The sequence below is a fragment of the Armatimonadota bacterium genome (assembly GCA_031432545.1).
GTDB classification, from domain to species: domain Bacteria; phylum Sysuimicrobiota; class Sysuimicrobiia; order Sysuimicrobiales; family Sysuimicrobiaceae; genus Caldifonticola; species Caldifonticola tengchongensis.
In genome coordinates, this window is sequence record JAVKGX010000002.1 from 113,045 (window position 1) to 170,715 (window position 57,671).

Consider the following 57,671-nt stretch of genomic DNA (forward strand, 5'->3'; position numbering starts at 1 on the left):
TCCACGTCAACGGATGGGGCGGCGTGTGGGCCGTGACCGCGGTCGGGGCGACGCACGTCTGCCTCCCGAAGCCAGATCCGGCGGAGGTCGTACGGTCGATCGACGAGCACGGAGTGACGATGGCCTGTTCGGCGCCCACCGTGCTGGTGATGCTCGGCAGCCATTTGTCCACGCAGAACTGGAGACCGCGTCGGCCGCTGCGCTGGTACGTGGGAGGTGCCCCGCCGCCGCCGGCCCTGATCGCGCGGATCGAAGACGCGCTGGGCATCGAGCTCGTGCACGTCTACGGGTTGACCGAGACCGGCCCGTGGCTGACGGTCTGCGAGTGGAGGCAGGAGTGGAACAGCCGGTCGCCGGAGATCCGCGCGGCCATCAAGGCCCGTCAGGGAATCGGGCAGCTGCTTTGCGGTGAGGTGCGGGTCGTGCGGGCCGACCTCACTCCGGTGGCGGCGGACGGACGCGAAGTCGGCGAGATCGTGGTCCGCGGCCCGACGGTGATGGCCGGCTACTACAACGATCCCGAGGCCACCCGGGAGGCGTTCGCCGGTGGATGGTTCCATACCGGGGACCTCGCGGTGCTGCATCCCGAGGGCTACATCCAGATCGTCGACCGAAAGAAGGACATGATCATCAGCGGCGGGGAGAACATCTCGTCGGTGGAGGTCGAAAGCGTACTGTATCAGCACCCGGCCGTGCTGGAGGCGGCCGTGGTGGCCGCACCGGATCCGAAGTGGGGCGAAGTGCCGCGGGCGTTCGTGGTCCTGCGCCCAGGCGCGCATGTGACCGCCGACGATCTGATCGCCTTCTGCCGCGACCGGATAGCCCACTTCAAAGCGCCGAAGATCGTCGAGTTCGTCGACGCGTTGCCCAGGACTGCGACGGGAAAGATCCAGAAGTATGTGCTGCGAACCTCGACGACTGCGGGGAAGACCTAATGCTGCGCTCTCCCGAGGAGTTCCTGGCAAGCCTGCGCGACGGCCGACGCGTAGTCTATCGGGGCCGGCTCGTCGACGACGTGACGGCTCACCCGCACCTGGGCAAAGGTGCCCGCCACGTGGCCGTGGACTTCCGGTTGGCACACGCACATCCTCACGACGACCGGTTCACAGTGGCCGACGAGGGGACGGGCGACCGGGTGAGCCGCTACTTTCACGTCCCGCGCGACGGAACGTCCCTGTTGCGGCGGCGCGATCTGATCGAGGCCGTCACCCGTGCAGCACGGTCGTTCGTGCCGCTCATCAAGGAGATCGGCACCGACGCGCTCTTCGCCCTCATGATCGTGACCGCTCAGCTCGATCGCGACCTTCGGACGAACTTCCGTTCCCGCGTGGACGCCTTCTACCGGCACTGCCGGGATGGCGATCTGGCGATGGCTGTCGCCCAGACCGACGCCAAGGGGGATCGAAGCCGGCGGCCGTCGCAGCAGCCTCACCCGGACTTGTACGTACGAGTCGTGTCGCAGGACGCTCGCGGCATCGTGATCCGTGGAGCGAAAGCGCACACGACCAACGCGGTGTTCAGCAACGAGATCTTCGTCCTCCCCACACGAGCGATGACCGAGGCCGACGCGGCCTACGCGGTGGCCTGCGCGGTGCCCGCCAACGCACCCGGGCTGACGATGGTCGCCAGTCCCCGCGGATTCAGCGCCACAAGCCAGTTCGACAACCCACTGAGCAGCCGGCACAGCCTGACGGAGTCACTGACGATCTTCGACGACGTGTTCGTTCCCTGGGAACGAGTGTTCCTCTGCGGGCAGTGGCAGTACGCGGCCATGTTGGCGAAGACGTTCGTCGAGTTCCACCGGTTCACCGCAGTCTCCTACAAGACGCCGCTGTTGGAGTTGCTGCTCGGGGCGGCGGCGCTGGTCGCGGACTGCAACGGGCTTCTGGGCGTTGCCCACGTCCGCGACAAACTCGCCCGGATGGCGATGTACCTCGAGGCGGTACGCGGCCTGACCACCGCGTCAGCCGTAGAGCACCGGATCGTCGAGGGCATCGCCGTTCCCAACGTGCGGACCACAAACGCGGCGAAGTACTATTTCGCCCACGGATACCACGAAGTGGTACGCGACGTACAGGACATCGCCGGCGGCCTGACGGTGACTGGCCCTGCGGAGGAGGACTGGGACGCACCGGAGATACGTGCTCTGATCGAGCCGTACCTGATGGGGCGCGAGGGCGTCGATGGGGAGCGGCGCTTGCGCGTGATGAACCTGATCCGAGACCTGACCGCATCCGACCTGGGAGGCTATTTGGAGGTTCTGGCCATTCACGCCGAAGGATCCCTGCAGACACAGAAGCTGACGGTCCTGATGGACTTCGACCTGGAGCGTGTGTGTGCTCTTGCAGCCGAGGCGGCGGGGCTGCCGGCGACGGGGGCTGCTGACGCCGTCGGAGGAAAGGGGGAAGACAGATGAGAAGGACGAGATGGGTTTGCGTGGGGTTGTGGGGCACCGCGCTGCTGCTGGCCATCGCCCCGCAGGCTGGCTCAGCACCGGCGACCTGCCAGCTCGGTGTGCCAGCGATCAGACTGGGGGTCCAGGGCGTCGCATCCGGACCCCACGCGGATTACGGCCGCCAGATCCAGATGGGCGCAGTGATGGCGATCGAGGAGATCAACGCGCGGGGTGGTGTCCTGGGGTGCCGGCTGGAGATGCGCTTCATGGACGACGAGAACCGGCCGGCTACCGGTGTGCGCAACGCCCGGCTGCTGGTAACCGAGTACGGCGCGCACTTCCTGTACGGGACCGACAGCAGCGGGGTTGCGATGGCCCTGGGGCCGGTGCTCAAGGAGCTGGACCGCATCCAGTTCTTCACACACGCTGCCACGCACCGCCTGACGGAGGAACTCGTGGCGCAGCAGGGGATCCGGCAGATCGTGCGCGTCAGTGCGCCCGTGTACCAGGATGCGATTGCAGCATGGGTGTTCAAGGACAATCCACAGATTCGGCGCTGGGCGACGATCGGAGCCGACTATGAGTATGGCTACGCGACCTGGGCGCTGTTCCGCGATGCGATGCGGAGGTTCCGGCCGGATGTGGAGTTCGTGGGCGCGGCCTGGGCACCGTTTCTGACCACGGATTTCAGTCCTCATATCTCGGCGGTCATGGCGCAGAACCCCGACGGCATCATCGCCACCCCGTGGGCAGGCGAGGCAGTGACGCTTCTGCGGCAGGCCGTGCTGATGGGGGTCTTCGATCGCGTACAGGTGTGGTTCCAGGCCATGGGCGGGTCGGTCGACGTGCTGGAGGGCATTGCACGCGAGGTCCAGGAGGACCGCTTCAAGGGCAAGCTGTGGGCAACAGCCCGGTACATTCACAACTGGCCTGACACGCAGACCAACCGGGCCTTCGTCGAACGCTTCGAGCGGCGGTGGGCTCGCCTACCGAACTATTCGGCGGAGACCACCTATTCCGCGATCCAGATCACGAAGGCCGCGGTGGAGAGGTCTCGCAGCCTTCAGACCGACCGGGTCATCGCCGCTCTCCGCGGGATGCAGATCGTGACGCCGGCCGGCCTGCGAGTGTTCCGGGAGCAAGACCAGCAGTTCGTCTACACGGTGCCGGCAGGGCGCGTGGTGTGGAGCGCCCGGCACAACATGCCCATCCTCGGAGATCTCCGCGTCGTCAGCGCGCGGGAGTATTGGCGGTCTCCACCCTTTACACCGCTGCAGGTGGGAAGGTAGCCGCGCAGAAACGGGGATGGACGCGTTCCTCTACCAGGGCCTGGTCGGCGTCTCGCTGGCCATGTATCTTTGGTTGATCTCCGCCGGGCTCACGATCGTCTTCGGCGTGCTGGGGGTTCTGAACTTCGCTCACGGCAGCCTGTTCATGCTAGGCGCCTACCTAGCCTATACGTTCTACGGCCCGGCGGAGCTTCCCTTTGCGGTCTCCGTGCTGGCGGCCGTCGCAGTCGTAGCCGTGGTCGGCCTCGTCATGGAGCACTTCTTCCTGCGTCATCTCTACGCGGTGGATGTGGCCTACCAGTTGCTGCTCACGTTCGGCTTCGTGCTGGTTTTCGACGATCTCGTGAAGATCCTCTGGGGCGGCGTGTTCCGGATCCCGCCCATTCCGCGTTTCCTCGACGGCGCGTGGACGGTGTTCGGGCGACCGTTCCCCATCTATAACGCTTTCGTGATCGCCGTGGGACTGACCGTGGGTGCGGCGCTGTGGCTGCTGTTCGAACGGACGTGGTGGGGACGGACGGTACGGGCCACCGCTTCGGACCGAGACATGGCGGGCGCGCTCGGCGTGCGCGTCCCGCGCGTATTTTCAGCCGTCTTCATGTTCGGAGCTGCGCTGGCGGCCCTGGGTGGTGCACTAGGAACTCCCGTGCGTGTGGTCGCCCCGGGGATCGGTGGGGCGATGATCATCCAGGCGTTCATCATTACGGTGATCGGCGGGCTCGGCAACCTCAAGGGAGCTTTCATCGGTTCGCTGATCGTCGGGATCCTCTCAGCGTACGGAACACTGTTCTTTCCCGTGTTCGAACTGTTCTTCATCTTCGTGATTATGGCGGCCGTTCTACTCGTGCGACCGCAGGGTCTGTTCGGCACGGCGCGATGACGGCGTTGGCTGCAACGCGCTGGAGCGGCTGGCTGGCATGGTCGACCGGCCTGTTGCTCCTTGGGCTACTGCTGGTGCTCCCTTATGTGGCCAGCACCTACGTCATCTACGTCGCGACGCATGTGCTGATCCTCTCTCTGTTCGCGCTGGGTTTCAATCTGCTGTTTGGCTACTCGGGGCTGCTGTCGTTCGGACAGGCGGGATTCTACGCCGTGGGCGCCTACGTCTGTGCGAAGATCCTCCTTTCTACCCCTTCGCTGTTGCTCGGCGTGGGTGGGGGAACGCTGGCCGCAGGGTTGGTGGCGCTGCTCGTTGGCGCACTCTCGGTGCGACACACACGCATCTACTTCGCGATGCTGACGCTGGCCTTCGGGATGATCATTTTCTCCTTGGCCTGGAAGTGGCGCGACGTTACGGGCGGCGACGACGGCCTGGTGGGGATTCCGCGCGCACCGCTGGTGATCGGGCCGCTGGAAGTGAGCGTGGCCAGCGTGGAACGCTACTACGTCTTTGTGCTGATCGTCACGTTGCTCGCCATTTGGGCGATCCGTCGGATCCTTGTCTCACCCTTCGGGCTGACGCTGCAAGCGATTCGTGACAGCGAGACCCGGGCACCGTTCACAGGCATCGCAGTTCACACCCACCGGCTTGTTGCTTTCGTGATCGCGGGCCTCTACGCGGGGCTGGCGGGTGCTCTCTTACCCGCCCTCGAGAACACTGTGACACCGCCCATCGCACACTGGACGACATCGGCAGAACCCGTACTCGCAACGCTGCTGGGCGGCATCCGCACGTTCGGCGGACCGATCGTGGGTGCCCTGTTGCTGTTCGTGATCAAGGATTTCATCGTGCGGGTGACGATACACTGGTCGCTGGTGTTGGGGATCACCGTCATCGTACTGGTCGTTGGATTCCGTGGTGGGGTGGCCGGCGCAGCCGGCGCCTTGTTCTCCCGGATCGTGGAGAGGGCGCAGGGGGCACGGGCCGGGTTGGAGGGCGGCCGGCCGTGAGCACGCTGCTGCGGACACATGGGCTGTACAAGCGTTTCGGAGAACTGCGGGCCGTCGATGGTGTCTCGCTGGAACTCGCTGAGGGCGTTCTGACGGCGATCATTGGACCCAACGGAGCCGGCAAGACTACGCTCATCAACCTGCTGAGCGGAGCCATGGCGCCGGACTCTGGACGCGTGGAGTTCCGCGGACACGACGTCACACGGATGCCGGTCCACGCACGCGTCCGGCACGGCCTGACGCGCTCGTTCCAGATCATGAGCATTTTCGCGGGGCTCACGGTGCGCGAGAACGTGCTGATTCCCGTCCTGGCGCGGTTGGGCCGCGAACGTCAGGTACACATACCCGTCGCACGGTGCGCCGATGCCCTGGGGGAGACAGACCGTATCCTGGAAGCGATCGGCTTGTTGGAACAGCGTGATCGGCGGGCTAGTGCACTCTCCCACGGGGACAAGCGCCGGCTGGAGTTGGGGATCGCGATCGCTTCGGAGCCTGTTTTGTGTCTGTTGGACGAGCCGTGTTCGGGCACCAATCCCGTGGAGCGCAGGGTCGTGCTCAACCTCATTCAGGCCCTGTCGCGCCGCGGTCGGACGACATTCGTCGTGGTAGAGCACGACATGGACGTAGTATTCAGCCTGGCACAGCGGATCGTGGTCATGAGCCGAGGGCAGGTACTGGCGGACGGTCCGCCTCCGGTCATCCGCGACCATCCCCAGGTACGCGCCATCTACCTGGGCGAGGAGTTCGAGACATGACGACCGACCAACGTGCAAGCTGCTCTACAGCGGACGCCAGAGCTGACCCGGAGCTGTTGACCGTGAGCGACCTCGTGATCGGATACGACGACAACGTGGTCGTACAGGGACTCTCTTTGAGCGTGTGCCAAGGCGAGGTGGTGGCTTTGCTTGGCCGCAACGGGGCGGGCAAGACGACGACGCTACGTGGCATCGTCGGGATGACGCCGGCGCGGGCGGGCGAGGTGTGGTTCCAGGGCCGGAGACTCACCGGCCTGCCGCCGTACGAGATCGCACGCCGGGGCATCGCGTATGTCCCCGACGATCGGCGGATCTTCGCCGACCTAACGGTCGAGGAGAATTTGCTGCTGGCCGGACGCGTGGCGGGACGGGCGGGGAGGTGGACCCGGGACTCGGTCTACGATCTGTTTCCCGCACTGGCGGTCCTGCGGGGCAGCCGTGGCGGCCACCTGAGCGGGGGAGAACAGAAGATGCTCGCCATCGGTAGGGCCCTGATGACGAATCCCGACCTGCTGCTTCTTGACGAACCGGCCGAAGGACTAGCGCCCCTTGTCGTACGCCAGCTCGGTGAGGTGCTCCGCGAGATTCGGAGTTCCGGGGTCACGATCCTGCTGGCGGACCAGAATATGCGCTTCTGCCGTCGGCTGGCTGACCGCGGCTACGTCATCGACCGGGGAACTGTGCGACTGCACGGAAGGATGGAGGACATTTGGCAAGACGAGGAAGTGATCCGCCAGCACCTGGCCATCTGAAACTGCGACAAGTGCGACGGCTTCGGAGCGGGCGCAGAGGGTTCTGAGCAGCTCACGACAGCGACCCCGGGTCATCCTGCCCCGCGGCTGCGCGATCCACCCACCAGGTCAGGGTGCCGTCGGCCGGTTGGACTCGGCTGGCTGGACATGCATCTGTGTTCCCTCGCCGCGCACGGCGCAACGCCTCCGCCTTGTCGTGCCCGGTGACGAGGAAGTGCACCTGTGCCGCGCGGTTCAGGATCGGTAGCGTCAGCGTCAGGCGGATCGGAGGATCGGCTGGCGCGGTGACGGCGACAACCCATCGCTGCACCTCGAGGAGGGCCGCCGAGCCGGGGAACAGCGATGCCGTATGGCCATCGGGGCCCAGGCCGAGCAGGATGAGATCGAATCGTGGATCCGAGCCGAAGTGCGCCCGCAAGACGGCCTCGTAGGTACGGGCCGCCTCACCCGGATCCGCGTGGTCAGTCGGCATCGGGTGCACGTTTCCGGCCGGGATGTCGATGCGTGCAAGCAGCGCTTGGCGGGCCATACGGAAGTTGCTGGCGGGATGGTCGTGGGGTACGTACCGCTCGTCACCCCAGAACAGGTGCACGTTCGTCCAGGGGATGTCGGCATGGGCGGACAGGAGCTCGTACATCCGGCGCGGCGTACCGCCACCGGCGAGTGCGACGTCACATCGGCGGCGTTGGGCCACGGCCTCGCGCATGGCGTCCCCGATGGCCGCCGCGGCAGCCTGGCTCAGGGACTCCCCGTCCGCAAAGACGCGCAGCCGGCCCTCCATGGGGCCGTCCGTCAGACGCCGTGCCACCAGCCACCTTGGGGCAGCCCCTCGGCCGCGTCGGGGCCCCACGTGCTGGCCGGATAGAGGTGGACGGGCGGTGGATTCTCGATCAGCGGCGCGTACAGACGCCAGGCGTGTTCGATCTCGTCGTCGCGCACGAACAGCGTTGCGTCACCTGTGAGCACGTCGTACAGGAGCGTCTCGTACGCGTCGGGAAGGGCGCCCAGCGCTTCCGAGTACCGGAAGCGCAGGCGCTCGGTCTGCAGCGTGAGGCCCGGCAGGGGTGACTTGACTTCGAAGTACAGGTCGAATCCCTCGTCGGGTTGCAACGTGATCACGAGCTGGTTGGCGTGGATCTCGCCGCCGGAGGATTGGAACAGCGTCACCGGCGCTCGGCGGAACCGGACGACGATGCGGCTGAGCTTGCGGGGCAGCCGCTTTCCGGTCCGAAGGTAGAACGGCACACCCTGCCAGCGCCAGTTCTCGATCGACAGCCGCAAGGCGACGAACGTCTCCGTGCGGGAGTCCGACGCCACCCCCTCCTCCTGCCGGTAACCGGGCACGGCCCGCCCGCCGACCTCTCCGGCTGCGTACTGCCCGAACACGGCGTCTCGGGGGCGCAAGGGGGCAACCGCACGCAACACCTTGACCTTCTCGTCGCGGATGGCGTCGGCTTCAAACGCGACCGGGACCTCCATCGCCACCAGGGTCAGCAGTTGCGTCAGGTGGTTTTGCACGACGTCGCGCAGCGCGCCGGCTTGCTCGTAGAACGCCACCCGCCGCCCGATCCCCTCGTCTTCGGCAACAGTGATCTCCACGCTCTCCACGCGGTCGCGGTTCCACACCGACTCGAACACGGGATTCGCAAAGCGCAACACCAGAAGGTTCTGGACGGTCTCCTTGCCCAGGTAGTGGTCGATGCGGTAGACTTGCGGTTCCTCGAAGTAGCGGTGGACCAACGCGTTGAGTTGGCGCGCGGAATCCAGATCCCAGCCGAAGGGCTTCTCGACGACGAGTCGCGTCCAGCCGCGACTGCGACTCAATCCGGCCTCCCCTAATCCTACGACAGTCGATGGCACCGCCGCGGGCGGCAGCGCCAGATAGTAGACGCGGTTGCCCGGCAGGTCCCCCGCTCGTTCCAGGGTGTCGATCTCGGCACCGAGCCTGCGGTAGTCGTCCGGGGCTCCGGCGCCGATGGAGCGGAAGTGAAGGCAGGTGTCGCACCACGAGCGCGCGCGGTCGCCCAGAATCCCGCGGGCCCACGCCCGAAAGCGCGCGTCGTCCATCTCCCGGGATCGCGACACGCCCAGGATGGCGTGGCGTCGCGGCAGGAACCCCTTGTCGGCGAGATCGTACAGCGCTGGCAGCAGCTTGCGCGCCGTCAGGTCGCCGGTGGCCCCGAAGATCACGAACACGTGGGGAACGACGGGTTCTGTGCGCATCAGTCGGGCCGGCGAAATGCATGTCCGCCGAACTGGTGCCGCAGCATCGCCAGGACGCGGTCGGCGTAGGACTCTGCGTCGCGGGAGCGCAGCCGCTGCAGCAGCGCAAGCGTGATCACCGGCGCGGGAGTGTCCAGTGCGATCGCCTCGGCCACGGCCCACCGTCCCTCGCCGGAGTCCTCGACGTAGGGCGCCACGTCGTGCAAATCCGGATCCTCCGCTAGCCCGCGCGCGGCCAGGTCCAGCAGCCACGACCGCACGACGCTGCCCCAGCGCCAGATCTGGGCTACTTGGCGGACGTCCAGGCCGAAGGTGTTCGCGCGTCGGAGGATCGCAAACCCCTCCGCGTACGCCTGCATCAGCCCATACTCGATTCCGTTGTGCACCATCTTCACGAAGTGCCCCGCGCCGTTGGGTCCGACGTGGCCCCAGCCGCGGTCGGGCGCCGGCGCGAGGGCCTCGAACAGCGGTCGCAGCCGTCCCACCGGCTCCGGATCGCCCCCGATCATCAGACAGTACCCCTCTGACAGGCCCCACACCCCTCCGCTGGTCCCCACGTCCACGAAGTGCAGCCCGCGTGCGCGCATCCACGCCGCCCGGCGCATCGAGTCCCGGTAGTGGGAGTTGCCGCCGTCCACGACGACGTCGCCGCTGCCCAACAGCGGCGCCAGTTGCTCCAGCGTCCGATCCACCCCCTCGCCGGCCGGAATCATCATCCACAGCGCCCTCGGGCGTGCGAGGGCGTCCACGAGTGCTTGCAGCGACTCCGCACCCCGTCCGCCCGACTCCACGAACTGCCGGACCGTCCGTGTGCTGCGCGCATGCCCGACGACCTCGTGCCCGGCGCGGATCAACCGCTGCCCCATGCCGGCACCCATGCGTCCCAGCCCGATCATCCCCACCTGCATGGCAACGCCTCCGTCGCTGTGCGCGTGTCTGATAGAGTTTCTCGATCTGGGGGCACCGCCCCTCGCCGCGGCGCTCGGGGAGCCCGAACGGCCTGCGTTCGACGGTCGCGGCAGCGGCGTGGCGCCAGGTCGACAGGCATCTGTGCACGACGGTCAATCCCCGATCCGAGCCATGCGGGCCGCCCTCCGCGCCAAACGCAGGGGCTGTGGGGTCCTCCGACGCCCCGTCAACGCGAGGAGCACCTCTGCCGCGGTCTGCGGGTCGGTCCGCCACGCGGCGTGTGCGACGAGGGGTCGAGTAGCGGGGCGCGTGCGTACCCAGTAGCCGACGACCTCGCCGTCGAGTCGCAGCGGGCTGATCGCGCCGCGGACATCGGGTGGCCAGTCCCCCCGGGCGAGCAGGGGTCGGTTCGTCACCCCGATCGTCGGGATACCCAGCCTTGCCCCGAGGTGGAGGGCGAGTCCCGCGCGCCGCGGATGGTCCCGCCCCGTCGCATTGACCAGGAGGACCTCCGGCATCGACGCCAGGAGGCGGACGGCTTCTTCCAGGATCGGACCCTCGCGGAGTGCCAGCAGTCCCGGCTCGTAGGCAGCCCCGACCTGGCTGCGTACGACCTCGATCGCGGCGACCTTGCCTCCCTCCATGCGCACCGCTGCGGCCCAGGCTCGATCGCCGGCCGCTCCCCTTCCGGCCGTACCCCGCGGGAAGCAGACGAAGCAGGCGCCGACCGACCGGATCGCCCCACCCGGCCGCCACGGCGCCACGGACAGTCGGGCCAGACGATCCTGCTCCGCCCGGAGAGATTGCGCGTCGACCGGCCACGGTCCGACGACGGGTTCCATCTTCGTCCCCGGCGGGTGCGGCCCCCGCTTCCAGGGTGATCGTCTCCCTTTGCACTCTGCAGGACAAGGATCGGGTCCAGGTTACGTGGCAAATTTGTCTGCAGGGTGGAGGAGCCGATGAGGGTCCGGGTGGGGTGCTGCGGCTTTGCGCGGCGGTTCGAGGAGTACGCACAGCACCTGGACGTCGTCGAGGTTCAGCAGACGTTCTACCGGATGCCGCAGCACCGGACCGTAGAGCGGTGGCGCCGGCGCGTACCCGATCGGTTCGAGTTCACCTTGAAGGCCTGGCAGTTGATCACCCACACGCCCGACAGCCCCACCTACCGTCGCCTGGGCCACAAGATCCCGGTTGCGCTCCGGCACCGCTACGGGTCCTTTGCGCCAACCCGGGAGGTGGAAGTGGCGTGGCAGGCCACGCTCGACGTCGCGCGGGCGCTGCGGGCTACGATCGTGGTCTTCCAGTGCCCTGCCCGCTTCGGCCCCACCGACCCGCACGTCGCGAACCTGCGGCACTTCTTCGCCAACGTGCCGCGCGAGGGGCTGCGGTTCGCGTGGGAGCCGCGGGGCCACTGGCCTCCCGCGCTCGTCAAGGCCCTGTGCAGGGAGCTTGATTTGATCCACTGTGTCGACCCGTTCGTCGCGCCCTCGCAGTATGGGGACCCCTGCTACTACCGCATGCACGGCCGCGGCGGATACCGATACCGCTACACCGACGAAGACCTACAGCAGCTGCGCGAGATGTGCACAGGACCGACGTACGTCCTGTTCAACAACGTGTCGATGTGGGACGACGCCGTGCGCTTCCTCCGGCTCGTCGGGGCCGCATGAGGGAGGTTTGCCGCGGAAGCGTACTCCGCCATGGGGGAGTCGGGCAGGAGACGGTCGAAACATCCCCCATGCGCACGGACGGGTCGGGGCGGGTCGAGAGTCACATGTCGGCGAGCACGCCCAGGCTGGGACTCAACGGTGCCACCACCGGACAGACCGACCTGCTCACCGACGTGAAAATCGCGGCGGAGGCCGGCTACGACGCGCTGGAGCTGCGGGATGCGAAGATCGAGGTCTACCTGCGCGGTGGCCACACCCTGTCGGACCTGCGAACCAGACTGCAAGACGCGGGGATCGAACCCCTGAGCATCAATGCCCTAGACCGCTCGACGCTGGTGGCCGGCGCCGCGTGGGAGGCGGCCGCGCGCCGGTGCGCCACCCTCTGCGATTGGGCGGCGGCGCTCGACTGCCCCTATGTCGTGGTCGTGCCGAGTCCGCTCCCGGACGGTCTGCGACGCGAGGACGCCGTCGGTCCGACCGTGGAGGCGCTGCGGCAGATGGGTGAGATCGCGTTGCGGCGCGGCGTGCGCATCGGGTTCGAGTTCCTGGGCTTTGGGGACTGTTCGGTGCGTACGCTGTCGGAGGCGGCGGCCATCGTGGACGATTGCGACCGCCGCACCGTCGGGTTGGTGATCGACGCGTTCCACTTCCACGTGGGCGGATCGTCCTGGCACGCGTTGGACGCCCTCGACCCGGCGAGGTTGTTCGTCGTGCACCTGGACGACGCCGAAGACAGGCCCCTAGGAGATCTGCGCGATGCCCACCGGCGGCTGCCCGGTGACGGGGTGCTGCCGCTGGGAGCATTTGTCCGGGGCCTGCAGCACATCGGGTACCGTGGCGTCTACTCGCTCGAACTGTTCCCGGCAGACGACGCCCTCGGGTACCAGGATCCGCTGGCGCTCGCTCGGGTGGGCCGGGAGAGGATGGCGGCGCTGTTCGAAGATAGGGGGTAAGTGATCGGCGGGCCGTCTGACACCCGACCGCGGCTGCCGCTGCCCACAACGCCAATCTAGGAGGTTGCGATGCCCCTTGGGATCGGCATACTCGGTGCTGGGTTCATGGGGGGCATTCACGCCCGCATCCTCAGAACCGACGATCGTGTGCGGCTCGTGGGGATTGCCGACACGGTCGCGGCGGCCGCGGAGCGCCTGGCCGCAGAGGTGGACTCTCGCGCTCTGCCGTCGTTCGAGGCTTTGCTAGATGCAGGCGCACAAGCGTTGTACGTGTGCACGCCGAACACCCGTCACGTCGAACCCGTCCTGCGCGCGCTGGAGGCCGGGCTGCACGTCTTCTCGGAGAAGCCGATGGCGACATCTCTTGCGGACGCGCAGAAGATCCGAGAGGCCGCCAGGCACGCCAGGGGTGTATACCAGCTCGGGTTCAACCGGCGGTTTGCAGGCGTGTACCGGTTCGCGCGACGGCTGATCGAGCAGGGCCGGTTGCGCCCGCTGGTGGCCCAGATGAAGCACAACCGCGGCGAACTGCGCCATCCGCCCTGGACGTCGGAAGTCGCGGTCACCGGGGGGTACCTGTACGAGACACCCGTTCACCTGCTGGACATGGCGCGCCACCTGCTCGGTGAAGTCGTCGAGGTCCAGGGGCTGGCGCGGCAGAGCGTCTACGGCGAACCGGACGGTTTCGTGATGCTGTTGCGACACGAAAGCGGCGTGATCGCATCGCTGACCAGCGTCGCCCATGCAAGCTGGCTGTTTCCGTACGAGCGGGTGGAGATCTACGGCGAGCACTGCGCGGTCGTGACGGAGGGGGTAGAGCGCGTGACCTTCAGCCCCGGCGCGCACGAGGCCGCCGAGGCGCTCGACTGCCTGGCGGTCCCGTTCGAGCAGAAGTGGGGCTACGCGGAAGAGGACCGATCGTTCATCGACGCGGTGCTCGGTAGAAGCCCCCCGCCGGTCACCGCTGAAGACGGATACCGTGCCACGGAACTCGTCGAGGCCTGCTACCGGGCGGTTCGCACCGAGCAGCCGGTGCGCCTGCCGCTGGCGGAAGGGTGAGCGGCTGGACGGCCGTCCCCTTCCCAAGAGCGGACCGGATGGGGCACCGGCAGTCGGCCCGGGCGTGAGGCAGAGTTGATTGACAAGCGCGATGGTTTCTACCGGCTGATCGTAGCGGACATCGACGGCACCCTGGTGACGTCGGACCGTCGAATCCCCGTGGCGGTCGCAGACGCCGTCCGCCGGGCGCAGTCCCGCGGCGTGCGTGTCTGTCTGGCCACCGGCCGCATCTGGCGCTCGGCCCAGCCGTACGTTCGCGCTATGGGCGCGGACCCGCCGGTGATCCTGTACAATGGAGGGCTCGTGTACGACTTCGTCCGCGACGAAGTGCTGCGGCGCGTGCCGCTGGACCCCCAGCACGCAGCGTTGGCGCTCGGGTTGCTCCAACGGTTTCCGCGCGTGCGGCCCCACCTGTACGTGGACGACCGTGTGCTGGTGGATCGCCGCGACGAGGTCACCCAGGCCTACGAGCGCAAGGACGGGCTGCGTGTGGAGGAGGTGGGCGACCTGTTGCCCTTTGCCGCCGAGCAGCCGATGAAGATCCTGATCATCGGTCCGCGGGACGCACTCGTCGAGGTAGACCGCGCGATCGCCTCGCTCCGCGTGCCCGTCCAAGCGGTCTTCTCCGAGCAGACCTACCTGGAGATCCTCCCCTTCGGCAGCTCGAAGGGCGCTGCGCTCGCGACGGTCGCCGACCGGTTGGGCGTGCCGCTGGAGGAGACGATCGCCGTGGGAGACAACTTCAACGATCTCACGATGATCGAAGCAGCGGGGCTCGGCGTCGCGATGGGGAACGCGCCCGCTGAGCTGCGCGAGCGTGCGGACTTCGTGACGGCGAGCAACGACGAAGGCGGGCTGCGCGAGGTGATCGAGCGGTTCGTGCTGCGACCCCTGTCGCAGACGCGTACCGAAGGACCGCGGAATCCGGGTTGACGGCCGGGTGTCTTCGACCGAATTGTCCTCGCCGTGCGCGAGCCGCACCGTTTCTCCGGTAGGCGGGGGCCGAGACGAGGGTGGAGCAGGGGCACAGCCAGTCACATCACGCGAGGGAGGGGTAGGGGATGCGCAGGCTTTTCGTGGTCGTGTTGTTGCTGGTCGCCGTGTTCGCGGGGACGACGGGTGCGGGGGCACAGGCGGGCAGGATCGTCGTCTACTCGGCGCTGCCCGATCTGGAGACGTCGATGATCCACCGGGAATTCACGCGCAGGACCGGCATCCAGGTGGAGGCGCTCAGCGTAGCGGCGGCGGGGACGTTGCAAGCGCGGATTCGTGCCGAGAGGGATCGGCCGCGGGCGGATGTCTTCGTCGGTGGGTCGCGGGACTTCCACATCCCGCTCGCCCGGGAGGGCTTGCTCGTCCGGTATCGGTCACCGGTGGCAGCAGAAGCCCGGGTCAGCCCTGCATACCTCGACCCGGACGGATACTGGCACGGCTGGTACCTCGGTGCGCTGGCGATCATCGTCAACGCAGAACGGTGGGACCGAGAACTGGGGCCGCGGGGTGTCCGCAAGCCCACGACCTGGGACGATCTCGTCCGTCCCGAGTTCCGCGGTCAGTTCGTCATGCCGAGCCCGGTGACGACTGGCGGCGGATACATCTTCGTGGCCACGCAGATCTTTCGTCTGGGTGAAGAGCGCGCGTGGACCTACCTGAGGGCGCTGAACACAAACGCCTCGCAGTACACGCCGACCGCTCCCGGCACCATCACCCTGCTGGAGCGAGGCGAGGCCATCGTCGGGATGATGTGGGCGCACGAGGCCATCGGTGCCCGGGCGCTGCGGTTCGCGCCGCTGGAGGTGACCGTGCCGCCCGACAGCGGTTTCGAAGTCGGCGCGGTGTCCATCCTCCGCGGCACCCGCAACCTGGAAGGCGCGCGGGCCTACGTCGACTTCCTGATGAGCCGCACGCCCCAGGAGATCAACGCGCGGTTCGGCTTCCGTTACCCCGTGCGGGCCGACGTCAGCGTGCCAGCCGGAGCGACGCCGTTCGCCCAGTTGCGCTTCGTGCGTTACGACCTCGAGTGGGCGATCCAAAACCAAACGAGGATACGGGAGCAATGGACCCGCGACATCGGACGCTGAGCGGGGCAGCCGAAGCTCCGAGATGACGACTTGGATTCACCCGGGCCGGCTCGCGGCGCGCCTGCGGGCCGACCCGGGCCTTGCGATCGCGTTCGGCGCTGCGGCCGCCGTCCTCGGCGCGTTCGTCCTCTACCCGGCGTTCCGCGTGCTCGTCTATCCGTCGTGGCAGGACTACCTCGCCATCCCCCACAGCGTCCGGTGGGTGCAGGCAGCCCGAAACAGTCTGCTGATGATGGTTCTGTCGACAGCGACCGCGACGTTGCTGGGGTTCGTGTTCGCCTTCGCGACGACCCGTATCGACGTACCGGGCAGGCGGTTCTTCCGCACCGTCGCGATGCTCCCCCTGTTCGCACCACCGTTCATGGTCGCCTTCGCCTACATCCTGATGTTCGGCCGTCAGGGCCTGATCACGCGCACGCTGCTGGGCCTGGACGTCAACATCTTCGGCTGGTGGGGATTGTGGCTGGTCCAGACGATCGCGTTCTTCCCCCTCGCCATGCTGATCATCGCGGGGGTGCTGGATGCGGTGAACCCGAGTCTGGAGCATGCAGCCCGCAACCTGGGGGCCGACGAGTGGGAGGTCCTGCGCACCGTATCGGTTCCCCTGATCCGGCCCGGCGTCGCTGGCGCGATGCTGGTCGTCGCCATCTCCGTTCTCGCCGACTTCGGCAACGCGGTGATCATCGCGGGTGGATTCCCCCTACTGGCGACCGAGGCGTGGTTTCGCATGGAGGGCATGGGCGACCTCAGGGGGGCTGCGCTCGTCGTGGCGATGCTGCTGGTCCCCAGCCTGACGCTGTTCTTGCTGGAGCGGTACTGGGTCAGCCGGCGGGTGTACGTCACCGTGACCGGTCGGGGCTCCCGCCTAGAACACCCACCCACACCGCCCCTGTTCAAGTGGGCGGCGTTCGCCGTCTGCGCCCTCGCCGCGCTGATGGTGCTGCTCGTTTACTTTGGGGTCGTGGCGGGTGCGGTGACCGCGGTATGGGGCCGCGACTGGTCACCGACACTGGACCACTGGCGCCTGGCCACCGACCGCATCGACACGTTGTGGACCAGCGTGCGGATCGGGGCCCTGGCTGGTGCGGGGACTGCCGCCGTCGCCGTGCTGGTGGCATTCTTGACTTCTCGGGCCCTGCCGGGGCGCCAGATCCTCGACTTCCTGGCGGTGCTGCCCGGTGCGCTGCCCGGAGTCTTCGTGGGGGTCGGCTTTGTGCTGGCGTTCAATCCAACGCCGCTGGGCGGCAGCCTCTGGTTGCTCGCGATCGCCCTGGCCTTCTGGCACTTGCCGATGGGATATCAGGCCGCGCGCGCCCGCTTCCAGCAGATCGACCGCTCGATCGAGGAGGCGGCGGCGAATCTGGGTGCCACGGGGCTGCGGGTGCTGCGGGACGTCTACGTGCCCTTGCTCGTGCGGGCGGTGTTCGACGCGTTCGCGGTATCTTTCATCCGTGCGGTGACCAACGTGAGCATCGTGATCTTCCTGATTGCCCCCGGCCAGGTCGTTGCAACCTTCGTGATCCTCAACATGATCCAAAACAACATCTGGGGCGCAGCGGCGGCGCTCACGACGATGCTGTTGCTCCTCACGTTCGCAGCCATCGGCGCGACCTGGCTTGGCGCCGGGCGTGTCCTCCGCACGTCGCCGATGGGGTAGGGGGCCAACGGTGGCATCGGGAGGAAGACCGGTGGGCCGAGATGCACACCTCCGGCTGGTCGACGTCCGCAAGCGGTTCGGCCGGACCGTCGCCGTCGACGGCGTATCCCTGGACGTCTCCGAGGGGGAGTTTGTCACGCTGCTGGGTCCGTCGGGCTGCGGCAAGACGACGATCCTGCGCATGGTCGCCGGGTTCCAGCGCCCGGACGAGGGCGACATCCTCGTCCGCGGCGTCCGCGTCACCGACGTGCCTGCCCACCGGCGAAATGCCGCGATGGTCTTCCAGGAATACGCGCTCTTCCCCCACATGACCGTCGCCGAGAACGTCAATTACGGCCTGGCGATGCGGCGCACGCCGCATCGCCAGGCGGCCCGTCGCATCGCGGAGGTGCTGGAACTGCTGGGGTTGACCGGTCAGGAGCACAAGTTCCCGCACCAGCTGTCCGGCGGACAGCAGCAGCGGGTCGCGCTGGCTCGAGCCCTGGTCGTCGAGCCGGAGGTCCTGCTGCTCGACGAACCCCTGAGCAACCTCGACGCGAAGCTGCGAATCCGCGTGCGGGCGGAGATCCGCCAGTTGCAAAGGCAACTCGGCAAGACGACGGTGTACGTGACCCACGACCAGGAGGAGGCGTTGGCGATCTCCGATCGGATCGCCGTGATACATCACGGACGCATCCAGCAGGTCGGCACGCCGCAGGACGTCTATCATCGCCCGGTCAATCGCTTCGTCGCCGACTTCGTGGGGCTCACCAACTTTCTCGAGGTCGAGGCGATCCGGCCCGGCGAGGTCAGCTTTGACGGCCGCCCCTTCGCCGTGCCATCGAGCAGGGCCGCCGCCGGACGCTTGACCCTGGTCGTGCGTCCGGAAGCCGTCCAGTTGGTTCGGCGCCCGCCACAGGACGGCGGAAACGTGGTGCGCGGCCGGATCGTCACGAGCAGCTTCCTCGGGCTCGTCACACGGTACTGGGTGGACGCAGGCGGGATCCGGTGGGTGGTGGATGTCCCGACGTCTGGGGAGGACGCCCTGGACGGTGACGTCTACCTGCGGGTCCCTCCGGACCGGATCCACGTCCTTCCGTGACGGCAGGGTGTGCCCACGGAGGCTGGCTTCCCGGCCGGAGAACGGTCCTGGCAGGCAACGGAGTCAGGCCCATCGAACTGAAGGGGACATCAGCAACGATCGGAGGGGGCGGATGCGAAGGGCTCTCGTGCTCGTGGTGACGATGGTGGTGGTGGCGGCCGGGGCCGCCGTCGCGGGCCCGGCCGCCGGGAGGGTCGTGCTGCTGTGCAGCCCGAACCCGGCGTGGTGCGATGCGGTCAAGGCGGAGTTCCCTAAGGCCACGGGATTTCTTTGGACTACGTGCGCTTGAGCTCCGGGGAGGCTCTCGCCCGGATGCGGGCGGAACGCCAGAACCCCTCTCTGGACGTCTGGTTCGGAGGTACCGGCGATCCGCACCTGGTGGCCAACGAGGAGGGGCTGACGGAGTTTTACCGTCCGCGTGCGTGGGCCGACCTGCGCCCGGAGTTCCGTGAGGCCGTCGCCAACAAGTACATCCCGCTGTACGCAGGGATCTTGGGCTGGGCTCTCAACGAGCGTTGCTACGGGAGAAGAACGTGCCGGTTCCCCGCACGTGGCGGGACCTCGCCGATCCCCGTCGGCACGGGGTGCGAGTACCTCGTCGACACGCCGGTGGGGGAGGTGCAGGTCCTCGATCCCAGCGGTGCGCTGTCCGTCGGCACCGAGGTGCGGCTCACCTTCCGAGAGGCCGGGCTGTACCTCCTGTCGCGCGAGACGTCTCAGGCGACGCACGTATCGGTCGTCCTGGGAGGGCCGCAGTGGGGTCGGTAGGCGCGCGTCAGGCCCTGCCCGCTGCGACGTGCTATACTGCATCGGAGGGCGCTTAGCTCAGAGGGAGAGCGCTTCCTTGACGCGGAAGAGGTCAGAGGTTCAAGTCCTCTAGCGCCCACCATCTCCAAATCCCCCGGTCGAGGCCTCCGTGGGCACGTTGGGCTCCGGCGCGCGGGTGCACCTGTGCGGCGACACCCCGCTCGTGGCTGATGTGCCTGGGCCCTCGGGCGCGCGTCGGCGGACGCGCCTGATGGCGCACTCCTTCGGCCCGTCGCCCGGCATCCGACAGCCGCCTCCAGCGGTCCTTCAACCTGCAATCCAGATATCCAAATGTCCGAGGAGGATTTTCCCTCGGAGAGGCGAACACATATACGCCGAAAGTCTGATCGGAGTACCGGATGACCCTTGACCAGATTTTGGGATCTCTCCGGACTTCCAGGCGGTTCGCGGAGGGGTTTGTGGCCTGGCGGGAGTTGCCCGAAAGGCGCGCGTCGTGGGCACCGCTCCCGTCCGGCCTCCACCCCCGGCTCGCCGCGGCCCTACGGCAGCGCGGGATCGACCGGCTGTACAGCCACCAAGCAGAGGCCTACGAGCTGTCACAAACCGGACGCAACGTCGTGGTGGCGACGCCCACGGCCAGCGGCAAGACGATGTGCTTCAATCTGCCGGTATTGGACCGCGTACTCAAGGACCCGCAGGCCCGGGCCCTCTACCTGTTCCCGACCAAGGCCCTGTCTGCGGACCAGGTGGACGAGCTGCTGGGTCTGGTCGATCGGACGGACGCCTCGATTCGCTGCTACACATACGACGGCGACACGCCTCCGTCGGCACGGGGGGCGATTCGGACGGCAGGTCACATCGTCGTCACCAACCCGGACATGCTGCACGCCGCGATCCTGCCCCACCATACCAAGTGGCTCCGGCTGTTCGAAAATCTCAGATACGTGGTGGCCGACGAACTGCACGCGTACCGCGGCGTGTTCGGATCCCACGTCGCCAACGTCTTCCGCAGGCTGCGCCGCGTCTGCGCATTCTACGGTGCGAGCCCTCAGTTCATCGGCTGCTCGGCGACGATCGCCAACCCCGAGGAGCACGCGCGGCGTCTGTGGGGCGATCCGTGCGTCCTCGTCGACCGAAGCGGAGCGCCCTCGGGGCGCCGGATCTTCGCGATCTACAACCCGCCGGTGGTCAACGGCGCACTGGGGATCCGCCGCAGCGCGCTGCTGGAGGCACGCGACCTGGCCTCGGAGTTCGTGCGCAACCGCATCCAGACGATCGTCTTCGCCCGTTCTCGCCTGCGCGCCGAACTGATGACCACCTACCTCACAGACGTCGCACGTCGGTGGGCTCTTCCCCCGGCCTCCGTGCGGGGATACCGCGCGGGTTACCTCCCCTCGGAGCGGCGGGCCATCGAACGGGGGTTGCGGGACGGTTCGGTACGCGTCGTGGCGAGCACCAACGCTCTGGAACTCGGCGTCCACATCGGGCAAATGCAGGCCGCGGTGCTCGTCGGCTACCCGGGGACGGTGGCGTCGACCTGGCAGCAAGCCGGACGCGCCGGCCGGTCGTCAGAGACGAGCGTGGCGATCCTGGTCGCCACGAGCGATCCGCTGGACCAGTTCCTGGCCCGCCATCCCGAGTTCTTCTTTGACCGGTGCCCAGAACACGCGCTCGTCCACCCCGACAATTTGCTGGTCCTGACCAGCCACCTGCGGTGCGCCGCCTTCGAGCTGCCGCTGCGCACGGACGAGTCGTTCGGGCCCAGCACCTTCACCGAGATCCTGGGTTATCTGCAAGAGTGCGGTGTCCTGCACGAGGAGGACGGGCGCTGGCATTACGTCGACGGCGCCTACCCGGCCCAGGAGGTCTCCCTGCGGTCCGCCTCGGTCGAAAACGTCGTGATCGTGGACGTCACCCAACGCGCACGGCCACGTGTGATTGGCGAGGTCGATCTCGCCAGCGCGCCGGCACTGGTGCACGAGGGTGCGATCTACCTGCACCTGGGTCGTCAGTACCACGTCGAGCGGCTGAACTGGGAAGACCGCAAGGCGTACGTGCACGAGGTGCGCGTCGATCACTACACCGATGCGCAGATCGCCGCCGACATCCGCGTGCTCGTGGAATCGGCGTCGCAGCGAACGGCCGTGGACCGCGCCTACGGAGAGGTTTCGGTCACATACCGCCCGACGATCTTCAAGAAGCTGAAGCTCCACACGCACGAAAACGTCGGATGGGGCAAGATCCACCTGCCCGAGACGACGCTGCACACGACCGCCTACTGGGTAACCCTCCCCGAAGCGCTCGTGCGCGATCTGTCCAACGAGCAGATCGAGAGCGCTCTGCTGGGGCTTTCCCATGCGCTCCACAACGCCGCGCCGCTGTTCTTGATGTGCGATCCGCGCGATCTGGGACGCACGTGTCAGATCCGGGCTCCCCACACCGGCCGGCCGACGCTCTTCCTGTACGACGCAGTGCCCGGAGGGGTGGGGCTGGCCGAGCGCTTGTATGGGTTCCACGCGGCCTTGTGGGAGGCGGCTGCGGAGTTGGTCGCCGGCTGCCCGTGCCCGGCCGGGTGTCCCTCGTGCGTCGGCCCCCCGCTTGAGGTCGGCACGGACGGCAAGACCCTGGCACGGGCGCTGCTGCGGGCCGAGGTACCCTAGGCGGTGCCTGGCACTGAATTGCCGGCAACTCAGGGGTTTCGGCACCGGCTCCGACGGCGAAATCGGTGCCAGGCACGATGGCGGCGAGGACACGACGGTGCGACATCGGCTTAAGCGGCGGGAGATCGGTGCCTGGCACCCGATGACCGGGCCGGGTTTCGAGGTCCTGCGGACCAGCTTCCCGGCCCACGCGCGCCGCGGCCCGGTGCGGCTGAGCGAGGCGCCGGCGGACGGAACGATGTGGCTGGACACGGAGACCACCGGGTTGGCCGCGGGGACGGGGACGCAGGTCTTCTTGATCGGCGTGGCGTTTCGGGAAGGTGTCCACGTGGTGATCGAGCAGTACCTGCTGCGGCGGCTGGGTGCCGAGCGGTCGATGCTGGAGGTCGTGCGGGACCGCCTGGGCCAGGCATCCGTCCTGGTCACGTACAACGGCCGTCGGTTCGACTGGCCGCTGCTGGAGGTGCGCTTTCGGCTGCAACGCCTCAGCCTGCCGTGGGACGAGCCGCCCCACCTCGACCTGCTCCCGGTCGCCCGGCGGCTGTGGCGGCAGCCGGTCGGCACCGCGCGGCTGACAGCGATCGAGTGGGAGGTCCTCGGCCACCGACGTGACCGTGACATCCCGGGTGGGTTGATCCCGTCACGCTACATCGAGTTCCTGCGCAGTGGGGACGATGCGCTGCTCGAGGACGTCGTGGACCACAACCGGGAAGATGTGCTGACGCTGCTCAGCCTCCACGCGCTGGCGGATGCGATCTGCGACGGTCGCAGTCCCCCGGTGCCGGTCGATCCGATTGGGCTGGGTCTGCACCTGGAGCGGTTGGGAAGACAGGATCGCGCACTGGAGGCGTACGAACGCGCGCTGGCCGAAGAGTGCGATCCGGGGCGGCGATGGACGGCCGTGCGACGGCTGGCGCGCTTGTACCGGACCCGCGGCGACGGGCGCCGGTTGTTTGCGCTGTGGATGGCCGAGGCGGAGCGGGCCATCCTGCCCGCCCAGGTGAGCCTGCGGCGAGCAGCTCGGGTCGCCCGTCACGTGCTGCGCGACCCCGAAGCGGCGCTGGCCGTCGTCGATCGGGCGCTCGCCCGGGCGGAATGGGACGGCCTGCGCGGACGGATGCAGCTTTCGGGGATCGCGACCCTTGAGCGCATGCGGGCCCGACTCGTGCGGTCCTCCGCAGGTCGCCCTCGAAGGCCAGCCGACGGCAGCAGCCCCGACAAGGATGGCGTCTGCAGATCCTGACAGATCGGCGGTTCCTCGACACCGCAAACCACCCTTCGGCGCGAGGATGTGAAGCATCGGATCCCGGGTTTGGAGAGCTTGCGGGGAGGTAGAATCCTAGGAGCCGTGGCCACCGCCCTCCTCAGCGACCTCGCCCGCACCATGCACGCCGTGGCCGCCAACGCCGCCAAGCGCCAGAAGACCGCCATCCTCGCCCGGTACCTGCAGACACTGGACGACGACTCCCTGCGCATCGCCTGCACCTATCTCACCGGGCGCCTCTTCCCGCCCGGCACTCCCCGCAAGGCCAACGTCGGATGGTCGGCGATCATGTCGGTGTTGCAGGATCTGACCGGCGCGTCCGACCGACAGGTGAGCGAGGCCTACCTCCGGTGGGGAGACATCGGCGACGTGGCCGCAGAACTCCTCCGCCGGCGCCGGATCGCGCCGCTGTTCGCGAGTCCTCTGACACTGCCCGGTGTACACGAAACCCTCTCGGAGGCCGCCGCTGCAGAAGGCGCCGGATCGCGCCGCGCGCGGCTGCGGGCGCTGCGGGCGTTGCTCGAGCAGGCTTCTCCTGACGAAGGGAAGTACCTCGTGCGCATCCTCACCGGTGACCTGCGGATCGGGTTGCGGGAGGGGTTGTTGGAAGACGCCGTCGCCGAAGCGTTCGGCGCACACCCCGACGCAGTCCGGCGGGCGAACCTGCTCCGGTCGGACATCGGCGAGGTCGCCGTCATGGCGCGGCACGGGGCGCTGGGCAGCGCCGCCCTGGAGTCCTTCCACCCGTTTCGGTTCATGCTCGCCGGTACGGTCTTCACCGCGGAGGAAGCCTTGGCCAACGGCGGTCCGGTGCTGGCCGAGGACAAGTACGACGGTGTGCGCGTGCAGGTCCACCGGATCGGGGATCGGGTGGCGATCTATTCGCGGATGCTCGAGGACGTCACAAAGAGCTTTCCCGACCTGAAGGAAGACCTGCGCGGTCTGGGCGACAGCTACATCGCTGACGGTGAAGTGGTGGCGTGGCGCGGGCAGCGGCCGCTGCCGTTTTACGCCCTCCAGGAGCGCCTGCGCCGCGTCGATCCCGGCCCGCTGCTGTTGGAAGTGCCCGTGGTGCTATTCGTGTTCGACCTGCTGCGCCTGGGCGAGGAGGATTTGCTGGATCTCCCGCTGGCCGCCAGGCGCCGCCGCCTCGCTGAGCTGCATTTCGGGGAGCGTGTCCGGCCGACCCTCGCGGACGAGGTCGCAGACCCGCAGACGCTGACAGCGCGTTTTCGCGCGGCGCGGGACCGCGGCAACGAGGGGCTGGTGATCAAGCGTCTGGACTCCCCGTACCAGCCCGGGCGTAGGGGGAACCTGTGGGTCAAGTGGAAGGACGAACTTGCCACGCTGGATGTGGTGGTCGTCGCGGTCGAGCACGGACACGGCCGGCGCGCCGGCGTGCTCAGCGACTACACCTTCGCCATTCGCGACGGCGACGCGCTGCGGGTGGTGGGCAAGGCGTATTCGGGGTTGACCGACCGCGAAATCGCCGAGCTCACGGAGTGGTTTGCAGCACACACCGTACGCGACCGTGGCCGCTACAAGGTCGTCCAACCCCGGGTGGTCCTGGAAGTGGCGTTCGACGCCGTTACGCGCAGCGATCGCCACGATTCCGGCTACGCGCTGCGCTTCCCCCGCATCAAGCGCATCCGCCACGACAAGACGGCGCAGGAAATCAGCACGCTGCGCGATGTCGAGGCGATCTACCAGCGTCAGCGGACACAGGAGGGAAGCGGGCGAGGATCGGGACCCCTCGACCAGGGGCAGGGTGGGCGTGAAGCTGACACGCCTTCCCGGTGAGCCGCATGGGGTCCGAGCCGCGACGACGGGTCTGAGGGTCCACGCCTGCTGCCGCCGCTTCCCCGCAGCGGTCGCTGTGCAGTACGGTAGGGAGGGAGGCGCGTTCGTGGGAGTCCGGCTCTCTGTCCTCGCGTTGATCCTCGCCTTCGGCGCTGCCGTGGCGTCTGCGGCCCCCGAGCGTCCGGTCGTCTACGTCATCCGGGTCGACGGGGTCATCTCGCCCGCTTCGGCGACCTACATCCAGCGCGCGATCACAGAGGCGCACAGAGCCGGTGCGGCAGCCCTGGTCGTGGAACTCGACACGCCCGGCGGTCTGCTGCGGTCCACCGACGACATCACGAAGGCGCTGCTCAATGCGCCCCTCCCGGTGATCGTGTACGTCTCGCCCGCCGGCGCCCGAGCGGCGTCGGCTGGGGTGTTCGTCGTCTACGCGTCCCACGTGGCGGCGATGGCGCCCACGACGAACCTCGGCGCCGCGACGCCGATCGCGGTGGGCGAGGGCCAAGAGACGGAGAGCCAGCGGACCGCCTTGCGCAAGGCCACCGAGGACTCCGTGGCCAAGATCCGCACGATCGCCGAGCGCCGGGGCCGCAACGCAGACTGGGCCGAGCGGGCGATCCGCGAGGCGGCATCGATCTCCTCGGAAGAGGCGGTCCGACTGCGCGTCATCGACTTCCTCGCCGCCGACCTTGCAGAGCTGCTCGTCCGGGCTGACGGCCGGACGGTCGAGGTGGGCGGCGAGAGACGCCTGCTGCGTACGCGCGGCGCCGAGACGGTGCGGCTGGAAATGGATGTTCGGGAGCGGCTGCTGGACGTCCTAGCGGAGCCGAACGTGGGCCTCATCCTCATGACGATCGCGATCTACGGGATCATCTTCGAGCTGAACAATCCCGGTGCGATCTTTCCCGGCGTCGTCGGCGCGATCGCGCTGATCCTGGCCTTTACGTCGTTCGCCATCCTCCAGGTGAACTATGCGGGGTTGGCGCTGATCGGCCTGAGCGTCGCCCTGTTCATCACGGAGCTGTTCACCCCGGGCTTTGGCGTGCTCGGGGTCGGGGGCATCATCTCGTTCATCCTGGGAGGAATTCTGCTCACGAGCAACCAAGAGCCGTACCTGCGAACGTCTGTGGAACTCGTGCTCGTCCTGGGGCTGCTGACCGGGGCGTTCTTCCTGTTCGCGGTCGGAGCGGGACTGCGTGCCCAGCGGCGCCGACCGTCGTCGGGACGGGAAGCCCTGGTCGGTGCGGTCGGGGTGGCGCGGTCGGAGATCGCGCCGGCGGGTACCGTCTTCGTGCAAGGGGAGCTGTGGACCGCCGAAGCGGACGGCGATCCGATCCAACCGGGTGAGCGCGTCCGCGTAGTGGGACTGGAGGGGCTACGCCTGCGCGTGCGGAGGGAGGGGGAGAGATCGTGACCACCACCACGGCTGTCACCATCCTGGTTTTGGTCTTCGTGGTGCTGTCCTCGATGATCCGGATCGTCCGCGAGTACGAACGCGGCGTGATCTTCCGGCTCGGGCGACTCGTGGGCGCCAAGGGGCCGGGGTTGTTCATCCTGTGGCCCGTCATCGACCGCATGATCAAGGTCGACCTACGGATCGTCACCCTCGACGTCCCCCGGCAGGAGATGATGACGCGCGACAACGTACCGGTGACCGTGGATGCGGTCGTCTACTTCCGCGTCGTCAACCCGGAGGATGCGATCGTGAGGGTCGAGGACTTCGTGCGCGCCACATCGCTGTACGCGCAGACCACCCTGCGCAGCGTCATCGGGCAGCACGAACTGGACGACCTGCTGGCGCGGCGCGAGAAAGTGAACCAGCAGCTCCAGCAGACGATCGATGAGGCCACGGATCCCTGGGGGATCAAGGTGACCGCGGTGGAAGTGAAGGATGTCGCGCTCCCGGAGGGGATGAAGCGGGCGATGGCGCGTCAGGCCGAGACCGAGCGCGAACGGCGGGCAAAGATCATCAACGCCGAAGGCGAGTTCCAGGCGGCGGAGAAGCTGGTCGAGGCGGCGCGCCGGATCGCCGAGCAGCCGATCGCGTTGCAGCTGCGCTACCTGCAGACCCTGTCGGAGATTGCGAGCGAGCAGAACAGCACGACGATCTTCCCGATTCCGATCGATCTCCTGCGGCCGTTCCTCGCGCGCGATGCCCGGGACTGAGGTGCAATGGTCTGGCGCCGGTGGGTGACGGACGGCCCCGAACAGACTCGCGCGCTGGGCAGGGCTCTGGGCCGGGCGGTGCGGGCGGCCGATGTCGTCGCGCTGACCGGAGACTTGGGGGCGGGCAAGACGACCCTGGTGCAGGGCATGGCCGCGGGCATGGGGGTGCGTGGCTACGTCGCCAGTCCGACGTTCACCCTGATCCGGGAGTATCACGGTTCGCTGCGCCTGTACCACGTCGACCTGTACCGGCTCGACCCGGCGGACCTCCTCAGCATCGGTCTGGATGAGCTCTTCGACGAGGGCGGGGTCGTCGTGATCGAGTGGGCCGAGCGCGCGAGGGATGTCTTGCCGGTCGACAGCCTGTGGGTGGAGATGCAAATCCTGGAGGGGGATCGACGGGCGCTGAACCTGCGTCCCGTGGGCGTCCGCAGCACGGAGCTGGCCCAACGCTGGGCGGCTGACGCCCACGTGCACGAGCCCGGCCGCGCGGCGTCGAGCGAGCCGTTCGCCCGTCGTCTGGCGCCGGGCTCGGGGTAGGGGCGGATGCTGGTCCTGGGGATCGAGTCGGCGACGCGGGCCTGCAGCGTCGCACTGGTGGACGACGGAGGACTGCGCGCGGAGCGGACGCTGGTGGGCCGTGCCCGTGCGCTTGAGTGGCTCGCGCCGGCGATCGAGGACATGCTGGGCGAAAGTGACCTCGGACCGGAGGCGGTGGAAGGGGTGGCCGTCTCCGTCGGTCCGGGGTCGTTCACGGGGTTGCGGATCGGCATCGCCACCGCCCAGGCCTGGGCGCGGGGACGCGACCTGCCGGCGTGCGGGGTCCCGACGCTGGAGGCGATGGCGGCGGCCATGGAGGGCGCCGACGCCGTGGTACCGGTCCTCGACGCCCGACGCGGCGAGGTCGCCGCCGCGTTGTTCGCGCGTCGGGACCACGGATGGGTTCGTGCGGTCGAGGAGGTGACCGCCCCACCGGAGCAGATCCTGGTGCGCTTTTCTGCCTGCGGGATCGACCTGCGCGGACTGGTTCTGACGGGCGACGGTCTGCTGGCCTACGGGGACCTGTTCACGGCGGCGCTGCCCGGTGCCCGGATCGCCGAACGCGTCCTGTGGGCGCCGCGCGCGGCCACGGTGGCCGCGGTGGGCCGCAGCCGCATCCTGCAGGGCGGGGAGAGTCTGTACTCGATCCAGCCGCGGTACGGGCGGAGCCCGGCGCTGCGCGCTGCCGGTGTGGGATGAAGCTTCTGTCGGCGGTGAGAATCGACGCGATGCGCGCGGAGGACATCCCGCGCGTGATGGAGATCGAGCGTCAGTCGTTTGCAACCCCTTGGCCCGCGGATGCCTACCGGCGCGAGATCCGTGAGAACCGGGTCGCCTGCTACGTGGTTGCGCGAAAGGGCGAAGACGTGGTGGGCTACGCCGGCATGTGGGTGATCCTCGAGGAGGCGCACATCACCACGATCGCTGTGGACCCCCGGTTTCGTGGGCAGGGAATCGGCGAGCGGCTGCTGGCGGCGCTGATCGAGCAGGCGCGTTCCCGCGGCGCGCGCTGGGTCACACTGGAGGTGCGCAAGTCCAACCGCATCGCGCAGTCCCTGTACCGGAAATACGGATTCCGCGAGGTCCACGTGCGCCGTCGCTACTACAGCGACAACGGCGAAGACGCCATCATCATGTGGACCGGCAACATCTGGGAGGAGCCGTTCCGGCAGCGGTTCGACGCGCTGCGCGCCGCCCTCGAGACTTCCAGCGACTAATCGAAGGCGGGCTGCAGGATCTGTCATGCATCCTTCTTCGCCGTTTACCATGGATCCATGACCGGTGAGGTGGTTTTGGGCATCGAGACGTCGTGCGACGAGACCGCGGCCGCGGTGGTCCGCGGACGGGAGATCCTGTCGAACGTGGTCGCGTCGCAAGTGGACCTGCATGCCCGCTACGGCGGCGTGGTGCCCGAACTGGCGTCGCGGAGGCACATCGAACGCCTGCTGCCGGTCGTCGACGAAGCCCTCGAACGCGGGGGGGTGCGTTTGCCTGTGCGAGCGGACGGCTCCGATCGGCCCGCAATCGAGGGCATCGCCGTCACCTACGGACCCGGGTTGGTGGGCGCCCTGGCGGTCGGGGTCGCATTCGCGAAGGCCTTGGCGGCGAGCACGCGGCTGCCCCTGGTGGGTGTCAACCACCTGGAGGGGCACATCTACGCCAACGTGCTCGCGCACGGCCCGTTTCCGCTGCCCGCTCTGGCGCTCGTCGTATCCGGCGCGCATACCGACCTGCTGTGGATCCCCGCGTACGGAGCGTACGAAGTCCTGGGACGTACGCGCGACGACGCCGCCGGCGAAGCATTCGACAAGGCCGCGCGGGCGATGGGTCTGGGATACCCCGGTGGACCGGAGATCGACCGCCTCAGTCGCGACGGCGACCCCGGCCGCGTATCGCTCCCCGAGCCGCTGGCGGGCGAGGGCGGCTACGACTTCAGCTTCAGCGGCCTCAAGACCGCCGTGGTCCGGGCCTTGCGGTCCGACCCCGCGCCGGACCCGGCCGACCTGGCGGCCTCCTTCCAGGCCGCAGTCGTCAACCACCTGGTCAGCCGGACGGGCCAGGCGCTGCAGGACCGCCGCCCCGCATCGGTGCTGCTGGGGGGCGGGGTCGCCGCGAACCGACTCCTCCGGCAGAGGTTGAGCAACGCCGCCGAGCGTGCCGGGGTCCCGCTGTTCGTGCCACCGCCGGATCTGTGCACCGACAACGCCGCGATGATCGCCTGCGCGGGCGCCTACCGTCTGGCCGCGGGTGAGCGTGCGGCGTGGAACCTCACCGCGATCGCCGATCTGCCGCTGGCGACCTCCGCGTAGTCGCACGGCCGCCCGCCCTCGGCTCCGTGTCGCCGGGGCGTGGAACAGGGGCTTGAAGACCTGCGGCCGGCGGCCTACTATGGAGACGGATTAGCACTCAGACGCCGCGAGTGCTAAGCACCACAACCCACGTCCGTTCGAGGAGGGATGCAGACATGAGGCTCAAGCCGCTCGGTGATCGTGTCGTCGTGAAGCCGCTGGAAGAGGAGGAGCGGACCAAGGGCGGGATCGTGCTGCCCGATACCGCCAAAGAAAAGCCGCAGCACGGTGAAGTCCTGGCGGTCGGTCCCGGCGCGCTGGACGAGGACGGCAAGCGGCTGCCGATGGACGTGAAGGTCGGCGACCGCGTGCTGTTCGCCAAGTACGCCGGCACCGAAGTCAAGATCGACGACGAGGATCTGCTGATCCTGCGCCAGAGCGACATCCTGGCGATCGTGGAGCGTGAGCCCGTCGCCGCAAAGGCATAGGGTACGGCGCGTCCTTTCGCGATGCGGTAATCCCGGAGGTGATGGAGATGGCCAAGGAACTGCGGTTCGACGAGGACGCGCGGCGTGCACTCGAGCGCGGGGTCAACAAGCTGGCCGACGCGGTGAGGGTGACGCTGGGTCCCAAGGGCCGCAACGTCGTGCTCGAAAAGAAGTTCGGGTCGCCCACGATCACCCACGACGGCGTGACGGTCGCCAAGGAAGTGGAACTCGAAGACCCGTTCGAGAACGCCGGCGCGCAGCTCGTCCGCGAGGTCGCGACGAAGACGAGCGATGTCGCCGGTGACGGCACGACCACGGCGACGATCCTCGCCCAGGCGATCATCCGGGAGGGGCTGCGCAACGTCGCCGCCGGAAGCAACCCGATGGCACTGAAGCGCGGCATCGACAAGGCGACAGAGGCGGTCGTCGAACACATCCGGAAGATCGCCAAGCCCGTCGAGACCAAGGAGGCGATCGAGCAGGTCGCGACGATCTCGGCCAACGACGCGGAGATCGGAAAGATCATCGCCGATGCGATGGATAAGGTCGGCAAGGATGGCGTGATCACCGTCGAGGAGAGCAAGGGCATCGAGACGACGGTGGAGATTGTCGAGGGGATGCAGTTCGACAAGGGCTACATCTCCCCGTACTTCGTGACCGACCCGGAGAAGATGGAGGCGGTCCTGGAGGAGCCGTTCCTGCTGATCACCGACCGTAAGGTGTCGGCGGTGAAGGACCTGCTGCCGGTGCTGGAGCGCACGGTCCAGACCGGCCGCCCGCTGCTGCTGATCGCCGAGGATGTGGAGGGCGAGGCCCTGGCGACGTTGGTCGTGAACAAGCTGCGCGGCACCCTAAACGTCTGCGCGGTGAAGGCGCCCGCGTTCGGAGAACGCCGGAAGGCGATCCTGCAGGACATCGCGATCCTGACCGGAGGCACGGTGATCAGCGAGGAACTGGGACTGAAGCTCGAGAACACCGACGTCTCCCAGCTCGGCCGCGCCAAGCAGGTCCGTGTCCGCAAGGAGGAGACGATCGTCGTCGGTGGAGCGGGTGACAGCAAGGAGATCGAGAAGCGGATCCAACAGATACGCAAGCAGATCGAGGAGACCGATTCCGACTACGATCGTGAGAAGCTTCAGGAGAGACTGGGCAAACTCACCGGCGGTGTTGCAGTACTGCGGATCGGCGCCGCCAGCGAAACCGAGATGAAGTACAAGAAGACGCGGGTCGAAGACGCGCTGTCGGCGACGCGGTCGGCCGTCGAGGAGGGGATCGTGCCCGGCGGCGGCGTCGCACTGGTCCGCGCGATCGGCGCGGTCGAGGCGCTGAAGCTGGAGGGCGACGAAGCCGTGGGCGCCGCGATCGTCCGCAGGGCGCTGGAGGAGCCGCTCAAGCAACTGGCGGTCAACGCCGGTCAGGAAGGCTCGATCGTCGTCGAGAAGGTCAAGCAGCTCAGCGACCCCAACGTGGGGTACAACGTGCTCACCGGTGGGTTCGAGGACATGATGAATGCGGGGATCGTTGACCCTGCGAAGGTCGTCCGGTCCGCGCTGCAGAATGCGGCGTCGGTGGCGGGGCTGCTGCTGACGACCGAGGCGATCGTCGTCGAGAAGAAGGAGGAGGAGGAATCCACCGCACCGACGCCACCGATGGTGTGACCACAGCCAAGCCTCGGGTGAGGGGCCGGTGACGGAGGGGGCATTGCGATGCCCCCTCCGGTTTTTGCGGCCCGTCTACGGCAGCCGCTCGATGACCGTCGCGTTGGCCATGCCGCCGCCTTCACAGATCGCGATCAGGCCGTGTCGGGCCCGGCGACGCTCCATCTCGTGCAGCAGGGTGGCGAGGATCCGCGTACCGGTGGCCCCCAGGGGGTGCCCCAGGGCAATTGCGCCGCCGTTTACGTTCACCCGGTCCCACGGGGCCCGAAATTCGCGTTGCCAGGCGAGGACCACCGACGCGAATGCCTCGTTGACCTCGAACAGGTCGACGTCCTCCACCCGCAGGCCCGCCCTCTCGAGCGCCTTCCACGTGGCGGGTATGGGCCCTGTCAGCATCGTCACGGGGTCGACGCCCACCACGGCGAACGAGACGAACCTGGCGCGCACCCGCAGCCCGAGCGCTTCGGCGGCCCGAGGCGAGACGATGAGCGCCGCACTGGCGCCGTCGGAGATCTGGCTGGAGTTGCCGGCGGTGATGAGTTCCAGGTGCGGGAAGGCCGGCGGCAGCGACAGCATCTTCTCCAGCGAGGTGTCGTGCCGAATGCCTTCGTCTGCGGCCAAACCGCCCACGGGCACGATCTCTGCCTCGAACCGGCCGGCGCGCTGCGCCGCCGAGGCCCTGCGGTGGCTTTCCAGGCCGAACCGGTCGAGGTCTTCCCGCCCGAACCCCCACCGCCGCGCGATCCGCTCAGCACCCTCGGCCTGGTCGAACCACTCCCTCTCCAACCGGTAGCGGTCGCGCATCCTGGCGACCAGGGGGGTGCCCGGTCCGCGCGCCGCGTTCGCGAACAATGGGACGCGCGTCATCGACTCCACGCCGCCGGCGATCACCGCCTCGTAGGCTCCGGCGATCACCCCTTGGGCAGCGAAGTGGACCGCCTGCAGACTCGATCCGCACTGGCGGTCGATCGTCACCGCGGGGACGGACTCCGGCAGCCCCGCCGCCAGCCATGCGTTGCGCGCCACGTTGGCGGCCTGTTCGCCCACCTGGTCGACGCAGCCGACGATGACATCGTCGATGCGGGCCGGATCGATCCCGGTCCGCTCCACAAGCGCGGTCAGCAGATCCGCCAGCAGATCGACCGGATGGACCTCCCGCAGACCCCGGTCGCGCTTGGCGATCGGCGTCCGAATCGCCTCGACGATCAGCGCTTCGCGCATCGCCTCCCCCTCGTCGGTTCCGTGGCCTGAGCGTCGTCCGCGCGTCCCGTGCGCCCGGCGAAGCTCGCCAGGACGTGTCGACGCGGTCTGCGCACAGCAGAACGGTTTTCGTCCCGTGCCCGCGCGCATAGAATGGATACGTGCAGGTCGTGACGGTCGGACGCAGCTTGGCATCCTCCGCATCGGCTGCGGCGGACGCGTCGCCAGCGGACGCAGCGGCGGCGCGCGTCGCCTCACTGGACGCCTTCCGCGGGTTCCTGATCTTCTGGATGTTGCTGGCCAACCACATCGTCTGGAGCCCCTCTATACCGGTGCAGCTGCGGCACGCCCCGTGGGGTGCCGGCGTGACGCTGACGGACGTGGTCTTCCCGTGGTTTCTGTTCGTGATGGGTGTGGCGATTCCCCTGAGCGCCGCCCGGTCGCGCCAGGCCGCCGGAGGTCTCCCGCCGGTGCTGCGGATCCTCCGACGTTCGTTCTTGCTGGTCGTGTTGGGGTTGGTGGTGTACACGAGCGTGTACGGGCGCCTGTACCTCGGTCTGGGCATCCTGCAGGTGCTGGGTCTGACCTATCTCGTGGCCGCGACGACGGCGCGGTTGCCGGTCGGCGGGAGGGCGGCGTTGTGCGCTGCGCTGGTGTTGGGCCACTGGGCGCTGTTGAAGTTTGCGCCGGTGCCCGGTGTCGGCAGCGGCGTGCTGGAGCCGGGACGGAACATCCTGCACTACCTCAACACCACCTACTTCCAGAGATACCATCTGGCCGGGCTCGCCTCCCTCGTGCCGACATCCGCGATCGTCATCGCCGGGACCCTCGCCGGAGAGGTCTTCGCACGCGCCACCCTACCGGCGGTGCGGCGCATCGGCTGGCTGGTCGGCGGCGGAGCGGCCCTGACGCTGGCCGGTTGGTTGTGGCAGCTCGAGATGCCGTTCAACCGGGCGCTGTGGACGCCCTCGCTGGTCCTGTGGGTGATCGGAACCGGCGCTCTCGCGGTCGGTGGCCTGTATGGGCTGCTCGACGTGCGGGGCTGGCGGGCGGTCGCGTTGCCTCTGGTCGTGCTGGGTTCCAACGCGATCCTGGTATACATGGGCGCCATCCTGTTCCGCGTGTACGTCGTCCAACGCCTGCGCCTGCCCGTCGGCTCGGAAGGACCGACCCTGCACGAGGCCGTACTGGGATGGTTGGTCAAGGAGATGGGCGCCCTCCATGGCGCCTGGGCGTACGCATCCGCTGTGGTCGCCTTCTGGTGGCTCGTCCTCTTCGTCTTGTACCGTCGGCGGATCTTCCTCCGCCTGTAGCCACCCCGCCTGCCCCACCAGGGTCTGGCCGATCGATCGGCGGGTCCATCACGACGCCTCCTCTTCGGAGACCACGTCGGTGACGGTGAGCAGGGAGAACCCGCGCCGCCGCAACTCGGAGGCTACCGCCGGCAGGGCCTGGATGGTCTGGGGGATGCCCTGGTGCAGCAGCACGATCCCACCGTTGCGGGCGGACCGCGTGATGCGGTCGGCGAGTTCTGCGGGGGCAGGGGCAGTGTGGTCGCCCGGCGCGTCGCTCCACAGCACCGTCGCCAGACCCTGGCGCGAAGCCTCGCGTACGACGGCGGTGTTGTACTGCCCCCCGGGCGGTCGGAAGTAGCGCGGCGTCCGGCCGGTCGCCGCCGTGATGGCACGCTGGGCCTGGGCGATCTCGGTACGGAGCACCGCCGGAGGAAGCTGCGTGAGGGTCGGGTGGGTGTGCGTGTGGTTGGCGACCTCGTGCCCGTCGTCGGCGATCGCGCGGGCGAGGTACGGGTACTGCAGCACCCGCGTCCCGATCAGGAAGAACGTGGATCGCACGTTCAGCGACCGGAGCGTGTCGAGCAGCAGGGTCGTGTACACGGGGACCGGACCGTCGTCGAACGTCAGCGCGATCGCTGTGCGGTTCGGCGCACCGCGGAAGATCTTGCCGTCCGACGGACCGCCCCGGAACATGCTGATCAGACGGTCCCGCAGTTCCACGATCCGTTCCACCGCCCGGCCCACGAAGGTCGGTTGCGATTCGTAGGTTATCGGGGCCAGGGAGCGCGCGTACACGTCGAGCGCTGCCATACGCTGGGCAGCGGGCCAGACCCGGAGCGCCGGATGGGCCCAGCTGCGCAGCACGCGGTCGGCGGAACCGTCGGCGGCCGCTCGGAGTTCGCGGGCAGAGACCGCCGCCGTGAACGTCACGTCCCAGCGGTTTCCGTCGAACCACCCTCCGGCGTGGTGGAACGCGGTCACGTGGAACTCGGTCAGATCCGCCAAGGTGGCGAACGCCACCGCAGCCAACCGCCACGTGCGGGTTTGCAGCGCGGGCACCGGATCACGTTGTCGGGGGTCGTACGTTAGCACCACGCCGGCGACCCGGATCCGGCCGTTCGTGTCGACGACGACCCGCACCACGCGCTCGGAGGGCTCGACCCGCAGCAACGCCTGCCGGAGGCGTTCGGCCGGTGTGGCTGGCTGGGGGGCCGCTTGTGACGGCCAGACAGGGACGGCCGCGGACAACGCGAGCGCACAGGTGACTGTGGCCATCCGCAGACCGACATCTCGCGCGCGGGTCCCGCCGGAGTAAAGCAGCCGGCGGCTACCGCGTGGCCCAGCGGTAGGCATCGGCGGGTCCGGCGGGGACGTACCCGTAGGAGTCGTACAGACGATGAGCGCGCCGGTACTGCTCCTTGGCATCTGCGATGCGATTCTGCTTGCGGTACACGTGCCCCAATACGTATACGGCCAGCGGATTGCCGGGGTTCAGGCGCTGCGCTTGCTCCATGTGGGCCGCAGAGCGTGCCAGCCCCTGGGGCGTGGACGGCTTGGCGAGCCACCCGCCGGGTGCGTGTTCGCCGCGGTAGAAGTAGAACTGGGAGCGCAAGAACGCCTCGTCCAGCCCCTGAATCGTCCCCAAGGGGATGGCCCGGCGGCTGGCCCGGTAGCCCGTGATCGTCCCGTCGGCGGCGTAGAGCGGCTCCGCGAACCGGTACGTGTCACCGTGGCGTACGAACACCCCCTGGTGCCGGACGAACGGCTCGGGGTAGGAGGCGTCCACGAGGATGTCACGCCCGTTCGAGAGCCGTGCGAATGCCGTCGCGTGGCCGTTGTTGGTCGTCTGTCCCTTGTCGTTCCTCCACACCATGTACGTGCCCGCTTCGATGCCCGCCCCCTGCAGCAGTGCGGCCAGGAGGACCGACTGGAGGAAACACTGGCGTTCCCCGTAGCGTACAGTGTAGGCGAACTCGTAGCCGCGCTCGATGCTGAACCGCGGAATCAGTCTCTTGGTGACGCGGTGCAGCCATGCTGCCGCCTCCCGTTCGAGCGCCGACCGCTGGTCGACACCCGCCGTGCGCTGGAGGTCTGCCCGGATGCGCCGCAGGGCCTCGGTCAGATCCGCCACGCCCTTCCAGTGGACGGAGGAGTCGGCCCAGTAGGTGTCCTCCAGCCAGGACGTGAACGCCGGCAGATCGCCGGCGCCGGTCTCCGCGTACGACTCGGCGATCCAGCCGTTGAGCGTGGCACCGCCGTAAGGGTATCGGGCGAAACCGCTCGGGGACGCCTCCAGCTGGGCCCAGGGGGCGGGGATCAGTTGGATGCCGAGCAGCAAGGCGAGCGCCGTTCCCGCGGTGCCGATCAACAGCGTCCTGTGCGTCCGCATCGTCGATACCTCCCCTACATCGCATGCTGCGTTTTCGGCTGCGTCGTGGCCACCGGACGCGGAGAGGATCCGCCGGATCGTGGAGGGTGGTGGGCCGTCGTGGACTCGAACCACGGACCTCAGTCTTATCAGGACTGCGCTCTGACCACCTGAGCTAACGGCCCGCCGTGGACAGTATCGAGTATAGGAACCGCGGGGTTGGGGTGTCAAACGAACGGCGGGCGTGCGAACGGGCCGAGGACGGCGGTGGACACTAAGTGGACAGAGCCTGCCCACGACCGAAAAGGCTCTGAGTCACTTCCGTCGAGGTGAACAGAACATGAGGACAGTTGTGATCTTGCTGGGCGTCGTGCTGATCGTCGTCGGTACGATGGCGCTGTTCTTCGAAGGCATTCCCTACGGGACGGAGCGCACCGAGGTGCAGTTGGGGCCAGTGGAGATCCAGGCGGAACGGCGCAGGGTGATCCCGTTGTCGCCGGCCGCCGGCGGCGTCGTCTTGGCCGGTGGGGTCGTGCTCGTCGCGCTCGGGCTCAGCCGGATGCGCTAGGGGAAGGCATCCGCCAGATCAGGAGCATCGGCAGCAGCGTTACGGTCGCCGCGATCCCGGCGGTTCCGGCGAATCCCCATAGGCTGGCCGCACCGGCTCCGGCAACGGGAAACAGCAGGTTGGCCAAACGTGCGGCGAACTCAGTCATGCCGAAGGTGCGACCCCGCAGCCGGGCCGAGGTGGCGTTGGCGAGCAGCGCGGTGGCCGCGACCAGACCTGCGGACCACCCCACCCCCACGACGAAGAGGCAGGCTGTCGCGGCCCAGTAGTCGGTCACGGCCATGGCCCCGGCAGCGCCGACCGCGCAGGCCACCGTCCCTGCGGCCATCATCGCGCGATGGCCCAGCCAGTCGGCGAGCCGGCCGAGGGGGAAGCCCGAACGCATACATCCCGATCGCATGGATAGACACCGCGGAGACGATCGCGCCGAGGTGGTGTCCGTGCTGTCGGAGGGCGACCGGCGTCACCACCATGGCCAGGGTCATCGTGCCCCACAGGCAGGCCGACACGGCGATGGGCGCCAGAGTGGCGGGGTGGCGCAGCAGCATCGCTGCCGTCGGGCTCACCGCCTCCGGGGCGCCGCCGGTGCGGCGCGCGATTTCCAGGGGGTCCGGACGCAGCCATGCGAGCACGCCCGCCGCGACCGCGAGTGCTCCCGCGCCGAAGATCCACGTGGCGACGATTCCTTCCGCTTCCGCGTGCGCGCCGCGCGTCAGCCATGCCACCAGGGCGGGCGTAAAGAGCACTCCCACGACGCTGCCCGTCAGTACGAGCCCCAGGGCCGACGCACGCCGCTCGGGTGGCTGGATCTCCGCGGCCACCATCCCGATTTGATGCAGCGGACCGCTCGCGTATCCGAAGGCCACTGCCGCCAGGAGGAACAGCATCAGGTCTGCGGCCCCGAACGTCGCCGCGATCGCTGTCGAGCCGATCGCGGACAGCGCTGCGGCGCCCAGCAGCACCAACCTCCGGCCGTAGGCGTCCATCAGCCTCCCTGCGGGGTACGCGGTGACGGTCTGCCCCAACTGGGAGAGTGCGATGGGAAGCCCGATGGCCGCGACGTCTCCTGTCAGCTGCAGAACCATGCTACCCCCCAGCGCGGGCATCAGCATGAAGACCGCGGTGACCAGCGCCTGGGCGGTGAACAGGATCGCCGTGTGGTGCAGGACGATCCGGTCCATACGGTCGATCGGCAGGCTGTGATCTGCGTCGGGCATTCAGCACGAGCCTACCACACATTCCGTGTCCACGAGCCTGAGACCGGTCGCCATGCGGGTTCGCCGGGCGGCGGCACCAGAGCACCGTCGCCGGTGGATCAGCGATAGAGGAGGTGGCGTTCGCGCAGCCGCTCGAACCGATGCCGTCCGGCCTCCCAGCGTGCCACGATCCGTGCGGGTGGGTCCTTGCGCCGGATGGCTGACCGCACCTGCTGGGTTCCCCACACCACGTCAAACAGCGCACGCCCGCGGGGTGGCACGCGGAACGCGAGACGGTCACCATATAGGTCGCGGATCTCGCAGAGGATGTAGACGGTCGTCGTCGCCGGCCGAAACGCGGCGGGTTCGGTGACGTGAAGCCGCACGCCCCGCCAGACACGGCCGGTGCGGGGATGAGGGAGGGCGGACGCCGAGAACCGCACGCCGGGCAGCCGGTGACGGTTCAGCCGTTCGGCGAGCTGCGCCCCGTCCGGGATCCATGGGGCCAGCACGACCTGGAACCGCGAGGACGTGCCCACGCCGTTCCACAAGTTGGTGCCGTCGATCGGCCCTGTGGCGGCGTAATAGAAGGGCGCTTGGGGACTGGTGATCCCGGGAGACGGGTTGACCCAGCCGAGTCCGGTGTCCGCCCACGTCATCGTCCGCGTCCAGCCTTCCATCGGCACGACGCGCAGTTGCGCACCGATTCCGAACGCGTCGTTGAACAACCGTGCCAGTTCGCCGATCGTCATGCCGTGGACCATCGGGATGGGGTGGGGGCCGATGAAGGAGCGAAACGGCGGCTCGAGAACGGGCCCGTCCACGGTGACGCCGCCGAGCGGATTGGGTCGGTCGAGGACGACCACCGGCCGGCGTGCGGCACGTGCGGCTTCCAGCACCAGGCTCATGGTGGACGCGTAGGTGTACGGACGGACGCCCACGTCCTGGAGGTCGATCACCAAGAGGTCGACACCGTGCAGCATCTGTCGGGTCGGCCTGAGCGTAGATCCGTACAGGCTGTAGACGGGTGTGGGGCCCCGCACGTTCGGCACCGGCTCTCCGGCGCCGAACGTGCCGTCGATGCCGTGTTCGGGGGCGAACAGCGCGGTGACGCGGAGCTCAGTGTTTTCGATCAGCGCGGCGGCGGTGGTGCGGCCGTCGCGGGTGACCGCCGCGCGGTGCGTCACGAGCCCGATCCGGCGGCCCCGTGCCGGCGCGGGGTCTGCCAGGAAGACATCGATGCCCGGGGCCACCGGAAGCGGCGCTCCTTGGGCCGCGGCCGCCAGCGAGGCCGCGGCGATCACGACGAGGGCGATGCACGACCGCACGCCGGGTTGGTCTGACGGTTCACCGTCCCCGAGCGTTTCTCCTGTGTGCTCGGGGTGACGACGATCCGCGTGCCCAGGAATTGATCGCGGGTGCGCCGAACACCAACCGGTAGGATGGAACGGTTTGCCGCGGTCCTGCTCGTGGCGGTTGGGGCCCCGCTCGTGTCCGCGGCGTACGTCGCAGCGGCCGAACTGGCGATCCGACAGCTGCCGGAGACGACGCAGCGGCGCGTGCGGCCCTGGGTGTGGGTGGGACCGGCGCTGGTCTTCCTGACGGTCTTCCTCGTCTACCCCACGGTCAATACCTTCGTGCTGAGCCTACGCAACGCGAACGGGACGCAGTGGGTGGGACTCGCCAACTACGTCTTCGCCTTCACCGACCGCGAGATGCTGATCGCGTTCCGCAACAACATGATCTGGCTGGCCTTCTTCACGGGGCTGACGGTCTCGGCAGGCCTGCTGATCGCGGTGCTCGCCGAGCGCGTACGCTACGAGTCGATCGCGAAGGGGATTGTGTTCCTGCCGATGGCCTTATCGTTCGTCGCGGCCGGCGTGATCTGGAAGTTCGTGTACGAGTTCCGGCCCGCGGGCACTCCGCAGATCGGGACGCTGAACGCAGTGCTGACGGGTTTGGTTCCCGGATTTCAGCCGCGGGCCTGGCTGGTCAACGCACCGGAGAACAACTTCTTCCTCGTCCTCGTCGGCGTGTGGATGTGGACGGGGTTCTGCGCGGTGATCCTGTCCGCGGCCCTCAAAGGGGTACCAACGGAGGTACTGGAAGCCGGACGCGTGGACGGTGCGGGGGAGGTGCGCCTGTTCTGGCAGATCACGCTGCCGATGATCGCTTCGACGGTGGCAGTCGTGGCGACGACGATGGTCATCACCTCGCTGAAGGTGTTCGACGTCGTCTATGTGATGACGAACGGCAACTTTGGCACCGAAGTCATTGCGAACCGCATGTACAAGGAGCTGTTCAACATTCGCCACTTCGGCCGGGCCAGCGCGATCGCGATCGTCTTGTTCCTGGCGATCCTGCCGGTGATGGTCGCGAACATCCGACGGTTCCGTGAGCAGGAGGCGACGCGGTGACGACCGCGACGGTGGCTTTGCCACGAAAGCGCGCGGTGCGGCGCGCGGCCGAGATCGCGTTGGCCCTGCCGGCCCACGTCGGACTCTGGATCCTCTGCACGATCTGGCTGGTGCCCACGGTCGGCCTGCTCGTCAGCTCGTTTCGTCCGGCGCGCGACGTGGCGACCTCTGGGTGGTGGACCGTCCTGTGGAACCCCACGTTCACGCTGGAGAACTACGCGCAGGTCCTGACGACACAGAACATGGCCTTGAGCTTCGCCAACAGTCTGGTGATCACGATCCCGGCGACGGTGATCCCGCTGCTGATCGCCGCGTTCGCGGCGTATGCGTTCGCCTGGATGGAATTCCCCGGACGCGGCGCGCTGTTCATCGTCGTCGTCGCGCTGCTCGTGATCCCGCTGCAGACCACGCTGGTGCCCGTGTTGCGTCTGTTCAACGCCCTGGGACTGACGGGCACGTTCCCCGCGCTGTGGCTGGCCCACACGGGATACGGGCTGCCGTTTGCGATCTACTTGCTGCGCAACTTCATCGGGTCGCTGCCGCGGGACCTGTTCGAGTCGGCATACCTCGACGGCGCTTCGCCGCTGACCGCATTCTTCCGGCTCGTTCTGCCCCTCTCCGTTCCGGCGCTGGCGTCGTTGGCGATCTTTCAGTTCCTCTGGGTTTGGAACGACCTGCTGGCGGCGCTCATCTATCTGGGCGGTCGGCCCGCGGTGGCGCCGATGACGGTCACCATCAGCAACCTGGTGAACTCGCTGGGCGGGGGCTGGCACCTGCTGACTGCCGCGGCGTTCGTCTCGATGGCCCTGCCGCTCATCGTCTTCTTCGCGCTGCAGCGGTACTTCGTCAGCGGGATCCTCACCGGCGCGGTCAAGGGGTAGAAAGGCGGCACCGGACGCACGGTCGCCGCCCGCGGAGGAGAGGAAGTATGCTCCAAAGGGTCGCCTGCAAGGTCAAGTCCCTCGCGGCCTACGCCGCGGTCGCCGGAGGGGAAGTGCTGGACGAGATCCGCGACTTGGGGCGCGCCCTGCGGGGGCTGCAGTTGGTGCAAGTGAACTCGGCGGCACACGGCGGAGGGGTCGCCGAACTGCTGACGTCGATGATCCCGCTGGAATGTGACGTCGGGTTGGATGCGCAGTGGTGGGTGATCGGCGGCGCGCAGGAGTTTTTCCGAGTCACCAAGGGCTTCCACAATGCGCTGCAGGGTGCCACGTTCGACCTGACCGACCAGGTGCAGGACGTCTACCTGCGCCACAACGAAACCTGCGCGGCGGAGCTGGCCGGCCCCTTCGACGTCGCCATCGTCCACGACCCCCAGCCCGCGGCGATGCGACGCTACTCGAACGTCGACGCGCGGTGGGTCTGGCGGTGCCACATCGACACCTCCTCGCCGAACGCAGCGGTCTGGGCATTTCTCAAACCCTACGTCGAGAGCTACGACGCTGCGGTGTTCACGCTGCCAAAGTTCGTGCCCGCCGACTGGGTCGGCCCCTCGACCGCCTTCGTCCCGCCCGCGATCGATCCGCTGAGCCCGAAGAATCGGGTGCTGCCGCGGCACCTGTGCCGCGAGGAGGTGGCGGAGTTCGGTGTGGACCTGACACGGCCGCTGGTGATCCAGGTGTCACGTTTCGACCCCTGGAAGGACCCCCAGGGCGTCATCGACGCCTACCGGATTGTCAAGGCACAGATGCCGGAAGTTCAGTTGGCGCTCATCGGCGCGATGGCGGACGACGACCCCGGGGGGTGGGAAATCTACGAACAGATCCGTACGGAGGGGGAGGGGGATCCCGACTTCTTTCTGTTTACGAACCTCACCGGTGTCGGTGCGCACGAGGTCAACGCGTTCCAGTCAGTCGCCGACGTCGCGGTCCAGAAGTCGATCCGCGAAGGCTTCGGCCTGGTTGTCTCCGAGGCGCTGTGGAAGCGCACTCCGGTGGTGGGCGGGAGGGCCGGGGGGATCCCTCTGCAGATTGAAGACGGCGTCGGCGGATTCCTGGTGGACTCGGTAGAGAGCTGTGCCGACCGCATCCTCTACCTCCTCACGCACCCCGACGAGGCCAGCCTGATCGCGCAACGGGGCTGGGAGCGCGTGCGGGACCGATTCCTGATCCCGCGACTGGTGCGTGACGAACTGCGGCTGGTCCGTTCTTTGGTCGACCGGGGAGGGTCGGCCGCGAACGAAGGCCCCAAGGGGGCCGCATGCTGATCGTCGCCAACCGGCTCCCGGTGACGGTGGTCAAGCGCAGGGACGGAGTACGGCTGGTCCCGAGTGTCGGAGGACTCGCGACCGGTCTGCGCGCGGTTCAGCAGTCGGAGGACCGATGGATCGGATGGCCGGGCATCGCGCGCGAACGGTTGTCCGCCGACGAGCGCACGGAAGTCGACGTGCGCCTGGGAGCCGTCCACTGCCAGCCGGTTCACCTCAGCCAGGCCGACGTCGAAGCCTACTACGCAGGGTTCTCCAACCGCACGTTGTGGCCTCTGGCGCACTCCTTTCCCGCCTACGCCGTCTACGAAAGGGGGTACTGGGAGGCCTACCGGCGCGTCAACGAGGCCTTCGCCGAGGCGACCGGTGAAGCCGCCACATCGGACGATACGGTGTGGGTGCACGACTACCAGCTCATGCTGGTGCCGCGCGAACTCCGCCTGCGCCGGGCCGACGCGACGATCGGCTTCTTCCTGCACATCCCGTTCCCCCCGTGGGAGGTGTTCCGTCTGCTGCCGTGGCGGCGCGAGATCGTCGAGGGGATTCTGGGAGCCGATCTCGTCGGCTTCCACACGCACGACTACGCGCTGCACTTCCTGGAAGCCGCTCAGCGTCTGCTTGGGGTGGAGCACCGGCTGGGACGACTGGTCGTCGGTGAACGCCTCGTGCAGGTGCACGCGTTTCCCATGGGCATCGACTACGAGAGGTTCGCGCGTGCCGACGAGGACCCGGGCGTGCGCCGCGAGCTCGAGCGGGTCCGCCAGGAGACGTCCGGGCAGCGGGTGGTGCTGTCCGTGGATCGACTCGACTACACGAAGGGGATCCCGCAGCGCCTGACGGCCTTCGATCGCTTCCTCGACTGTTACCCGGACTACCGCGGCCGCGTGACGCTGGTGATGGTGGCCGTGCCCTCACGTACGGAAGTCGACCGTTACCAGGCGCTGCGCCGGGACGTACAGGAGCGCATCGGTGGCATCGAAGGACGCCATGCCACGCTCGGGTGGACCCCCATCCGCTACCTGTATCGACCCGTCCCGTTTTCCACCCTGGCCGCGCTGTACCGGGTCGCGGACGTTGCCCTCGTCACCCCGCTGCGGGACGGCATGAACCTCGTGGCCAAGGAGTACGTGGCGTCGCGCTCGGACGGCCGCGGGGTGCTCATCCTTGGGGAGACTGCGGGGGCGGCGAGGGAACTCTCGGAGGCGCTGATCGTCAACCCCAACGACACCGAAGCGGTGGCCGAGGCGCTGCACGCGGCGCTGACGATGCCTGTTCTCGAGCAGGTGGAGCGGAACCGCAAGATGCAGGAGCGACTGCGTGCCCACGACGTGCGCGCGTGGGCGCGGCAGTTCATCGACGACCTGCGCGGTGTGCGCGGTGTGCAGCGCCGTCTGGCGGGCCGCACGCTGCGGGGCGAATCGCGGGCTGCGCTGGTGTCCGCCTACCGGGGCGCCCGGTGGCGGCTGCTGCTGGTCGACTACGACGGGACGCTTGTGGGATTTGCGGGTCGACCCGCCGACGCCGTTCCGGACGTCTCTCTCGTCGAACTGATGAAGGCCCTGGCCGCCGATCCGCGCAACCGACTCGTCCTGGTGAGCGGCCGAGACCGTCGGACGCTGGAGACCTGGTGGGGCGCCTTGCCCGCGGACATGGCCGCCGAGCACGGTGCCTGGGTCAGGGAAGGCGGTGCATGGTGCTTGGTGACGGACGACGCTCCGGCGTGGAAGGTCGAGGTAAGGCGGATCCTAGATGCATACACCGTCCGCACGCCGGGCACGTTCGTCGAGGAAAAGACGCTTTCGTTGGCGTGGCACTACCGGCTGGCGGATCCGGTGCTGGGCAGCTTGAGGGCGGACGAACTGATCGCCACCCTGAGCCAGCTGGCCGGCCTGTGGCAGCTGGGGATCGTCGCGGGCAACCGGGTCGTCGAGATCAAGGACGGTCGCGTCGGCAAGGGGCGTGTGGCCGCCCGATGGCTGCAGAGCAGAGAGTGGGACTTCGTGCTGGCGGCCGGCGACGACGCCACCGACGAGGAGATGTTCGCGGCCATGCCGGAAGACGCCCATACGATCAAGGTAGGGTTCGGCCCCACGCGCGCTCGCCATTGGGTCGCCGACCCGACCGAGATTCGGGAGGTGCTCGGCGAGCTCGCCCGCGCCGGGGCGCCGCGCGGGGATGCCACCGAGGGGTGAGCGGTCTGGAGAACCGACGGCGCGTGGTGATCGAAGCGGTGCAGCCGCAGGTCGACGGGGGGCGGTTCGCCGTCAAGCGCACGGTCGGAGATCGCCTCGTGGTCACCGCCGACGTGTTCGCCGACGGGCACGACTCAGTTGCCTGTGCGTTGCTGTGGCGCCGCGAAGACGAGGAAGACTGGAACGAAGTGCCGATGGAACCGGTTGGCGACGATCGTTGGCGGGCCGCCTTCGTCGTCGACGGCGTGGGGCGCTATCGGTATACGGTGGAGGGATGGATCGACCGGTTCGGGTCGTGGGTGCGCGACCTGGAAAAGCGGATGCGCGCGGGACAGCAGACGAACGTCGATCTGCAGATCGGAGCGTCGTTGGTGGAAGACGCAGCAGGACGCGCCGCCGGACCCGATCGGGCAGACTTAATGAAGGCGGCGCGGGTGCTGCGGGAAGGGACGGTGGAGGCGACGCGAACCGCCTTCTCCCGGGAACTGGCGGCGCTGATGGCACGCCATGACCCCAGGCGGATTGTCACCCGATACGAACGGGAACTGCAGGTGGTCGTCGACCGCCAGCGGGCGGGCTTTTCGGCCTGGTACGAGCTGTTCCCCCGTTCGTGCGCGACCGAACCCGGCCGCCACGGGACGTTTCGCGACGTCGAGCGCCTCTTGCCGTACGTCGCGGGCATGGGGTTCGACGTGCTCTACCTGCCACCGATCCACCCGATCGGGCGGACACACCGCAAGGGCAAGAACAACAGTCCGGTTGCCGGACCGGACGACCCCGGCAGCCCGTGGGCGATCGGTGGTCCCGAGGGCGGACACAAGGCGGTGCACCCTCAACTGGGCACCCTGGACGACTTTCGACGTCTGGTGCGCGCCGCGCGCGAGTACGGCCTGGAGATCGCACTCGACCTGGCTTTTCAGTGCTCGCCGGATCACCCCTACGTGCGCGAACACCCGGAGTGGTTTCGGCTTCGCCCCGACGGGACGATCCAGTACGCGGAGAACCCGCCGAAGAAGTACCAGGACATCTACCCGTTCGACTTCGAGTGCGAAGCGTGGGAGTCACTGTGGGCCGAGCTGCGCGATGTCGTCCGCTTCTGGATTGCTCAGGGCGTGGAGATCTTCCGGGTCGACAACCCGCACACCAAGCCGTTCGCGTTCTGGGAGTGGCTGATCGAGGATATCCGACGCGACCATCCGAACGTCATCTTCCTGTCGGAGGCATTCACCCGCCCCAAGGTGATGTACCGCCTGGCCAAAGTGGGGTTCACCCAGTCGTACACGTACTTCGCGTGGCGAAACACCCGCTGGGAGCTGGAACAGTACTTCACGGAACTCACTCAGACGCCTGTCCGGGACTTCTTCCGGGCGAACCTGTGGCCCAACACGCCGGACATCCTCCCAGAGTACCTGCAGCTGGGTGGGCGGCCGGCATTCGCGGCGCGCCTGGTCCTGGCTGCCACCCTGGGGGCAAACTACGGCATCTACGGACCTGCGTTCGAGCTGTGCGAAGCCACCCCGCGCGAGCCGGGCAGCGAGGAGTACCATAACTCCGAGAAGTACGAGATCCGCTGTTGGGACCGAGACCGACCGGGCAGCCTCCGGGAGCTGGTGGCGCAGGTGAACCGCATCCGTAGGGAAAACCCCGCCCTGCAGCGGGACGACACGCTCCGCTTCCACGCGACCAACAACGACCGGCTGATCGTCTATTCCAAGGTGACCGACGACCGGGAGAACGCGATCCTGGTCGTCGTCAACCTGGACCCGCACCACACGCAGTCCGGGTGGACGGACCTCGCGCTCGAGGCGCTGGGGCTGGAGGATGGGCAGCCCTACCAGGTCCACGACCTGCTCGGCGGCGGACGCTACCTCTGGGAGGGCCCGCGCAACTACGTGGAGCTCGACCCCCGGGTCCTGCCGGCGCACGTCTTCCGTGTCCGGCGTCGCATCCGACGCGAGCAGGACTTCGAGTACTTCATGTGACCGGAGCTTGGGTGAAACCCCTGCCCACTGGCGCGGAGTGACCCGTGTCCGCACGCAGAACCACTTATCCGCTGGATGACGACCCGCTGTGGTACAAGGACGCGGTGATCTACGAGCTGCACGTGCGTGCGTTTGCCGACAGCGACGACGACGGGATCGGTGACTTTCGTGGGCTGGTGACCAAGCTCGACTACCTGCAAGAGCTCGGCGTCACGGCCGTGTGGCTGCTGCCCTTCTACCCATCGCCGTTGCGCGACGACGGTTACGACATCGCCGACTACATCGACATCCACCCGCACTACGGTACGCTGCGCGACGTCCAGGTCTTCTTTCACGAGGCGCACCGGCGGGGGCTTCGGGTGATCACGGAGCTGGTCCTCAATCATACCTCCGACCAGCATCCCTGGTTCCAGCGGGCCCGCCGCGCCCCGCGCGGCAGCCGCGCGCGGGAGATGTACGTGTGGAGCGACACCCCTGACCGCTACCGCCAGGCGCGGGTCGTCTTCAAAGACTTCGAGACCTCCAACTGGACTTGGGATCCGGTGGCGGGCGCGTACTACTGGCACCGCTTCTACGCGCACCAGCCGGACCTGAACTACGACAACCCGCGCGTGCACCGTGCGATGTTGCGGGTCGTGGACTTCTGGTTGCAGATGGGCGTGGACGGGCTGCGTCTGGATGCCGTGCCTTACCTGTACGAGCGGGAGGGCACGAACTGCGAGAACCTGCCCGAGACGATCGCGTTTCTGCGTGCGCTGCGCCGCCACGTAGATGCCCACTTCCGCAATCGAATGCTCCTCGCGGAGGCCAACCAGTGGCCCGAGGACGTCGTCCCCTACCTGGGGGACGCCTGCCACATGGCGTTCCACTTTCCGCTGATGCCCAGGATGTTCATGGCGATCCACATGGAGGACCGCTTTCCGATCACCGACATCCTCGACCAGACGCCGCCCATCCCCCCGACGTCTCAGTGGGCACTGTTCTTGCGCAACCACGACGAGCTCACCCTGGAGATGGTGACCGACGAGGAGCGGGACTACATGTACCGGGTGTACGCGCACGACCCGCAGGCGCGGATCAACCTGGGCATCCGCCGCCGGCTCGCCCCGTTGCTCGGCAACCACCGGCGGCGCATCGAGCTGATGAACGGCCTGCTGTTCTCGCTTCCGGGTTCGCCCGTCATCTACTACGGGGATGAGATCGGGATGGGCGACAATATCTACCTAGGAGACCGCAACGGCGTGCGCACGCCCATGCAGTGGAGCCCGGATCGCAACGCCGGCTTCTCGCGCGCCAACCCGCAGAAGCTGTACCTGCCGGTAATCATCGATCCCGAGTACCACTACGAGTCGGTCAACGTCGAGGCGCAGCTGCACAACCCGCACTCGCTGCTCTGGTGGATGCGACGCCTGATCGCCCTGCGCAGACGGTACCAGGCTTTCGGGCGCGGCTCCCTGGAGTTGTTGGCGCCCGAGAACCGCAAGGTGCTGGCGTTCGTGCGGCGGTGGGAGGCGGAGACGATCCTCGTGGTCTGCAACCTGTCGCGGTTTGCGCAGTTTGCCGAGCTGGACCTCTCGGAGTTCGCCGGCCGCGTCCCGGTGGAGCTGTTCGGGCGTGTGGCGTTTCCCCGGATCGGCGCGCTCCCATACTTGCTGACGCTGGGGCCGCACGCGTTCTACTGGTTCTCGCTGGAACCGGCACGCGAGCGGGTGCGGCTGCCGTCGGCGCCGGTACGCACGGTGGCGGGGGCGTGGCCCGAAGTCGTGCGCTCGCAGGCATTCGCCGATGCCCTGGCGACTTGGCTGCCAGGGCGCCGCTGGTTCGGGGCGAAGGCGCGAACCATCAAGTCGGTGTCGGTCGAAGACGCCGTCGAGCTGGACGGCCCGCGCGTGCTGCTCGCACTGGTGCGCGTCGACTACGCGGAAGGGACACCCGACCTCTACGCAGTGCCCCTGACGTCGGTGCCCCAGAACCGGCTGTCGTCGCAGGACGGGCCCGGCGCAGCCGTCGTCCGCTTGGCGAGCGGGGACGCCGTCTGCGACGCCTTGTCCGATGCCGATGCTTGCCGGACGCTGCTGCGGGCGATCGGCGCGCGTCGGCCCTTCCGTGGGAAGCGAGGCGAGCTCGTGGCCCGGCGCGTGGCCGGGTTCCGCCTACCGTCAGACCTCCCCGAGCCGCAGCCGCTGCGGGCCGAGCAGAGCAACACGTCCCTCGTTTACGGCGACCGATTGATCCTCAAGCTCTTCCGACGGGTGGAACCCGGACCCAATCCTGAACTGGAGATCGGGCGCTTGCTCACCGAGCGGCGTTTCGCACATGCCGCACCGCTGGTCGCCGCACTTGAGTACCGCGCCGGCCGCGGCGAGCCGGCGACGATCGCGGTGCTGCAGGGTCTGGTGCCCAACCAGGGGGACGCCTGGCAGTACACGCTGGACGCGCTGCGATTTTTTTTCGAGAGCGTGATGGCCTCCCGTGCGCCGGTGGATGCGTCCGCGCCGGCCCCGCTCGAGGTGGGCAACCCACCGCCCGCGATCGCGGAGGCGATCGGCGGTTACTGGGAGGTGGCGCGGCTGCTGGGACGACGGACCGGCGAACTGCACCGGTTGCTGGCGTCTTCTTCGGACCCGGCCTTCGCCCCCGAGCCGTTCACGCCCTTCTATCAGCAGGCAATTTACCAGTCGATGCGGACGGGGGCCGTGCGGGTCTTACGGAAGCTGCGGTCGCGCCTGCCGACGCTGCCGGCGCAGGTGCGCGAAGAGGCGAACCGGGTCGCCGACATGGAACGGTCGATCCTGTCGCGGTTTCGAGCGGTGCGCGACCGGCGCCTGGAGGGGATGCGCATCCGCATCCACGGCGACTACCACCTGGGCCAGGTCCTCCACACCGGCAGGGATTTCGCGATCATCGATTTCGAGGGCGAGCCCGCGCGTCCGCTGAGCGAACGCCGCATCAAACGATCCCCGCTGAGGGACGTCGCCGGGATGCTGCGGTCATTCCATTATGCCGCTTTCGCCGCACTGAACGTGGTGGAGTCGGCCGGGCTCGTTGGCGAGCGGACGACGATGGAGGGGTGGGCGCAGACCTGGTACCGGTGGGTGTCTGCGGCCTTCGTGCAGGCGTATCTCGAGACCGTCGCCGGATCTGGGCTGCTGCCGGGCGACCCGGAAGACCTCGCGCTCTTGCTCGAGGTCCTGCTGCTGGAGAAGGCGGTGTACGAGGTGGGCTACGAACTCAACAACCGGCCGGGGTGGGTGCGCATACCCCTTCGGGGCATCTTGGAGCTCATGGGATCCGGGTGAGCCGTCCGCACGCGGCACGAGCACGCCAAAGGCGCACGCTGCGCGCGCTCGCCGGACGCTACGGCGTGCAGGTCGCCTACCGCGACCTGACCGGCCGGGTCCGTGCCGCCTCCGAGGAGTCGCTGATGGCGGTGCTGCGCGCGCTGGGAGCGCCGTTGGACTCCGCATCCGACGCGCCCGAAGCCCTGCAGGAGCATCGAGACGTGCAACCCACGTTCGGGCCGGTGGCCGTCGCCTGGGAAGGCAAGCTCGTGCTCGTGGCTCCGGCGGGTGTCCGGTGCGAGCGACTGGACTGCGTCGTGCACCACGAGGGCGGTGAGACGCGGTCCTACCGGCTGTCCGGGGTCGGCTCGGTGGGTGGGCGGCGCTTCGTCGTGCCGGATCGCCTGCCGCCCGGATACCATCGCGTCGACATCGAAGCCGATTCGGGGCGCGCAACCTCGCTCGTGATCTCCGCGCCGTCCCGGGTCCCCGATCCGGGCGGTCGCGTCTGGGGACTGTTCGCGCCGCTGTACGCGCTTCGTTCGGTGGAGGACTGGGGGATCGGCGGCTACACCGAGCTGTCTCGTCTGGGAAGGCAAGTGACCGGTCGGGGTGGCGCAGCCGTGGGCACGCTGCCGCTGCTGCCGTGCTTCCTCGACGACCCCTTCGAGCCGAGTCCCTACATGCCGGTCAGCCGGCTGTGCTGGAACGAAGCGTACGTCGATCCGGTCCGGGCAGCCGCGATGGTTGGGATCGACGTGCCGTCGTCGCCCGACCTGCGCGCGCAGCAGGAGTCTGTGCGCGCCGCGGCGTTGGTCGACTACCGCCGCGTCGGTGCGCTGAAGCGGCGCGTGCTCGGTGAGATCGCCGCGCACATCTGCGATCGGCCTCGACAGCGAGCGGTGCTGGAGCGGTTTCTGGCCAGCCACCCGCACGTTGCGGACTACGCGCGGTTCCGGACGGCCTGCGAGCGCTGGAGACGGCCGTGGCGTGCGTGGTCCGGTGCCGCGCGGGCCGACGCAGACGTCTCGGACGGAACGTTCCGCTACTACGCCTGCGCGCAGTGGATGGCCGACGCGCAGTTGCGCGAAGCCGCAGGCACCGGTGTGCGGCTGTACATGGACCTCCCGCTGGGCGTCCATCCCGACGGGTACGACGCATGGCGGTACCGTCGGGCGTTCGCCGAGGGCGTTTCGGTGGGTGCGCCTCCCGATCCTCTGGCGCCGCAGGGTCAGGACTGGGGGTTTGCGCCGCCGCATCCTTTTGCCGTGCGCGAGGACGGATACGCATACCTCCGCGCCTGTCTTCGGCACCACTTCCAGGTCGCCCGGATGCTGCGGGTCGACCACGTCATGGGGCTGCATCGGCTGTTTTGGATCCCTCGGGGAATGCCGCCCTCGGAGGGTGTCTACGTCCGGTACCCCGCCGAGGAACTGTATGCGGTCCTCGCGCTGGAGGCGCACCGCAGCGGAGCGGTGCTGGTCGGTGAAGATCTGGGTACGCTGTTGTCGTCGGTGCGAAGCGCGATGCGGCGGCGCGGGTTGTGGCGCATGTACGTCCTGCCCTTCGAGATCGATGCACAGCGTGGCGTCCGCCCACCGCCGCAGATGTGCGTGGCTTCCCTCGATACCCACGACACACCCACCTTCGCAGCCTTCTGGGCCGGCGCGGACATCGTGGAGCGTCGACGGCTGGGACTGATCGACGAGGCGCAGGCCGAGCGCGCGCGGTCGGAACGATCGGCGGTGCGCCGTGCGCTGCAGCGCACGCTGCGCGAGGAGGGCTACCTGCGCGGTGGAGATGCGCGTGCCGTCCTGGCGGCCTGCCTGAGCTACCTGGCCGCGAGCGCGGCGCGCTGCGTGCTCGTCAGCCTTGAGGACCTGTGGCTGGAGACCGAACCGCAGAACGTGCCGGGAACGCGCGACGAATATCCCAACTGGCGCCGGCGCCTGCGCTGCGATCTCGACGAGGCGATGGGCATGGCGCAGGTACACGAAGCGCTCGAGCTGCTGGCCCGGGCCCGGTCACACACGGAGGGCTGAGCGCCGGGCAGACCCCAAGCCCGTGCGACGGCGACTTCCGGGACCTACTTCCTGGCCGCCTGGTACGTCTCCTCGACGACGTCCCAGTTCACCACGTTCCACCAGGCGCTCACATAGTCGGCGCGCCGGTTCTGGTACTTGAGGTAGTAGGCGTGCTCCCAGACGTCGATGCCCAAGACCGGCTTGAGGCCCTCCATCACCGGGCTGTCTTGGTTCGGTGTCGAGATGACCTTCAGCGCACCACGCGCGTCGACGACGAGCCAGGCCCATCCCGAGCCGAACCGCCCCAGGGCCGCCTTCGTGAGCTGCTCTTTGAACCCGTCCAGCGACGCGAACGTCGCCTTCAGGTCTTCCAACAGTCTGCCCCCGGGTTCCTTGCTGCCGCCCGGTTTCATCCACCGCCAGAACAAGGTGTGGTTGTGGTGACCGCCGCCGTTGTTGCGCACCGCGGTCTGGATCTCTTCCGGGAGTTCCGACAGACGGGCCAGCAGCTCCTCGACGTCCATCTTGTGGTACGCCTCGTGCTTCTCCAGAGCCTGGTTGAGGTTGTTCACGTAGGTCTGGTGGTGCTTGGTGTGGTGGATCTCCATCGTCCGGGCATCGATGTGCGGCTCCAGGGCGTCGTACGGATACCCGAGTTCGGGCAACTGGAAGGGGTAGGGCATCGGTCGTTTCCTCCTTTCGTCGTGGGCTACAACACCGCTATCAGAATATCCTACGGGAGCGAGTTTGGGTGACCCTGCCCGGCATCGGCCGATCCCGATACACTGGGAAAGGGTCGCCCAGCGGGAGGACGCGGCCCACAGGAGGGAATACGTTGGCCGATCCCCGATACGGTCGGACCGGGTCGGCGCACCAGCCGATGCCACCCGGTTGGCTCAGCGACTACGATCTGCACCTGTTCAACGAGGGCAGCCACTTCCGCCTCTACGAACGTCTGGGCGCCCATCCCGTCGCCGGGGGCGTCGTCTTCGCGGTCTGGGCGCCCAACGCCGAGCGTGTGGCGGTGATCGGCGACTTCAACGGCTGGAACGCCGAGCGGCACCTGCTGCGACCGCGGGGCAGCTCCGGCGTGTGGGAGGGGTTCGTGCCGGACGTCGGTCCCGGTGCCCTGTACAAGTATCGCATCGTCTCCCGGTATGGACACACTCTCGACAAAGCGGACCCGTTCGCCTTCCGGTCGGAGACTCCGCCACGGACGGCTTCCGTCGTGTGGACCCTCGACTACCCGTGGGGCGACGATGCGTGGATGGCGTCCCGCCGCCGCAGGAACGCGTTGGATTCCGCGGTGTCGATCTACGAGGTGCACCTGGGCTCGTGGATGCGCGATCCTTCGGGCCGGTTTCTGACCTGCCGGGAGCTGGCGCCGCGTCTGGCCGAGTACGTGCGCGAACGGGGCTTCACCCATGTCGAATTCCTGCCGGTGATGGAGCATCCCTTTTACGGTTCGTGGGGCTACCAGGTCACCGGTTACTTCGCCCCCACCAGCCGTTACGGCACACCCCAGGACTTCATGTTCCTCATCGACCACCTGCACCGCAACGGCATCGGCGTGATCTTGGACTGGGTGCCCTCGCACTTTCCGAACGATCCGCACGGGCTGGCCTTCTTCGACGGCACGCACCTGTACGAGCATGCCGACCCGAGGCGGGGCTTCCACCCCGACTGGCACAGCGCGATCTTCAACTACGGCCGCAACGAGGTCCGCAGCTTCCTGATCAGCAACGCGATGTTCTGGCTTGACCGCTACCACGCCGACGGGCTGCGGGTCGACGCCGTCGCGTCGATGCTCTACCTGGACTATTCGCGCCCCGAAGGGCAGTGGGTCCCCAACGAGTACGGCGGGCGGGAGAACCTGGAGGCGATCGCGTTCCTGCGCCGCTTGAACGAAGAGGTGTACCGCGCGTACCCGGATGTGCAGACGATCGCGGAGGAGTCGACGGCCTGGCCGATGGTGTCGCGGCCCACGTACGTCGGCGGGCTGGGGTTCGGCCTGAAGTGGGACATGGGCTGGATGCACGACACGCTCAACTACATGTCGCACGACCCCATCCACCGCAGCTACCACCACGACCGGGTCACCTTCCGCATGCTGTACGCGTTCGGCGAGAACTACATACTTCCCCTCTCGCACGACGAGGTGGTCCACGGCAAGGGATCCCTATGGGCCAGGATGCCGGGCGACGACTGGCAGCGCTTCGCCAACCTCCGGCTGCTGTTCGGATATATGTATGCGCAGCCGGGCAAGAAGTTGCTCTTCATGGGCGACGAGATCGCCCAGAAGAGGGAGTGGGACCACGACGCGGCGGTGGACTGGCACCTTCTGGCCGACGACCGGCACCGCGGTGTGCAGCGCTGGATCGACGACCTGAATCGCGCGTACTGCACCCACGCGGCACTGCACGAGCTGGACTGCGAGCCAGGCGGGTTCGAGTGGATCGACGCCAACGACAGCGCACACAGCGTGCTCAGCTTCCTGCGCAAGGGACGGAGCGGCCCGCCGGTGATCGTCGTCTGCAACTTCACGCCCGTCCCGCGGACGAACTACCGGGTGGGAGCGCCCACCAGCGGGTTCTGGCGCGAGATCCTCAACAGCGACGCGTCAGTCTACGGCGGCAGCGGCTGGGGCAACATGGGAGGTGCGGACGCGGTACCGGTGCCGTTCCACGGTCGGCCGTACTCGTTGAATCTCACCCTGCCGCCGCTCGGGGCGGTCTTTTTGCGCTGGGAGGGATTGTGAGCGGGGCTCGGGTGTGGCGGGGGCGCCCCCACCCGCTCGGCGCAACCTGGGACGGCCTGGGCGTCAACTTCGCGTTGTACTCCGAGCACGCCGAGGCGGTCGAACTGGTCCTCTTCGACGGCCCCGACGCCCCCGAACCCACCCACACACTGCCCCTGCCCGAGCGGACGGGACCGGTCTGGCACGGCTACGTCCCCGGACTGCGCCCCGGCCAGCTGTACGGTTACCGCGTCAGGGGCCTGTACGAGCCGTGTGCCGGCCACCGCTTCAACCACCACAAGGTGCTCATCGATCCGTACGCGAAGGCGGTTGGCCGGCCGCTGCGCTGGCACGACAGTCTGTTCGGCTACCGGGTGGGCGACCCGAACGGCGACCTATCGTTCGACACCTCCGACAGCGCGCCGTACGCGCCGCTGGGCGCGGTCGTCGAGGACGCGTTCGAGTGGGCCGACGACCGCCCTCCCCAGATCCCCTGGGAAGACACCATCATCTACGAGACCCACGTAAAGGGGATCAGCCGTCTGCACCCGGAGGTGGCGGAGTCGATCCGCGGCACGTATCTGGGGCTGGCTTCGGAGCCGATCGTCGATCACCTGACCCGGTTGGGCGTGACGGCGGTCCAGCTGCTGCCGGTGCACGCCCATGTCGACGACAGGCGGCTGGTGGAGGCTGGGCTCACCAACTACTGGGGCTACAACCCCCTCGCCTACTTCGCGCCGGAGCCCGCCTACGCGTCGGCCGGCGCCGGGCCGGTGGAGGCGGTGCGGGAGTTCAAGATGATGGTGCGGTCCCTTCACGCGGCCGGGCTCGAAGTGATCGTGGACGTCGTGTACAATCACACTGGCGAGGGCAACCACCTCGGGCCGACGCTGTGCTTTCGCGGGGTGGACAACCGCAGCTACTACAAGCTGAGTCCGGACGAACCCCGCTACTACATCGACTACACCGGCACCGGCAACACGCTGGATCCCGGCAATCCCTACGTCCTCCAGCTCATCACCGACAGCCTGCGGTACTGGGTCACCGAGATGCACGTCGACGGGTTCCGGTTCGATCTGGCCGCCGCACTCGCGCGCGAGCTGTACGACGTCAACATGCTGTCAGCCTTCTTCAAGGTCATCCAGCAGGACCCCGTGCTCTCGCGCGTCAAGCTGATCGCCGAGCCCTGGGACGTGGGCCCCGGAGGCTATCAGATCGGCAATTTCCCTTGGTACTGGGCGGAGTGGAACGGCCGCTACCGGGACGCGGTTCGGAGGTTCTGGCGGGGGGACGCCGGCACGCTCGGAGAACTGGCCACCCGGGTGGCGGGCAGTGCCGACCTCTACGAGCGGTCGGGCCGCCGTCCGTTCGCTTCGATCAACTTCGTGACCGCCCACGACGGGTTCACCCTGCAGGATTTGGTCAGCTACGAACGCAAGCACAACGAGGCGAACCTGGAGGACAACCGGGATGGGGCCGAAGACAACCACAGCACCAACTGCGGCGTCGAGGGGCCGAGCGAAGACACACCCGTGGTGCTGTGCCGGGAGACGCTCAAGCGCAGCCTGATCGCCACGCTGTTCTGCTCGCAGGGCGTGCCGATGCTGCTCGGCGGGGACGAGCTCTCGCGCACGCAGCGCGGCAACAACAACGCCTATTGCCAGGACAACGAGCTGTCGTGGTATGACTGGAACCTGGACGAGCGGCGCCGCGCGTTCCTGGAATCCGTGCGCCAGGCCATCGCGCTGCGCAGGCGCCACCCGACCTTCCGTCGCCGCAGTTTCCTGCGCGGCGCGGGGAACGGACCTTGCAAGGACGTGGCGTGGTTCCACCCCGCCGGGCGGGAGATGACGCCCGAG

48 protein-coding genes, 2 tRNA genes and 1 pseudogene (2 of these 51 running past the window's edge) are annotated in these 57,671 nt (G+C 68.2%); 39 read left to right on the plus strand and 12 right to left on the minus strand.

Going from position 1 to position 57,671, the window contains the following annotated elements:
• The 7 genes from QN163_04235 to QN163_04265 all read left to right on the plus strand — a co-directional run.
• Nucleotides 1-935 carry the 3' portion of a long-chain-fatty-acid--CoA ligase gene (locus tag QN163_04235; GenBank protein ID MDR5683219.1) on the plus strand. 643 nt of this gene lie to the left of the window's left edge, so the window shows 935 of its 1,578 coding nt (coding positions 644-1,578); its start codon lies beyond the left edge, outside the window; it ends in the stop codon at nt 933-935.
• On the plus strand, nt 935-2,416 hold the full coding sequence (locus QN163_04240; protein ID MDR5683220.1) for a 4-hydroxyphenylacetate 3-hydroxylase N-terminal domain-containing protein: 1,482 nt from the start codon (nt 935-937) through the stop codon (nt 2,414-2,416). The genes QN163_04235 and QN163_04240 overlap by 1 nt, the downstream gene beginning before the upstream one ends.
• On the plus strand, nt 2,413-3,684 hold the full coding sequence (locus QN163_04245) for an ABC transporter substrate-binding protein (GenBank protein MDR5683221.1): 1,272 nt from the start codon (nt 2,413-2,415) through the stop codon (nt 3,682-3,684). Before QN163_04240 ends, QN163_04245 begins: the two co-directional genes overlap by 4 nt.
• A 16-nt stretch (nt 3,685-3,700) precedes the next feature.
• On the plus strand, nt 3,701-4,564 hold the full coding sequence (locus tag QN163_04250; protein ID MDR5683222.1) for a branched-chain amino acid ABC transporter permease: 864 nt from the start codon (nt 3,701-3,703) through the stop codon (nt 4,562-4,564).
• 5 nt (nt 4,565-4,569) lie between these two features.
• Nucleotides 4,570-5,574: a branched-chain amino acid ABC transporter permease gene (locus QN163_04255; GenBank protein ID MDR5683223.1), complete on the plus strand. Its 1,005-nt coding sequence runs from the start codon at nt 4,570-4,572 to the stop codon at nt 5,572-5,574.
• Entirely contained in the window at nt 5,571-6,329 is a 759-nt protein-coding gene (locus QN163_04260) for an ABC transporter ATP-binding protein (protein ID MDR5683224.1), read from the plus strand. Before QN163_04255 ends, QN163_04260 begins: the two co-directional genes overlap by 4 nt.
• Before the next feature lie 62 nt (nt 6,330-6,391).
• Nucleotides 6,392-7,081, plus strand: a complete 690-nt coding sequence (locus QN163_04265) for an ABC transporter ATP-binding protein (GenBank protein MDR5683225.1) — start codon at nt 6,392-6,394, stop codon at nt 7,079-7,081.
• A 52-nt stretch (nt 7,082-7,133) separates the two neighbouring features.
• On the opposite strand, the gene pgl is transcribed toward QN163_04265, so the two are convergent.
• From pgl to QN163_04285, 4 genes are all read right to left on the minus strand, one after another.
• Nucleotides 7,134-7,889, minus strand: a complete 756-nt coding sequence (gene pgl, locus QN163_04270; protein ID MDR5683226.1) for a 6-phosphogluconolactonase — start codon at nt 7,887-7,889, stop codon at nt 7,134-7,136.
• The gene (zwf, locus tag QN163_04275; GenBank protein ID MDR5683227.1) at nt 7,874-9,304 is read right to left on the minus strand and encodes a glucose-6-phosphate dehydrogenase; all 1,431 of its coding nucleotides are present in this window, start codon (nt 9,302-9,304) and stop codon (nt 7,874-7,876) included. Before zwf ends, pgl begins: the two co-directional genes overlap by 16 nt.
• Nucleotides 9,304-10,212, minus strand: a complete 909-nt coding sequence (gene gnd / locus QN163_04280; protein ID MDR5683228.1) for a decarboxylating 6-phosphogluconate dehydrogenase — start codon at nt 10,210-10,212, stop codon at nt 9,304-9,306. Before gnd ends, zwf begins: the two co-directional genes overlap by 1 nt.
• Nucleotides 10,213-10,365: 153 nt before the next feature.
• Nucleotides 10,366-11,055 (minus strand): endonuclease V, encoded by a 690-nt coding sequence (locus QN163_04285; protein MDR5683229.1) that lies wholly within the window; start codon nt 11,053-11,055, stop codon nt 10,366-10,368.
• Nucleotides 11,056-11,172: 117 nt separating this feature from the next.
• Here QN163_04285 and QN163_04290 point away from each other — a divergent pair, with 117 nt between their 5' ends.
• The 21 genes from QN163_04290 to groL all read left to right on the plus strand — a co-directional run bounded on the left by QN163_04290 (nt 11,173) and on the right by groL (nt 32,346).
• Nucleotides 11,173-11,883 (plus strand): DUF72 domain-containing protein, encoded by a 711-nt coding sequence (locus tag QN163_04290; GenBank protein MDR5683230.1) that lies wholly within the window; start codon nt 11,173-11,175, stop codon nt 11,881-11,883.
• A gap of 68 nt (nt 11,884-11,951) precedes the next feature.
• Entirely contained in the window at nt 11,952-12,836 is an 885-nt protein-coding gene (locus QN163_04295) for a sugar phosphate isomerase/epimerase (GenBank protein ID MDR5683231.1), read from the plus strand.
• Between the two features lie 69 nt (nt 12,837-12,905).
• Entirely contained in the window at nt 12,906-13,895 is a 990-nt protein-coding gene (locus QN163_04300; GenBank protein ID MDR5683232.1) for a Gfo/Idh/MocA family oxidoreductase, read from the plus strand.
• Between the two features lie 75 nt (nt 13,896-13,970).
• Nucleotides 13,971-14,828 (plus strand): Cof-type HAD-IIB family hydrolase, encoded by an 858-nt coding sequence (locus QN163_04305; GenBank protein ID MDR5683233.1) that lies wholly within the window; start codon nt 13,971-13,973, stop codon nt 14,826-14,828.
• Nucleotides 14,829-14,956: 128 nt separating this feature from the next.
• A complete protein-coding gene (locus QN163_04310) occupies nt 14,957-15,976 on the plus strand; it encodes an extracellular solute-binding protein (GenBank protein ID MDR5683234.1) in 1,020 nt (339 codons plus the stop codon).
• Between the two features lie 22 nt (nt 15,977-15,998).
• The gene (locus QN163_04315; GenBank protein MDR5683235.1) at nt 15,999-17,633 is read left to right on the plus strand and encodes an iron ABC transporter permease; all 1,635 of its coding nucleotides are present in this window, start codon (nt 15,999-16,001) and stop codon (nt 17,631-17,633) included.
• A 31-nt stretch (nt 17,634-17,664) separates the two neighbouring features.
• A complete protein-coding gene (locus QN163_04320) occupies nt 17,665-18,714 on the plus strand; it encodes an ABC transporter ATP-binding protein (protein ID MDR5683236.1) in 1,050 nt (349 codons plus the stop codon).
• A 112-nt stretch (nt 18,715-18,826) separates the two neighbouring features.
• On the plus strand, nt 18,827-19,003 hold the full coding sequence (locus tag QN163_04325; protein MDR5683237.1) for a hypothetical protein: 177 nt from the start codon (nt 18,827-18,829) through the stop codon (nt 19,001-19,003).
• Between the two features lie 23 nt (nt 19,004-19,026).
• The gene (locus tag QN163_04330) at nt 19,027-19,482 is read left to right on the plus strand and encodes a hypothetical protein (protein ID MDR5683238.1); all 456 of its coding nucleotides are present in this window, start codon (nt 19,027-19,029) and stop codon (nt 19,480-19,482) included.
• Between the two features lie 46 nt (nt 19,483-19,528).
• Nucleotides 19,529-19,603 (plus strand) — tRNA-Val (locus QN163_04335).
• A 277-nt stretch (nt 19,604-19,880) separates the two neighbouring features.
• Nucleotides 19,881-22,142 carry a DEAD/DEAH box helicase gene (locus QN163_04340; protein ID MDR5683239.1) on the plus strand — a complete coding sequence of 754 codons (2,262 nt, stop codon included), beginning with the start codon at nt 19,881-19,883 and terminating at the stop codon, nt 22,140-22,142.
• A gap of 97 nt (nt 22,143-22,239) precedes the next feature.
• Nucleotides 22,240-23,385 (plus strand): ribonuclease H-like domain-containing protein, encoded by a 1,146-nt coding sequence (locus tag QN163_04345; protein MDR5683240.1) that lies wholly within the window; start codon nt 22,240-22,242, stop codon nt 23,383-23,385.
• A 48-nt stretch (nt 23,386-23,433) separates the two neighbouring features.
• Nucleotides 23,434-25,206 (plus strand): ATP-dependent DNA ligase, encoded by a 1,773-nt coding sequence (locus QN163_04350; GenBank protein MDR5683241.1) that lies wholly within the window; start codon nt 23,434-23,436, stop codon nt 25,204-25,206.
• 106 nt (nt 25,207-25,312) lie between these two features.
• Nucleotides 25,313-26,620 (plus strand): nodulation protein NfeD, encoded by a 1,308-nt coding sequence (locus QN163_04355; protein MDR5683242.1) that lies wholly within the window; start codon nt 25,313-25,315, stop codon nt 26,618-26,620.
• Nucleotides 26,621-26,673: 53 nt separating this feature from the next.
• Entirely contained in the window at nt 26,674-27,372 is a 699-nt protein-coding gene (locus QN163_04360; GenBank protein MDR5683243.1) for a slipin family protein, read from the plus strand.
• Nucleotides 27,373-27,378: 6 nt separating this feature from the next.
• Complete coding sequence (tsaE, locus tag QN163_04365) at nt 27,379-27,912, plus strand: tRNA (adenosine(37)-N6)-threonylcarbamoyltransferase complex ATPase subunit type 1 TsaE (protein MDR5683244.1); 534 nt, start codon at nt 27,379-27,381, stop codon at nt 27,910-27,912.
• Between the two features lie 6 nt (nt 27,913-27,918).
• Nucleotides 27,919-28,611 (plus strand): tRNA (adenosine(37)-N6)-threonylcarbamoyltransferase complex dimerization subunit type 1 TsaB, encoded by a 693-nt coding sequence (tsaB, locus tag QN163_04370; GenBank protein MDR5683245.1) that lies wholly within the window; start codon nt 27,919-27,921, stop codon nt 28,609-28,611.
• Nucleotides 28,608-29,129, plus strand: coding sequence for a ribosomal protein S18-alanine N-acetyltransferase (rimI, locus tag QN163_04375; GenBank protein ID MDR5683246.1), 522 nt, complete (start codon nt 28,608-28,610; stop codon nt 29,127-29,129). The genes tsaB and rimI overlap by 4 nt, the downstream gene beginning before the upstream one ends.
• 57 nt (nt 29,130-29,186) lie before the next feature.
• On the plus strand, nt 29,187-30,221 hold the full coding sequence (gene tsaD / locus QN163_04380) for a tRNA (adenosine(37)-N6)-threonylcarbamoyltransferase complex transferase subunit TsaD (protein ID MDR5683247.1): 1,035 nt from the start codon (nt 29,187-29,189) through the stop codon (nt 30,219-30,221).
• 155 nt (nt 30,222-30,376) lie between these two features.
• The gene (groES, locus tag QN163_04385) at nt 30,377-30,688 is read left to right on the plus strand and encodes a co-chaperone GroES (GenBank protein MDR5683248.1); all 312 of its coding nucleotides are present in this window, start codon (nt 30,377-30,379) and stop codon (nt 30,686-30,688) included.
• 47 nt (nt 30,689-30,735) lie between these two features.
• Nucleotides 30,736-32,346, plus strand: a complete 1,611-nt coding sequence (gene groL, locus QN163_04390) for a chaperonin GroEL (protein MDR5683249.1) — start codon at nt 30,736-30,738, stop codon at nt 32,344-32,346.
• A gap of 75 nt (nt 32,347-32,421) precedes the next feature.
• On the opposite strand, the gene QN163_04395 is transcribed toward groL, so the two are convergent.
• Nucleotides 32,422-33,567, minus strand: coding sequence for a thiolase family protein (locus QN163_04395; protein MDR5683250.1), 1,146 nt, complete (start codon nt 33,565-33,567; stop codon nt 32,422-32,424).
• Between the two features lie 140 nt (nt 33,568-33,707).
• On the opposite strand from QN163_04395, the gene QN163_04400 reads away from it, so the two are divergent.
• On the plus strand, nt 33,708-34,859 hold the full coding sequence (locus QN163_04400; GenBank protein MDR5683251.1) for a DUF5009 domain-containing protein: 1,152 nt from the start codon (nt 33,708-33,710) through the stop codon (nt 34,857-34,859).
• Nucleotides 34,860-34,907: 48 nt separating this feature from the next.
• Here the strand turns inward: QN163_04400 and QN163_04405 are convergent, their stop codons facing one another.
• The 3 genes from QN163_04405 to QN163_04415 all read right to left on the minus strand — a co-directional run bounded on the left by QN163_04405 (nt 34,908) and on the right by QN163_04415 (nt 37,394).
• A complete protein-coding gene (locus QN163_04405) occupies nt 34,908-36,116 on the minus strand; it encodes a polysaccharide deacetylase family protein (GenBank protein ID MDR5683252.1) in 1,209 nt (402 codons plus the stop codon).
• A gap of 52 nt (nt 36,117-36,168) precedes the next feature.
• The gene (locus QN163_04410; GenBank protein MDR5683253.1) at nt 36,169-37,230 is read right to left on the minus strand and encodes a hypothetical protein; all 1,062 of its coding nucleotides are present in this window, start codon (nt 37,228-37,230) and stop codon (nt 36,169-36,171) included.
• Between the two features lie 87 nt (nt 37,231-37,317).
• A tRNA-Ile gene (locus QN163_04415) sits at nt 37,318-37,394 on the minus strand.
• A 155-nt stretch (nt 37,395-37,549) separates the two neighbouring features.
• On the opposite strand from QN163_04415, the gene QN163_04420 reads away from it, so the two are divergent.
• On the plus strand, nt 37,550-37,777 hold the full coding sequence (locus QN163_04420; GenBank protein MDR5683254.1) for a DUF3185 domain-containing protein: 228 nt from the start codon (nt 37,550-37,552) through the stop codon (nt 37,775-37,777).
• On the opposite strand, the gene QN163_04425 is transcribed toward QN163_04420, so the two are convergent.
• The 3 genes and pseudogenes from QN163_04425 to QN163_04435 form a co-directional block, all read right to left on the minus strand.
• On the minus strand, nt 37,761-38,177 hold the full coding sequence (locus tag QN163_04425; GenBank protein MDR5683255.1) for an MFS transporter: 417 nt from the start codon (nt 38,175-38,177) through the stop codon (nt 37,761-37,763). The two genes, QN163_04420 and QN163_04425, sit on opposite strands and share 17 nt — an antisense overlap.
• Before the next feature lies 1 nt (nt 38,178).
• Nucleotides 38,179-38,994: pseudogene (locus QN163_04430) on the minus strand (MFS transporter).
• Between the two features lie 98 nt (nt 38,995-39,092).
• Nucleotides 39,093-40,301, minus strand: a complete 1,209-nt coding sequence (locus QN163_04435) for a DUF1343 domain-containing protein (GenBank protein MDR5683256.1) — start codon at nt 40,299-40,301, stop codon at nt 39,093-39,095.
• A 114-nt stretch (nt 40,302-40,415) separates the two neighbouring features.
• Between QN163_04435 and QN163_04440 the strand changes: the two genes are divergently transcribed.
• From QN163_04440 to malQ, 7 genes are read left to right on the plus strand one after another with little or no spacing between them, the layout of a single operon-like run.
• The gene (locus tag QN163_04440; GenBank protein ID MDR5683257.1) at nt 40,416-41,390 is read left to right on the plus strand and encodes a sugar ABC transporter permease; all 975 of its coding nucleotides are present in this window, start codon (nt 40,416-40,418) and stop codon (nt 41,388-41,390) included.
• Nucleotides 41,391-41,443: 53 nt separating this feature from the next.
• Complete coding sequence (locus QN163_04445) at nt 41,444-42,271, plus strand: carbohydrate ABC transporter permease (protein MDR5683258.1); 828 nt, start codon at nt 41,444-41,446, stop codon at nt 42,269-42,271.
• 47 nt (nt 42,272-42,318) lie between these two features.
• Nucleotides 42,319-43,596: a glycosyltransferase gene (locus QN163_04450; protein ID MDR5683259.1), complete on the plus strand. Its 1,278-nt coding sequence runs from the start codon at nt 42,319-42,321 to the stop codon at nt 43,594-43,596.
• Nucleotides 43,590-45,788: a bifunctional alpha,alpha-trehalose-phosphate synthase (UDP-forming)/trehalose-phosphatase gene (locus tag QN163_04455; protein MDR5683260.1), complete on the plus strand. Its 2,199-nt coding sequence runs from the start codon at nt 43,590-43,592 to the stop codon at nt 45,786-45,788. The genes QN163_04450 and QN163_04455 overlap by 7 nt, the downstream gene beginning before the upstream one ends.
• Entirely contained in the window at nt 45,785-47,770 is a 1,986-nt protein-coding gene (locus QN163_04460; GenBank protein ID MDR5683261.1) for an alpha-1,4-glucan--maltose-1-phosphate maltosyltransferase, read from the plus strand. The genes QN163_04455 and QN163_04460 overlap by 4 nt, the downstream gene beginning before the upstream one ends.
• 44 nt (nt 47,771-47,814) lie before the next feature.
• A complete protein-coding gene (gene treS, locus QN163_04465; GenBank protein MDR5683262.1) occupies nt 47,815-51,069 on the plus strand; it encodes a maltose alpha-D-glucosyltransferase in 3,255 nt (1,084 codons plus the stop codon).
• Nucleotides 51,066-53,093, plus strand: coding sequence for a 4-alpha-glucanotransferase (gene malQ, locus QN163_04470; protein MDR5683263.1), 2,028 nt, complete (start codon nt 51,066-51,068; stop codon nt 53,091-53,093). Before treS ends, malQ begins: the two co-directional genes overlap by 4 nt.
• Nucleotides 53,094-53,137: 44 nt before the next feature.
• Here the strand turns inward: malQ and QN163_04475 are convergent, their stop codons facing one another.
• A complete protein-coding gene (locus tag QN163_04475; GenBank protein ID MDR5683264.1) occupies nt 53,138-53,758 on the minus strand; it encodes a superoxide dismutase in 621 nt (206 codons plus the stop codon).
• A gap of 197 nt (nt 53,759-53,955) precedes the next feature.
• On the opposite strand from QN163_04475, the gene glgB reads away from it, so the two are divergent.
• Both glgB and glgX read left to right on the plus strand, forming a co-directional pair.
• Complete coding sequence (gene glgB / locus QN163_04480) at nt 53,956-55,833, plus strand: 1,4-alpha-glucan branching protein GlgB (protein MDR5683265.1); 1,878 nt, start codon at nt 53,956-53,958, stop codon at nt 55,831-55,833.
• A protein-coding gene (gene glgX, locus QN163_04485) for a glycogen debranching protein GlgX (protein ID MDR5683266.1) crosses the window boundary here: on the plus strand, nt 55,830-57,671 show its 5' portion. Its footprint extends 294 nt past the window's final position; only the first 1,842 of its 2,136 coding nucleotides appear in the window; its start codon is at nt 55,830-55,832; its stop codon lies off the right edge, out of view. The genes glgB and glgX overlap by 4 nt, the downstream gene beginning before the upstream one ends.

What these genes read in the sequence shown, in the direction of transcription:
- QN163_04240 (MDR5683220.1), top strand. Translation starts at nt 935, where the DNA reads ATGCTGCGCTCTCCCGAGGAGTTCCTGGCAAGCCTGCGCGACGGCCGA.
- QN163_04245 (MDR5683221.1), top strand. Translation starts at nt 2,413, where the DNA reads ATGAGAAGGACGAGATGGGTTTGCGTGGGGTTGTGGGGCACCGCGCTG.
- QN163_04250 (MDR5683222.1), top strand. Translation starts at nt 3,701, where the DNA reads ATGGACGCGTTCCTCTACCAGGGCCTGGTCGGCGTCTCGCTGGCCATG.
- zwf (MDR5683227.1), bottom strand. Translation starts at nt 9,304, where the DNA reads ATGCGCACAGAACCCGTCGTTCCCCACGTGTTCGTGATCTTCGGGGCC.
- gnd (MDR5683228.1), bottom strand. Translation starts at nt 10,212, where the DNA reads ATGCAGGTGGGGATGATCGGGCTGGGACGCATGGGTGCCGGCATGGGG.
- QN163_04285 (MDR5683229.1), bottom strand. Translation starts at nt 11,055, where the DNA reads ATGGAACCCGTCGTCGGACCGTGGCCGGTCGACGCGCAATCTCTCCGG.
- QN163_04290 (MDR5683230.1), top strand. Translation starts at nt 11,173, where the DNA reads ATGAGGGTCCGGGTGGGGTGCTGCGGCTTTGCGCGGCGGTTCGAGGAG.
- QN163_04295 (MDR5683231.1), top strand. Translation starts at nt 11,952, where the DNA reads ATGCGCACGGACGGGTCGGGGCGGGTCGAGAGTCACATGTCGGCGAGC.
- QN163_04300 (MDR5683232.1), top strand. Translation starts at nt 12,906, where the DNA reads ATGCCCCTTGGGATCGGCATACTCGGTGCTGGGTTCATGGGGGGCATT.
- QN163_04310 (MDR5683234.1), top strand. Translation starts at nt 14,957, where the DNA reads ATGCGCAGGCTTTTCGTGGTCGTGTTGTTGCTGGTCGCCGTGTTCGCG.
- QN163_04315 (MDR5683235.1), top strand. Translation starts at nt 15,999, where the DNA reads ATGACGACTTGGATTCACCCGGGCCGGCTCGCGGCGCGCCTGCGGGCC.
- QN163_04325 (MDR5683237.1), top strand. Translation starts at nt 18,827, where the DNA reads ATGCGAAGGGCTCTCGTGCTCGTGGTGACGATGGTGGTGGTGGCGGCC.
- QN163_04330 (MDR5683238.1), top strand. Translation starts at nt 19,027, where the DNA reads ATGCGGGCGGAACGCCAGAACCCCTCTCTGGACGTCTGGTTCGGAGGT.
- QN163_04340 (MDR5683239.1), top strand. Translation starts at nt 19,881, where the DNA reads ATGACCCTTGACCAGATTTTGGGATCTCTCCGGACTTCCAGGCGGTTC.
- QN163_04360 (MDR5683243.1), top strand. Translation starts at nt 26,674, where the DNA reads ATGATCCGGATCGTCCGCGAGTACGAACGCGGCGTGATCTTCCGGCTC.
- tsaE (MDR5683244.1), top strand. Translation starts at nt 27,379, where the DNA reads ATGGTCTGGCGCCGGTGGGTGACGGACGGCCCCGAACAGACTCGCGCG.
- tsaB (MDR5683245.1), top strand. Translation starts at nt 27,919, where the DNA reads ATGCTGGTCCTGGGGATCGAGTCGGCGACGCGGGCCTGCAGCGTCGCA.
- rimI (MDR5683246.1), top strand. Translation starts at nt 28,608, where the DNA reads ATGAAGCTTCTGTCGGCGGTGAGAATCGACGCGATGCGCGCGGAGGAC.
- tsaD (MDR5683247.1), top strand. Translation starts at nt 29,187, where the DNA reads ATGACCGGTGAGGTGGTTTTGGGCATCGAGACGTCGTGCGACGAGACC.
- groES (MDR5683248.1), top strand. Translation starts at nt 30,377, where the DNA reads ATGAGGCTCAAGCCGCTCGGTGATCGTGTCGTCGTGAAGCCGCTGGAA.
- groL (MDR5683249.1), top strand. Translation starts at nt 30,736, where the DNA reads ATGGCCAAGGAACTGCGGTTCGACGAGGACGCGCGGCGTGCACTCGAG.
- QN163_04395 (MDR5683250.1), bottom strand. Translation starts at nt 33,567, where the DNA reads ATGCGCGAAGCGCTGATCGTCGAGGCGATTCGGACGCCGATCGCCAAG.
- QN163_04405 (MDR5683252.1), bottom strand. Translation starts at nt 36,116, where the DNA reads ATGGCCACAGTCACCTGTGCGCTCGCGTTGTCCGCGGCCGTCCCTGTC.
- QN163_04410 (MDR5683253.1), bottom strand. Translation starts at nt 37,230, where the DNA reads ATGCGGACGCACAGGACGCTGTTGATCGGCACCGCGGGAACGGCGCTC.
- QN163_04420 (MDR5683254.1), top strand. Translation starts at nt 37,550, where the DNA reads ATGAGGACAGTTGTGATCTTGCTGGGCGTCGTGCTGATCGTCGTCGGT.
- QN163_04425 (MDR5683255.1), bottom strand. Translation starts at nt 38,177, where the DNA reads ATGCGATCGGGATGTATGCGTTCGGGCTTCCCCCTCGGCCGGCTCGCC.
- QN163_04440 (MDR5683257.1), top strand. Translation starts at nt 40,416, where the DNA reads ATGGAACGGTTTGCCGCGGTCCTGCTCGTGGCGGTTGGGGCCCCGCTC.
- QN163_04450 (MDR5683259.1), top strand. Translation starts at nt 42,319, where the DNA reads ATGCTCCAAAGGGTCGCCTGCAAGGTCAAGTCCCTCGCGGCCTACGCC.
- QN163_04455 (MDR5683260.1), top strand. Translation starts at nt 43,590, where the DNA reads ATGCTGATCGTCGCCAACCGGCTCCCGGTGACGGTGGTCAAGCGCAGG.
- QN163_04475 (MDR5683264.1), bottom strand. Translation starts at nt 53,758, where the DNA reads ATGCCCTACCCCTTCCAGTTGCCCGAACTCGGGTATCCGTACGACGCC.
- glgB (MDR5683265.1), top strand. Translation starts at nt 53,956, where the DNA reads ATGCCACCCGGTTGGCTCAGCGACTACGATCTGCACCTGTTCAACGAG.